At 45.2% G+C, this 57,671-nt stretch carries 54 protein-coding genes, 4 tRNA genes and 1 other RNA gene (1 of these 59 running past the window's edge); 46 read left to right on the top strand and 13 right to left on the bottom strand.

Annotated features, from left to right (window positions below):
• From R7Z78_RS11775 to mscS, 5 genes are all read left to right on the top strand, one after another.
• Nucleotides 1-693 carry the final stretch of a ligand-gated channel protein gene (locus tag R7Z78_RS11775; protein WP_104975596.1) on the top strand. 1,266 nt of this gene lie to the left of the window's left edge, so 693 of the gene's 1,959 nt are visible here — the last part of the coding sequence; its start codon lies beyond the left edge, outside the window; its stop codon occupies nt 691-693.
• Between the two features lie 135 nt (nt 694-828).
• Nucleotides 829-1,866 carry an erythrose-4-phosphate dehydrogenase gene (epd, locus tag R7Z78_RS11770; protein ID WP_005384545.1) on the top strand — a complete coding sequence of 346 codons (1,038 nt, stop codon included), beginning with the start codon at nt 829-831 and terminating at the stop codon, nt 1,864-1,866.
• 151 nt (nt 1,867-2,017) lie between these two features.
• Nucleotides 2,018-3,178 (top strand): phosphoglycerate kinase, encoded by a 1,161-nt coding sequence (locus R7Z78_RS11765; RefSeq protein WP_005384547.1) that lies wholly within the window; start codon nt 2,018-2,020, stop codon nt 3,176-3,178.
• Between the two features lie 154 nt (nt 3,179-3,332).
• The gene (gene fbaA, locus R7Z78_RS11760) at nt 3,333-4,409 is read left to right on the top strand and encodes a class II fructose-bisphosphate aldolase (protein ID WP_005380996.1); all 1,077 of its coding nucleotides are present in this window, start codon (nt 3,333-3,335) and stop codon (nt 4,407-4,409) included.
• Between the two features lie 424 nt (nt 4,410-4,833).
• On the top strand, nt 4,834-5,700 hold the full coding sequence (gene mscS / locus R7Z78_RS11755) for a small-conductance mechanosensitive channel MscS (protein WP_005384548.1): 867 nt from the start codon (nt 4,834-4,836) through the stop codon (nt 5,698-5,700).
• 47 nt (nt 5,701-5,747) lie between these two features.
• On the opposite strand, the gene R7Z78_RS11750 is transcribed toward mscS, so the two are convergent.
• Nucleotides 5,748-6,230 (bottom strand): YbaK/EbsC family protein, encoded by a 483-nt coding sequence (locus R7Z78_RS11750; RefSeq protein ID WP_005380994.1) that lies wholly within the window; start codon nt 6,228-6,230, stop codon nt 5,748-5,750.
• Nucleotides 6,231-6,259: 29 nt separating this feature from the next.
• A complete protein-coding gene (locus R7Z78_RS11745) occupies nt 6,260-6,886 on the bottom strand; it encodes a LysE/ArgO family amino acid transporter (protein ID WP_104975595.1) in 627 nt (208 codons plus the stop codon).
• Nucleotides 6,887-7,033: 147 nt separating this feature from the next.
• Here R7Z78_RS11745 and R7Z78_RS11740 point away from each other — a divergent pair, with 147 nt between their 5' ends.
• Nucleotides 7,034-7,930: a LysR family transcriptional regulator ArgP gene (locus R7Z78_RS11740; RefSeq protein ID WP_025768836.1), complete on the top strand. Its 897-nt coding sequence runs from the start codon at nt 7,034-7,036 to the stop codon at nt 7,928-7,930.
• A gap of 208 nt (nt 7,931-8,138) precedes the next feature.
• The gene (locus tag R7Z78_RS11735) at nt 8,139-8,831 is read left to right on the top strand and encodes an oxidative stress defense protein (protein ID WP_005384550.1); all 693 of its coding nucleotides are present in this window, start codon (nt 8,139-8,141) and stop codon (nt 8,829-8,831) included.
• Between the two features lie 71 nt (nt 8,832-8,902).
• On the opposite strand, the gene serA is transcribed toward R7Z78_RS11735, so the two are convergent.
• The 5 genes from serA to R7Z78_RS11710 form a co-directional block, all read right to left on the bottom strand.
• Nucleotides 8,903-10,135 carry a phosphoglycerate dehydrogenase gene (serA, locus tag R7Z78_RS11730; RefSeq protein WP_005384551.1) on the bottom strand — a complete coding sequence of 411 codons (1,233 nt, stop codon included), beginning with the start codon at nt 10,133-10,135 and terminating at the stop codon, nt 8,903-8,905.
• Between the two features lie 274 nt (nt 10,136-10,409).
• On the bottom strand, nt 10,410-11,066 hold the full coding sequence (rpiA, locus tag R7Z78_RS11725) for a ribose-5-phosphate isomerase RpiA (RefSeq protein WP_104975594.1): 657 nt from the start codon (nt 11,064-11,066) through the stop codon (nt 10,410-10,412).
• 53 nt (nt 11,067-11,119) lie between these two features.
• Entirely contained in the window at nt 11,120-11,719 is a 600-nt protein-coding gene (locus R7Z78_RS11720) for a 5-formyltetrahydrofolate cyclo-ligase (protein ID WP_005384552.1), read from the bottom strand.
• Nucleotides 11,720-11,724: 5 nt separating this feature from the next.
• Nucleotides 11,725-11,909: non-coding RNA, 6S RNA (gene ssrS / locus R7Z78_RS11715), on the bottom strand.
• Nucleotides 11,910-11,917: 8 nt separating this feature from the next.
• A complete protein-coding gene (locus R7Z78_RS11710; RefSeq protein ID WP_104975593.1) occupies nt 11,918-12,226 on the bottom strand; it encodes a cell division protein ZapA in 309 nt (102 codons plus the stop codon).
• A 249-nt stretch (nt 12,227-12,475) separates the two neighbouring features.
• On the opposite strand from R7Z78_RS11710, the gene R7Z78_RS11705 reads away from it, so the two are divergent.
• Genes R7Z78_RS11705 through R7Z78_RS11695 form a run of 3 tightly spaced genes read left to right on the top strand, consistent with a single transcriptional unit; the run spans nt 12,476 to nt 15,496 of the window.
• Nucleotides 12,476-13,054: a YecA family protein gene (locus R7Z78_RS11705; RefSeq protein ID WP_005380976.1), complete on the top strand. Its 579-nt coding sequence runs from the start codon at nt 12,476-12,478 to the stop codon at nt 13,052-13,054.
• 23 nt (nt 13,055-13,077) lie between these two features.
• Nucleotides 13,078-14,256 (top strand): 2-octaprenyl-6-methoxyphenyl hydroxylase, encoded by a 1,179-nt coding sequence (gene ubiH / locus R7Z78_RS11700; RefSeq protein ID WP_104975592.1) that lies wholly within the window; start codon nt 13,078-13,080, stop codon nt 14,254-14,256.
• 31 nt (nt 14,257-14,287) lie between these two features.
• Nucleotides 14,288-15,496 (top strand): FAD-dependent 2-octaprenylphenol hydroxylase, encoded by a 1,209-nt coding sequence (locus tag R7Z78_RS11695; RefSeq protein ID WP_033907445.1) that lies wholly within the window; start codon nt 14,288-14,290, stop codon nt 15,494-15,496.
• Nucleotides 15,497-15,561: 65 nt separating this feature from the next.
• Here the strand turns inward: R7Z78_RS11695 and R7Z78_RS11690 are convergent, their stop codons facing one another.
• From R7Z78_RS11690 to ygfZ, 3 genes are all read right to left on the bottom strand, one after another.
• Nucleotides 15,562-15,768, bottom strand: a complete 207-nt coding sequence (locus tag R7Z78_RS11690; protein ID WP_005380970.1) for a DUF1107 domain-containing protein — start codon at nt 15,766-15,768, stop codon at nt 15,562-15,564.
• A 639-nt stretch (nt 15,769-16,407) separates the two neighbouring features.
• Nucleotides 16,408-16,881, bottom strand: coding sequence for an aminoacyl-tRNA deacylase (locus R7Z78_RS11685; RefSeq protein WP_005384562.1), 474 nt, complete (start codon nt 16,879-16,881; stop codon nt 16,408-16,410).
• Nucleotides 16,874-17,842, bottom strand: a complete 969-nt coding sequence (gene ygfZ, locus R7Z78_RS11680) for a tRNA-modifying protein YgfZ (protein WP_104975591.1) — start codon at nt 17,840-17,842, stop codon at nt 16,874-16,876. The genes R7Z78_RS11685 and ygfZ overlap by 8 nt, the downstream gene beginning before the upstream one ends.
• A gap of 189 nt (nt 17,843-18,031) precedes the next feature.
• Here ygfZ and R7Z78_RS11675 point away from each other — a divergent pair, with 189 nt between their 5' ends.
• Both R7Z78_RS11675 and R7Z78_RS11670 read left to right on the top strand, forming a co-directional pair.
• On the top strand, nt 18,032-18,292 hold the full coding sequence (locus R7Z78_RS11675; protein WP_005380951.1) for a succinate dehydrogenase assembly factor 2: 261 nt from the start codon (nt 18,032-18,034) through the stop codon (nt 18,290-18,292).
• A complete protein-coding gene (locus tag R7Z78_RS11670) occupies nt 18,261-18,722 on the top strand; it encodes a protein YgfX (RefSeq protein ID WP_318116971.1) in 462 nt (153 codons plus the stop codon). Before R7Z78_RS11675 ends, R7Z78_RS11670 begins: the two co-directional genes overlap by 32 nt.
• Nucleotides 18,723-18,744: 22 nt before the next feature.
• Here R7Z78_RS11670 and nadB read toward each other — a convergent pair whose 3' ends face one another.
• Nucleotides 18,745-20,358, bottom strand: a complete 1,614-nt coding sequence (gene nadB, locus R7Z78_RS11665) for an L-aspartate oxidase (protein WP_005380947.1) — start codon at nt 20,356-20,358, stop codon at nt 18,745-18,747.
• 554 nt (nt 20,359-20,912) lie between these two features.
• On the opposite strand from nadB, the gene rpoE reads away from it, so the two are divergent.
• From rpoE to acpS, 11 genes are all read left to right on the top strand, one after another.
• Nucleotides 20,913-21,491 carry an RNA polymerase sigma factor RpoE gene (rpoE, locus tag R7Z78_RS11660; protein ID WP_005380946.1) on the top strand — a complete coding sequence of 193 codons (579 nt, stop codon included), beginning with the start codon at nt 20,913-20,915 and terminating at the stop codon, nt 21,489-21,491.
• Nucleotides 21,492-21,517: 26 nt separating this feature from the next.
• Entirely contained in the window at nt 21,518-22,144 is a 627-nt protein-coding gene (locus tag R7Z78_RS11655; protein WP_005380944.1) for a sigma-E factor negative regulatory protein, read from the top strand.
• Complete coding sequence (gene rseB, locus R7Z78_RS11650; RefSeq protein WP_005380941.1) at nt 22,141-23,100, top strand: sigma-E factor regulatory protein RseB; 960 nt, start codon at nt 22,141-22,143, stop codon at nt 23,098-23,100. Before R7Z78_RS11655 ends, rseB begins: the two co-directional genes overlap by 4 nt.
• A 2-nt stretch (nt 23,101-23,102) precedes the next feature.
• Nucleotides 23,103-23,573: a SoxR reducing system RseC family protein gene (locus R7Z78_RS11645; protein ID WP_085570062.1), complete on the top strand. Its 471-nt coding sequence runs from the start codon at nt 23,103-23,105 to the stop codon at nt 23,571-23,573.
• A 158-nt stretch (nt 23,574-23,731) separates the two neighbouring features.
• Nucleotides 23,732-25,525 carry a translation elongation factor 4 gene (gene lepA / locus R7Z78_RS11640; RefSeq protein WP_005384577.1) on the top strand — a complete coding sequence of 598 codons (1,794 nt, stop codon included), beginning with the start codon at nt 23,732-23,734 and terminating at the stop codon, nt 25,523-25,525.
• Between the two features lie 104 nt (nt 25,526-25,629).
• Nucleotides 25,630-26,529, top strand: coding sequence for a signal peptidase I (gene lepB / locus R7Z78_RS11635; protein ID WP_005380933.1), 900 nt, complete (start codon nt 25,630-25,632; stop codon nt 26,527-26,529).
• Nucleotides 26,530-26,550: 21 nt separating this feature from the next.
• Nucleotides 26,551-27,228: a ribonuclease III gene (gene rnc / locus R7Z78_RS11630; RefSeq protein ID WP_005380932.1), complete on the top strand. Its 678-nt coding sequence runs from the start codon at nt 26,551-26,553 to the stop codon at nt 27,226-27,228.
• The gene (era, locus tag R7Z78_RS11625) at nt 27,221-28,183 is read left to right on the top strand and encodes a GTPase Era (RefSeq protein WP_005380931.1); all 963 of its coding nucleotides are present in this window, start codon (nt 27,221-27,223) and stop codon (nt 28,181-28,183) included. The genes rnc and era overlap by 8 nt, the downstream gene beginning before the upstream one ends.
• Nucleotides 28,184-28,298: 115 nt before the next feature.
• Nucleotides 28,299-29,030: a DNA repair protein RecO gene (gene recO / locus R7Z78_RS11620; RefSeq protein WP_104975590.1), complete on the top strand. Its 732-nt coding sequence runs from the start codon at nt 28,299-28,301 to the stop codon at nt 29,028-29,030.
• The gene (gene pdxJ / locus R7Z78_RS11615; protein ID WP_005384579.1) at nt 29,027-29,761 is read left to right on the top strand and encodes a pyridoxine 5'-phosphate synthase; all 735 of its coding nucleotides are present in this window, start codon (nt 29,027-29,029) and stop codon (nt 29,759-29,761) included. Before recO ends, pdxJ begins: the two co-directional genes overlap by 4 nt.
• A 10-nt stretch (nt 29,762-29,771) precedes the next feature.
• The gene (gene acpS, locus R7Z78_RS11610; RefSeq protein WP_005380927.1) at nt 29,772-30,152 is read left to right on the top strand and encodes a holo-ACP synthase; all 381 of its coding nucleotides are present in this window, start codon (nt 29,772-29,774) and stop codon (nt 30,150-30,152) included.
• 69 nt (nt 30,153-30,221) lie between these two features.
• Here acpS and barA read toward each other — a convergent pair whose 3' ends face one another.
• Nucleotides 30,222-33,020, bottom strand: a complete 2,799-nt coding sequence (gene barA / locus R7Z78_RS11605; protein WP_104975589.1) for a two-component sensor histidine kinase BarA — start codon at nt 33,018-33,020, stop codon at nt 30,222-30,224.
• 192 nt (nt 33,021-33,212) lie between these two features.
• Here barA and rlmD point away from each other — a divergent pair, with 192 nt between their 5' ends.
• From rlmD to rpoS, 13 genes are all read left to right on the top strand, one after another.
• Nucleotides 33,213-34,532, top strand: a complete 1,320-nt coding sequence (gene rlmD / locus R7Z78_RS11600; RefSeq protein ID WP_104975588.1) for a 23S rRNA (uracil(1939)-C(5))-methyltransferase RlmD — start codon at nt 33,213-33,215, stop codon at nt 34,530-34,532.
• Between the two features lie 123 nt (nt 34,533-34,655).
• Nucleotides 34,656-36,875, top strand: a complete 2,220-nt coding sequence (gene relA / locus R7Z78_RS11595) for a GTP diphosphokinase (protein WP_104975587.1) — start codon at nt 34,656-34,658, stop codon at nt 36,873-36,875.
• A 216-nt stretch (nt 36,876-37,091) separates the two neighbouring features.
• On the top strand, nt 37,092-37,895 hold the full coding sequence (mazG, locus tag R7Z78_RS11590; RefSeq protein WP_005383780.1) for a nucleoside triphosphate pyrophosphohydrolase: 804 nt from the start codon (nt 37,092-37,094) through the stop codon (nt 37,893-37,895).
• Nucleotides 37,896-38,100: 205 nt separating this feature from the next.
• Nucleotides 38,101-39,741, top strand: coding sequence for a CTP synthase (locus R7Z78_RS11585; RefSeq protein WP_021034029.1), 1,641 nt, complete (start codon nt 38,101-38,103; stop codon nt 39,739-39,741).
• 78 nt (nt 39,742-39,819) lie between these two features.
• Nucleotides 39,820-41,121 carry a phosphopyruvate hydratase gene (eno, locus tag R7Z78_RS11580; RefSeq protein WP_005380909.1) on the top strand — a complete coding sequence of 434 codons (1,302 nt, stop codon included), beginning with the start codon at nt 39,820-39,822 and terminating at the stop codon, nt 41,119-41,121.
• 295 nt (nt 41,122-41,416) lie between these two features.
• Nucleotides 41,417-41,698: a cell division protein FtsB gene (gene ftsB, locus R7Z78_RS11575; RefSeq protein ID WP_005380907.1), complete on the top strand. Its 282-nt coding sequence runs from the start codon at nt 41,417-41,419 to the stop codon at nt 41,696-41,698.
• A 1-nt stretch (nt 41,699) separates the two neighbouring features.
• Nucleotides 41,700-42,407: a 2-C-methyl-D-erythritol 4-phosphate cytidylyltransferase gene (gene ispD / locus R7Z78_RS11570; protein WP_017633548.1), complete on the top strand. Its 708-nt coding sequence runs from the start codon at nt 41,700-41,702 to the stop codon at nt 42,405-42,407.
• Nucleotides 42,408-42,421: 14 nt separating this feature from the next.
• Entirely contained in the window at nt 42,422-42,898 is a 477-nt protein-coding gene (ispF, locus tag R7Z78_RS11565; RefSeq protein ID WP_005380896.1) for a 2-C-methyl-D-erythritol 2,4-cyclodiphosphate synthase, read from the top strand.
• A 45-nt stretch (nt 42,899-42,943) separates the two neighbouring features.
• The gene (gene truD / locus R7Z78_RS11560) at nt 42,944-43,987 is read left to right on the top strand and encodes a tRNA pseudouridine(13) synthase TruD (RefSeq protein WP_104975586.1); all 1,044 of its coding nucleotides are present in this window, start codon (nt 42,944-42,946) and stop codon (nt 43,985-43,987) included.
• Nucleotides 43,987-44,763, top strand: coding sequence for a 5'/3'-nucleotidase SurE (surE, locus tag R7Z78_RS11555; RefSeq protein ID WP_005380894.1), 777 nt, complete (start codon nt 43,987-43,989; stop codon nt 44,761-44,763). Before truD ends, surE begins: the two co-directional genes overlap by 1 nt.
• Nucleotides 44,763-45,389: a protein-L-isoaspartate(D-aspartate) O-methyltransferase gene (locus R7Z78_RS11550; RefSeq protein ID WP_005380892.1), complete on the top strand. Its 627-nt coding sequence runs from the start codon at nt 44,763-44,765 to the stop codon at nt 45,387-45,389. The genes surE and R7Z78_RS11550 overlap by 1 nt, the downstream gene beginning before the upstream one ends.
• 13 nt (nt 45,390-45,402) lie before the next feature.
• Nucleotides 45,403-46,326, top strand: coding sequence for a peptidoglycan DD-metalloendopeptidase family protein (locus R7Z78_RS11545; RefSeq protein ID WP_005380889.1), 924 nt, complete (start codon nt 45,403-45,405; stop codon nt 46,324-46,326).
• Nucleotides 46,327-46,406: 80 nt separating this feature from the next.
• Nucleotides 46,407-47,393, top strand: coding sequence for an RNA polymerase sigma factor RpoS (gene rpoS, locus R7Z78_RS11540; protein WP_005380887.1), 987 nt, complete (start codon nt 46,407-46,409; stop codon nt 47,391-47,393).
• Nucleotides 47,394-47,475: 82 nt separating this feature from the next.
• Here the strand turns inward: rpoS and mutS are convergent, their stop codons facing one another.
• Entirely contained in the window at nt 47,476-50,037 is a 2,562-nt protein-coding gene (mutS, locus tag R7Z78_RS11535; RefSeq protein ID WP_104975585.1) for a DNA mismatch repair protein MutS, read from the bottom strand.
• 84 nt (nt 50,038-50,121) lie between these two features.
• Between mutS and pncC the strand changes: the two genes are divergently transcribed.
• From pncC to R7Z78_RS11485, 10 genes are all read left to right on the top strand, one after another.
• Nucleotides 50,122-50,604 (top strand): nicotinamide-nucleotide amidase, encoded by a 483-nt coding sequence (gene pncC / locus R7Z78_RS11530; RefSeq protein ID WP_005383794.1) that lies wholly within the window; start codon nt 50,122-50,124, stop codon nt 50,602-50,604.
• A 200-nt stretch (nt 50,605-50,804) separates the two neighbouring features.
• Nucleotides 50,805-51,848, top strand: coding sequence for a recombinase RecA (gene recA / locus R7Z78_RS11525; protein ID WP_005380874.1), 1,044 nt, complete (start codon nt 50,805-50,807; stop codon nt 51,846-51,848).
• Nucleotides 51,849-51,975: 127 nt separating this feature from the next.
• The gene (gene recX / locus R7Z78_RS11520; RefSeq protein ID WP_005383799.1) at nt 51,976-52,443 is read left to right on the top strand and encodes a recombination regulator RecX; all 468 of its coding nucleotides are present in this window, start codon (nt 51,976-51,978) and stop codon (nt 52,441-52,443) included.
• Nucleotides 52,444-52,585: 142 nt separating this feature from the next.
• On the top strand, nt 52,586-55,168 hold the full coding sequence (gene alaS, locus R7Z78_RS11515; RefSeq protein ID WP_104975584.1) for an alanine--tRNA ligase: 2,583 nt from the start codon (nt 52,586-52,588) through the stop codon (nt 55,166-55,168).
• 212 nt (nt 55,169-55,380) lie between these two features.
• A complete protein-coding gene (locus R7Z78_RS11510) occupies nt 55,381-56,568 on the top strand; it encodes an aspartate kinase (protein WP_104975583.1) in 1,188 nt (395 codons plus the stop codon).
• A gap of 92 nt (nt 56,569-56,660) precedes the next feature.
• Nucleotides 56,661-56,858 (top strand): carbon storage regulator CsrA, encoded by a 198-nt coding sequence (gene csrA, locus R7Z78_RS11505; protein ID WP_004415691.1) that lies wholly within the window; start codon nt 56,661-56,663, stop codon nt 56,856-56,858.
• A gap of 334 nt (nt 56,859-57,192) precedes the next feature.
• Nucleotides 57,193-57,284: transfer RNA gene (locus R7Z78_RS11500), tRNA-Ser, on the top strand.
• Between the two features lie 31 nt (nt 57,285-57,315).
• Nucleotides 57,316-57,392: transfer RNA gene (locus tag R7Z78_RS11495), tRNA-Arg, on the top strand.
• Between the two features lie 29 nt (nt 57,393-57,421).
• Nucleotides 57,422-57,513 (top strand) — tRNA-Ser (locus tag R7Z78_RS11490).
• An 85-nt stretch (nt 57,514-57,598) separates the two neighbouring features.
• Nucleotides 57,599-57,671 (top strand) — tRNA-Arg (locus R7Z78_RS11485).

The following is a 57,671-nucleotide window of genomic DNA, read 5'->3' as shown; positions in this document are numbered from 1 at the left end:
CCACAATTACGTGAAATTACTCCTGGCTGGGCGCAAGTCAGTGGTGGCGGTAATATCTACGGTAACCCAGATCTTGACCCTGAAACGTCGCTAAACAAAGAAATCAGCGTCTTGTATCAAGGTGATTCTGGCTTAGATGTCTCTTTGACAGCGTTCCATAACGAATTCAAAGACAAGATCACACGTGTTGTTTGTCCAGACACTATCTGTACTGATGGTCCAAACCAATGGGGCGCAGATCCAACGTACCGTATTAACGTGGATGAAGCCGTCACACAAGGTATTGAAGCGACCTTAGCATCGCCGTTAACGGAAACCATTTACCTTAGCTCGAGCTACACATTTACCGACTCAGAGCAAAAAACAGGTGAATACAAAGGCATGCCGCTGCAGCAGTTACCAAAGCATCTGTTTAATGTGGATGTGACTTGGCAAACGACAACAGATCTAGAGAGCTGGGCGAAAGTCACGTACCGAGGTAAAGAAATGGATCCGGTTACTGGCCCATCAAGAAACAGTATTGTAGAACCAGCTTATACCTTTGTGGACGCCGGTGTGACATACCAGTTAACCGACAATACTCGTATTAAAGGCGCTATCTATAACTTGCTGGACGAGGAAATCAGTTACGAAGAATACGGATATATTGAAGATGGTCGTCGCTACTGGTTAGGTTTAGACGTCGCATTTTAATTATCTATCGTTGTAATAAGGTCGAGCATAGTCTCGACCTTTTTTAATCCTGCTTTACTTTGATTCAACAGGTGCGTTTGTCAGCCTGATCAGGTAGTATCTGTGACACGAAATTTTTGGTAGGGCGAAGGATAAATGCTAAAGGTTGCGATCAATGGATTTGGACGTATAGGTCGTAATGTTCTGCGAGCGGTGTATGAAAGCGGAAAACACCAGCAGATCAAGGTTGTGGCGGTAAACGAACTAGCACAGCCAGAGGCGATGGCACACCTACTGCAATATGACACCAGTCATGGTCGCTTTGGTAAAAAAATTTCCCATGACCAAGAACATTTGCATGTTCATCATGACAGCGGTGAATATGATTCCATTCGCATTCTCCACCTCTCCGAAATCGAATTACTTCCTTGGCGTGATTTAGAAGTTGATATCGTCTTGGATTGCACTGGCGTATTTGGTTCGCAAGCCGATGGGCAAGCGCATATAGAAGCTGGCGCTAAGAAAGTACTGTTTTCGCACCCGGGCGCAAACGACCTAGATAATACGATTATCTATGGCGTGAACCACGAAACTCTGAAAGACGAGCACCGTGTTGTCTCCAATGGCTCTTGCACCACCAACTGTATCGTTCCCATCATTAAAGTATTAGACGAAGCCTTCGGCATAGAGTCTGGCACCATTACCACAATTCATTCGTCCATGAACGATCAACAAGTAATTGATGCGTATCATAACGACTTACGCCGTACCCGCGCTGCAAGCCAATCTATTATTCCGGTGGACACTAAGTTGCATAAGGGGATTGAAAGAATCTTCCCGAAATTTTCCAACAAATTCGAAGCAATTTCTGTTCGTGTTCCAACGGTTAACGTCACTGCAATGGATTTAAGTGTCACAATTAGTACAAATGTGAAAGTTAATGACGTAAATCAAACCATTGTTAACGCATCTCAGTGTACATTACGTAACATTGTTGACTATACTGAATCGCCACTCGTTTCCATCGACTTTAACCACGACCCCCATAGTGCGATTGTGGATGGAAGCCAGACTAGAGTGAGTAACGGGCAACTCGTAAAAATGCTCGTTTGGTGCGACAACGAATGGGGCTTTGCTAACCGGATGCTGGATACTGCCTTAGCAATGCAAGCTTCTTCGCAAGTGGAACAGTAATGACGAAGAAGTGATGGAGAATTTTTATTTCAAGCCTTGAAATAAATCCATAATATCTCCATATCTATAACCAGTTTGAAGAATTAACAGGCTTGGCAGGGTTGCCGAGTTTTCAAAAACTTTAATTATTAAATATTTGAGAGGACACATCATGTCTGTAATCAAGATGACTGACCTGGATCTTGCAGGTAAACGTGTATTTATCCGTGCTGACCTAAACGTGCCAGTAAAAGACGGTAAAGTAACTTCGGATGCACGTATCATCGCATCTCTTCCAACTATTAAGCACTGCCTAGAAGCAGGCGCTAAAGTAATGGTTACGTCTCACCTAGGTCGCCCAACTGAAGGTGAATACGCTGAAGAGTTCTCTCTACAACCAGTTGTTAACTACCTAAACGACGCACTAGATTGCGAAGTGAAGCTAGCAAAAGACTACCTAGATGGCCTAGAGCTAAATGCGGGTGAACTTGTTGTTCTTGAAAACGTTCGCTTCAACAAAGGCGAAAAGAAAAACGACGAAGAGCTATCTAAGAAATATGCAGCACTATGTGACGTATTCGTAATGGACGCATTCGGTACGGCTCACCGTGCTCAAGCATCTACTCACGGCGTTGGCATGCACGCAGACGTAGCATGTGCTGGTCCTCTACTAGCAAACGAACTAGAAGCGCTAGGCAAAGCAATGGACAAGCCAGCTCGTCCAATGGTTGCTATCGTAGGTGGTTCAAAAGTTTCTACTAAGCTAACGGTTCTTGAGTCTCTATCTAAAATCGCTGACCAACTCGTTGTTGGTGGTGGTATTGCTAACACATTCATCGCAGCTGCTGGCCACAACGTTGGTAAGTCTCTATACGAAGCAGACCTAGTTGAAACAGCTAAGAAGCTAATGGACGAGTGTGCAATTCCAGTAGCAACTGACGTTGCATGTGCGAAAGCATTTGACGAGAACGCAGAAGCTGAAATCAAGCACGTTTCTGAAGTACAAGACGACGACATGATCTTCGACCTTGGTCCAGATTCAACTGCTGAACTAGCTGAAATCCTTAAAAACGCTAAGACTATCCTATGGAACGGTCCAGTAGGCGTATTCGAATTCAAGAACTTCGAAGCAGGTACTAAAGGTATCTCTGAAGCTATCGCAGCTTCTGAAGGCTTCTCTGTTGCTGGTGGTGGTGACACGCTAGCGGCTATCGACAAGTTCGGTATCAAAGCGGATGTATCTTACATCTCTACTGGCGGCGGCGCTTTCCTTGAGTTCGTAGAAGGTAAAGTTCTTCCAGCAGTAGAAATGCTAGAAGCACGCGCTAAGTAATTAAAGCAAAGCGGGGGAGTGATTCTCCCGCTTTCTTGTTTGCTGCAACGTGTGAGGAACTCTGCTAGAATAGCCTCAGTTGTGAGCAAACGTTTGCAAGATTTTCAACTTAACAAGTTTTGTTTAAAAACGACAGATAAATAGGATTACATCCATGTCTAAGATCTTCGACTTCGTAAAACCAGGTGTTATCTCTGGCGATGACGTTCAGAAAGTATTTGAAGTTGCAAAAGAAAACAGCTTTGCACTTCCAGCAGTAAACTGTGTGGGTACTGACTCTGTAAACGCAGTACTTGAAGCAGCTGCAAAAGTTAAAGCTCCAGTTATCGTTCAGTTCTCTAACGGTGGCGCTGCTTTCTTTGCTGGTAAAGGTCTAAAACTTGAAGGTCAAGAAGCTCAAATCCTAGGTGCTGTTGCTGGTGCGAAATACGTTCACGCTGTAGCTGAAGCTTACGGTGTTCCAGTAATCCTACACACTGACCACGCAGCTAAGAAACTACTTCCTTGGATCGACGGTCTACTAGACGCTGGTGAAGAGTACTTCGCGCAAACTGGTAAGCCACTATTCTCTTCTCACATGATCGACCTTTCTGAAGAGTCTCTAGAAGAGAACATCGAAATTTCTGCTAAGTACCTAGAGCGCATGGCTAAAATGAACATGACTCTAGAAATCGAACTAGGTTGTACTGGTGGTGAAGAAGACGGTGTTGACAACTCTGATATGGATGCGTCTGAACTATACACTTCTCCAGAAGACGTTGCATACGCATACGAGAAACTAAGCGCAATCAGCCACCGTTTCACTATCGCAGCATCTTTCGGTAACGTACACGGCGTATACAAGCCAGGTAACGTTGTACTAACTCCAACTATCCTACGTGATTCTCAAGCGCACGTTTCTGAGAAATTCGGTCTTCCAGCGAACTCTCTAAACTTCGTATTCCACGGCGGTTCAGGTTCTTCTCTAGAAGAAATCCGTGAATCTATCGGCTACGGTGTGATCAAAATGAACATCGATACTGATACACAGTGGGCTACTTGGGATGGTATCCGTAAGTTCGAAGCTGAAAACCACGATTACCTACAAGGTCAGATCGGTAACCCAACTGGTGAAGATGCACCAAACAAGAAGTACTACGATCCACGCGTATGGCTACGTGCAGGCCAAGCTTCAATGGTTACTCGTCTAGAGCAAGCATTTGCTGACCTTAACGCAGTTGACGTACTATAATCGTTACTGATTAAGTTACTTAAAAACCCGCTCTTTGAGCGGGTTTTTTTATATCTATCATTTTCTTCCCTTCTGCTTTCTCCCGATATTTTTATGCGTTAGGTTGTATTTGCTAGTGAGATATCTCACCTTTAACGTTTTTTTTAAAGAAAACATGGGAATATCAGTCTTAAGAGTGGCGAAATCAGAGTGCATTGCGTAACCTGTAACAAGTCAGTGTCAGAAAGCTCTGATAAAGTCTTGTTTTGCATATCTTTGCGAAACTCTGACTTTGAAAAAAGTCAGAGTTGGGATATTGTGCCAAAAATCTGACACTGTTCAGTGGAGCAATAGGGATGTTGTTTTAGAAAAGAGCCTTTAAAAAACAAGGTTCATAAATTAACGGCAATTGGATTTATATCTCTTTATTTTGAGGATAAGAATTATGGCAGGTGAATCGGTGGGTATCGATACCACTTTAACGGATGGTCTAACTCAGGCTGAAACTTGGCTGACAAACAATTCAGATCTACTGGTTCAGTACGGTGTGAACATTATCTCTGCGGTGCTTATTCTGTTTATCGGTAATCTTATCGTTAAGGCAGTCGCTGGTAGTGTTTCTAAAGTACTAGAAAAGAAAAACATGGATAAGGCCGTCGTTGAATTTATTCACGGTCTTGTTCGTTACTTGCTATTTGTAATCGTGCTAATCGCGGCTCTTGGTCGATTAGGAGTTCAAACCGCTTCTGTTGTTGCTGTGATTGGTGCGGCAGGTCTTGCTGTTGGTCTTGCACTACAAGGTTCACTATCAAACTTTGCAGCAGGCGTACTTATTGTTGCGTTCCGTCCATTCAAATCAGGCGACTACGTAGAAATCGGTGGTGTAGCGGGTAGTGTTGAAGCAATTCAAATCTTCCAAACAGTTCTAAAAACACCAGACAACAAAATGGTTGTTGTGCCTAACTCTTCAGTTATCGGCGGTGCCATTACTAACTACTCTCGCCATGCGACACGACGTGTCGACCTAGTGATTGGTGTTTCATACAAAGCAGACCTTAAACTAACGAAGAAAGTGATTCGTGAGACGCTAGAGAAAGATCCACGTATCTTGAAAGACCCAGATATCACAATTGGTGTACTTACGTTAGCAGACTCTTCAGTTAACTTTGTGGTTCGTCCATGGGTGAAAACTGCAGATTACTGGGGCGTATACTTTGATGCAATGCAAGGTATTAAAGAAGCATTGGATGAAAATGGTATCGAGATTCCATTCCCACAAATGGATGTTCACCTGAACAAAGTCGACGCTTAATCAAAAGCAGTCGATATTCGAAAGCGAGGCCAATAGGCCTCGCTTTTTTATATTTCGTAAAGGGTGTGATGACCAGCAAGTAAGAGGCGTTTTAGATGTTTACCTGCAAATCCAAATGTGAACTCAGGTAAGCCAGGCGTATAGAGCAACTCTTGATGTTGATAGAGATTGGTATCAACAATGATAGTGATGTATTCCGGTAAGCCTATTGGGCAAACCGCGCCGGGTACGCAACCTAACACTTCGACCATTTCATCGTCATTACAAATAGAGGGACGTTTACCTGTAATCGCTTTAATCTGCTTGGCATCGAGGCGCGAGTCCTTATCTGTCAGATAAACCGCGTAACCTTGTCCTTTGAGTGTTAAAAAGAGGCTTTTGGTATGCGTACCCGTCCAACCAAGCTCTCTCGCAATGCGTATATCTGTCTCAAAGTCTAAGATGGCTTCGTGCTGCCATTCCCGAAAAGGAATAGAGAGCGCGTTGAATCGCTCTCTATTGTTGTTATAAATACGTTTTAGTGACTCCATGTCTTTGCTGCCTTACTACCTGGTGATTACTAATACTTATCAATAAGCTCACTCGCTAAGATATACGCTATTGTGAACATCATCATTGCGATTGCAATGTCGATAGTTTTTTTCACTTTTGGTTGAGAGAGTGTTGGACCTAGTTTGGCTGCTCCTATCGATAAAGTGTAGAACCAAACAAAGGAAGCCATAATCGTACCTAGTGCAAAAGCAATGCGATCATGGCCTTCAAATTGTCCACCGATCGAACCTAGAATAACGACTGTATCTAAATATAAGTGCGGATTAAGCACAGTGACAGCTAACGCACCTAGAATAACTGTTCGACGACCTCGAGCTACGATCTCCCCTTTTGATTCCGATTCACTCTCTGGCTTAAAAGCACTTTTTAGCGAGAGCAGTCCATAGAAGCTCAAGAAAGCAATACCACCAAGTGTCACCGACGTCAGTAAGATTTCATTTTGAGACAGAATTGCACCACCACCAAAGATACCTAGAGAGATGAAAATCATATCTAGCACGCTACAAATAGTGGCGGTTGTTAGATGGTGGTTACGCTTTATGCCTTGATTCAAAACATACGCATTTTGCGCGCCGATCGGAATGATCATTGATGCTCCTAAACCAAAACCTTGCAATAGAACCCACAAGTTCACACTTCACCTCACTTCAAAATAACAAATACATTTACAGAGAGGGGAAAGATAAAGCGTTTATCTAAATAAGTATAATTAATGATTTTAATCTTACATTAGATAGACTAATTTAACGGGAGGCGTTTGATCAGGAGTGAGAGGAAAGGTATGCGAGGGTTAGATTACAAATGGATTGAGGCATTAGACGCTATAGTTTATCAGGGTAGCTTTGAGCGTGCTGCCGAGCATTTATTTGTTTCTCAATCCGCCATTTCTCAACGTATCAAGCAGTTAGAGAAGTTTCTCGCGCAGCCTGTTTTAATTCGAAGCCAGCCACCTAAGCCAACGCTAATTGGTAAAAAATTGTTGGGTCTTTATCGGCGAGTACGCTTGCTAGAGCATGAAATTCTCCCCGAATTAAAAAATGATACCAGTACGCGACCTGTGCAACTCTCTTTAGCGACTAATGCAGATAGCCTTGCAACATGGCTACTGCCAGCGCTGCAAAATGTTATGAAGCAGCGTCAAGTTGAACTAAAACTGACTATCTATGGTGAATACCGCTCTATTGAAAAACTCAAAAGTGGCGAAGTGACAGGAGCGATCAGCTTGGAGTCCCAGCCAATCCCCGGATGCAGAGCAGACTATTTAGGTCGCATCGATTATGTTTGTGTCGCGAGCCCAGAGTTCTATCAGCGTTATTTTTCTAAAGGCGTAAATAATCAGACATTGGCAAAAGCACCGGCCGTTTCATATGACCAATATGATGATCTACATAAAACATTTCTTACCGAGCATTTTAACGTCAATCCTGACAGCGTTATTCATCACAACATCAGTAGTTCTGAAGCGTTTCTAAAAGTGGCGTTAGCTGGTGTTGCTTATTGCTTGATCCCCCGCTTGCAAATTACCGACGAATTAGACAGAGGTGTGTTGGTTGATGTGACTCCAGGTTTTTTAATGTCCCATCGGATTTATTGGCACCACTGGCAGTTAGAAACTGGGGTATTACAAGAAATCTCACACGCGATAGTGGGGTATGCGCAGCAGCATCTACCTCAATAAGTTTGTCAGAGCTGCATATCGTTAACTTAAGTGTGTTTTGTTTAAAAATTACGCCAATGTTACATAGTCAAAGTTGTGTTAGAAGTCACTATGGGTGCTTGGATAATCGGCGGAAGTTTCTATTATGAAACCACACGCTTTCTCAGCCATGATAGTGATGTTGGAATCTGAGATTAAGTACTTAATTTTGTATGGATGGATTTATTGAATGAAATTGTATTCATTTTTGCTGGCTTCAGCACTCAGCCTTACCAGTGCTTCAGTTTTGGCGAATACGCCAGAGTTTGCTCATGTTACGACAACGGGGTATGGCGAAGTGACGGCCACACCTGATATGGCTACGTTTTCTGTAAAAGTAGTCGATACGACAATGACGGCCGAACAAGCGAAATTGTCCGTAGATAAAACCGTTGAAGAGTTTCTAAAAAGCTTATCGGATGCCGGCTTGTCAAAAGACAATATTACTAGCTCGAATTTATACCTTGCTCCTCAGTACCATTACCCTAAATCAGGAAAAGCAGAACTTGTTGGGTATCGAGCATCTCGCAGTATTGATGTCACGGTGACGGATCTGAAAAACCTTAACCAATACCTAGATATGGCGTTAGAAGCGGGAATTAATCAGGTTGATAATATTCAACTTAAGGTAAGCAACCAAGCCGAGTATCAGCAAAAGGCACGAATGGCTGCGATTAAGGACGCAAGAGAAAAAGCAGGGTCATTAGCGACTGGTTTTGAGAAAAAGTTGGGCGATGTATGGCAGATCAATTACAGACAGATGCACGTTCAGCCTGTGTTAATGCGTTCAATGGCGATGGATAGTAAAGAAGGAGCGAATAGCTACCAAGATTCAACCATGATCATTCGCGATCAAGTCGATGTCATTTATAAGCTAAAGTAAGGCTTAGCAAACAGTAAAAAGCAAAAGGCAGGGAGTTACAACCCCTGCCTTTGTCATTTCTATTTCACAGTTTAATGCAGGATACGAGCACGGATTGTGCCTTCAATGTTTTTGAGCTTTGTTAGAGCTTCTTCTGAGCGTTCAGTTTCAACGTCGATCACTACGTAGCCTATTTCAGCGGCTGTTTGTAGGTACTGCGCGGCAATGTTAATGCCTTCTTCAGCAAAGATGGTGTTGATCTGAGTTAGGATACCAGGACGGTTCTTGTGGATATGAAGCAGACGAGAGCACTCACCACTGTGTTCTGGTAATGACACTTCAGGGAAGTTTACGCTTGAAAGTGTCGATCCGTTATCAGAGTACTTAGCCAGTTTACCCGCCACTTCTAAGCCGATATTTTCTTGTGCTTCTTGTGTTGAACCACCAACGTGTGGAGTGAGGATGACGTTATCGAATTTTTGTAAAGGAGACTCGAACGGGTCAGCATTCGTTTTTGGTTCAGTTGGGAATACATCAATTGCAGCGCCAGCAAGGTGACCAGCTTCTAAGCTATGGCAAAGTGCAGGAATATCCACAACGGTGCCACGTGCCGCGTTGATAAAGATGGAACCTGGTTTCATTCGAGCAAATTCAGCTTCACCCATCATGTTTTTCGTTTCCGGTGTTTCGGGAACGTGCAAAGAAATTACATCACATTTGTTCAATAGTTCACTCATGGTATGTACTTGCGTCGCATTACCAAGGGACAGTTTGTTCTCAATATCGTAGTAGTAAACGCGCATACCTAAGTTTTCGGCAATAATACCAAGCTGCGTACCAATGTGACCGTATCCGATAATGCCAAGGCACTTACCACGAGCTTCGTAAGAGTTGTCTGCACTTTTCTTCCAAATACCGCGATGTGCAAGTGCATTCTTTTCAGGAATACCACGCACTAGTAAAAGGATTTGCCCAAGTACAAGCTCTGCCACGCTTCGAGTGTTAGAGAATGGTGCATTAAAGACAGGAATACCGCGTTTTGCTGCTGCGTCTAGGTTTACTTGGTTAGTGCCAATACAAAAACAGCCAATTGCAACCAGCTTGTTCGCAGCATTGATTACCTCTTCGGATAGGTTCGTACGGGAGCGGATACCAATGAAGTGCACGTCTTTTACTGCTTCAATTAGTTCTTCTTCCGGAAGGGAACCTTTATGGTATTCAATGTTGGTATAACCAGCTGCTTGAAGAACTTCAACTGAAGAAGGGTGGAGTCCCTCTAACAAGAGGATCTTAATCTTTTCTTTTTCCAGTGAAACTTTGGCCATTTTTTCTCGTCCTTAAAATGGAAAGGTGGGCTAATGTGGCGCACATTGGACAAAACTATTAAAAAGGGGATAATTAACAGTTTTGTAGGAAGACAAACGTTTCCCTGTGCGTCTTCTGTTCAATAAAGTAACAAAAAAAAATTGCTTTGGGTAAGAAAATTACGGAATAAGAGATAATTTTCTTATAGAAAGGAATAAAAAACGGTGCCTTTCAGCACCGTATGTAATGAAATAACAGAAAAGTGAACCAGATAGGTTCATTTTGGGCTGTTATTTATTCTTCAATTTTTGCACCTTCTGGTGTGCCAGTGATCACTACGTCTGCACCACGATGAGCGAAAAGACCCACAGTCACCACACCAGCGATGCCGTTTATTTTGTCTTCCATTTCTTTCGGGTTGGTAATTTGCATATTGTGCACATCCAGAATCACGTTGCCGTTGTCAGTCACAACGCCTTCACGGTAAGCTGGGTCACCACCTAGTTTTACCAATTCACGAGCCACGTAAGAGCGTGCCATTGGGATTACTTCAACAGGCAATGGGAACTGGCCAAGTACGTCAACTGCTTTAGTGCCGTCAACGATACATACGAACTTATCAGAGATTGCTGCGACAATTTTCTCACGAGTCAGAGCCGCGCCGCCGCCTTTGATCATTTCACGTGCTGGGTTGATCTCATCTGCGCCATCAACATACACATCCAGCTTCATTACATCGTTACACTCGTATACTTCAATACCAAGCTCTTTAAGGCGCTCAGTTGAAGCGACAGAGCTAGACACTGCACCTTTAATATCATCTTTGATAGTGCCTAGTGCATCGATGAAGTGATTCACGGTAGAGCCAGTACCAACACCGACAATGCTGCCTTTCTCAACATATTTTAGTGCTGTCCAACCAGCCGCTTTTTTCATTTCATCTTGAGTCATGCCAATCTCCTGAATAGATGTTCGTTAACGTTTGCGGGCGTGATTATAGCGGCTTACTTGTCACTTTCCCATTGCCATATTTGGCTTGGGGTCACGATCTTAGGTAATGGAATATCCCAGCTTTCAATTGGTAAGCGTTCTACATGTTGGCAGTCATGAGCGATACCAACAGGTTTAGCTCCCTCTCCAGTTATAAACCAACGTGATAGAGTACGATCGTAGTACCCTCCGCCCATGCCTAAGCGGTGTCCGATACTGTCGAACCCAACTAAAGGCGTGCAGATTAAATCAAGCTGGCGAACGGGTTTGAGGTGTCTGATATCGAGCTTGGGCTCTAAGATGCCGTACTTGTTGTAGACGAGCTGTTCATCACTTATATACTGAAGAAACAGTAACTGACCTTTAGAAAAGGGATGGATGACGGGCAGATAAACCGATTTTCCCTGTTGCCATAACCATTCAATGAGCGGTTTAGTATCAAGCTCACCGTCTGCAGAAAGGTAGATGGCAATATGTTGCGCCTGATCGATTTCAGGAAGTTGGGAAAATTGAGTAATAAGGTCGATTCCCGCTTGGTATTGCGTATCACTGCATAGAGCGTTGCGCTTTTCACGAATCAGTTTGCGGAAGTCTTGTCGAGAGAGGTCTGACATAGAGAGAATACCCCAGGGTGCCGTTGAGGATTGTGGCCCTTGAACCAGCTGGTTCAAGGCGGATCAGCAATGACAACCGTAGGCTTCTCGGTGCATGCCGAGCTTGCTCAATAGTTACCAAATACTAACCCTTAGGTATTGCTTATCGGCTCAGGGACTTAAATCCTGCTGACGCACACCCCAGGGTAAATTTTGTATTTACTGCTGTCCTTGCGTAACTTTGCTTAGTGCGTTCTCTAAAGACGCGGTGAGCTTTTCCATTCGCTCAGTAATTTCTTGCTGTTGACTATTGGATTCGTATGACTTGGTGTGCAACTCATAGCAAATATTCAATGCAGCAAAGGTCAGCAGTTGGATTTCATTGGTTACCTTAGTACGTTCGCTCATTTCTTTCAATCGGCGATCCAGATCTTTTGCCGCTGCAACAAGAGACTCTTCTTGTCCTGTCGGACAATTCACTCGTGTAAGTTTGCCTAATATTTCAACGTCGATCGCTTGATTGCTCATGATGAATAAACTCTATATTCGCGCTATCTAAGGTGTTGCTTCATACAACTACCGAGGAGCAAACTATAGGAAAACCGCTATTAAGATTCAAGCATTTCCCATCACAGAAAGAGAAATGATGACGAGATCACACAGGAATTGGGCAAATTGAACAAATGCTGTCCAAAATTGAATTTGATAGCCGTTTCAGACCACTAACCTTGATGGTAGGATATACCAATACATTATTACGCAAGAATGAGCCAAGTTATGAGTGAAATCACCCTTCCTGAATACCAATCTATTGCTGCTGAACTGCAATCGGCAAGCCTGGCTGTGACACCGGCGGAGTTACATGGCTTATTTGTTGGCATGTTAAGTGGTGGATTGGCGATCAATGATCAAACTTGGCAGCCGATTCTTTTTGACTACACCAATGATGGGATGGGGTGGCCCTCGACAGCACTCACTTTTGCTCAGAGCATATTCAACGTTACTGTTAATGAGCTTACTGGCACATCAATGGAGCTGTCTTTACTATTGCCAGATGAGCCGGGCGAAGAAGGCTTATTCGCATTAGCCGACAGTGTGTCCGACTTTGTAAACCACTTTATTTCTGGGCTAGGTCTAGCAGGCGTTGCGCTTAACAAAGCATCTGATGACGCTAAAGAAGCACTGGCTGATCTAGAAGAGATTGCCAAATTAGGCATTGATGAAGATGACGATCTTGGTGAACAAGCGCAATTGCTAGAGCAAGTGATTGAGCACATCAAAGCTTGCGTACTAACGATTCATGCTGAATTTGGTGTTCGTCCTGAAAGCAGCGACAAAAAACCTACTATTCACTAGTCGTAGACCGTCCAGAGGTTAGTATGAAGCAATATGATGTAGTCATTGCTGGTGGTGCCATGGCTGGTGCAACGTTAGCATTGGCGATTGACCATTTGTCTCAGGGAAAGCTCCGCATTGCCGTCGTTGAGCCTTTTAAAGCACAATCAGATATGCACCCTGGTTTTGACTCTCGCTCAATCGCATTGTCTTACGGTACTGTCAATCTGTTGCGTCAACTACAGCTCTGGACGTCAGTAGAACCGTTTGTCACACCCATTGAACATATCCACGTTTCTGACCGTTCTCATGCTGGGATGACGGAGATTACCAAGCAAGAGGTTGGGGTGGGAGCTCTAGGGTATGTTGTAGAATTAGCCGATGTTGGGCGTGTATATCAAGAATTATTAGACAGCAGCGAATCAATTACGCTGTTTTGTCCTGACTCGGTTACCGATATCGAGCGCGAGCAAAACTGTACCCATGTGACGTTGAAAAGTGGTGAGCAACTTGAAGCAAAACTGCTGGTGGCTGCAGATGGTGCTGTTTCGACCTGTTGTCAGAAAATTGGTCTAGAACTTTCTGAGCAAGATTTTGAACAAGTGGCTGTCATTGCCAATATTGTGACTCAAGAACCTCATCAAGGTAGAGCCTTTGAACGTTTTACTGAAAATGGCCCTGTTGCTTTATTGCCAATGAGTGACAATCGAATGTCCTTAGTTTGGTGTTTGCACCCTGAAGAAGCCCAAGCCGTTCTTGAGTTATCTGATCAAGCATTTCTCCAGCATTTACAGAACGATTTTGGTTGGCGTTTAGGCGCGATGAAAAAAGTGGGGCGTCGTGCAAGTTACCCATTGCTTCTTCGCCATCGAAAGCAAAATATTTCACATCGCTTTGCGATTGTTGGAAATGCGGCGCAAACGCTGCACCCGATAGCTGGACAAGGCTTTAATCTCGGTATTCGCGATGTAGTCTCACTAGCAGAAGAAATTGTGCACCAAAGTGAGGATGTGGGTCTTTATCAAGGCCTGATGCGCTTTAGTCAACGTAGAGAAGCAGATCGAAGCGAAACTATTTGGCTAACCAGTGCCTTGGTGCATGTTTTTTCAAATGATTTACCCGCGATGCGAATTGGCCGAAATACTGCCTTAGCAGCGATGGATAACCTTTCTATTTTTAAGCAGCCGCTACTACGCCATACACTTGGCTTGGTAAAACGATGAACGGCCGCACTGAATTAGGTAATAAAAAGCAATGATGCAAAGTGTAGATATCGCCATCATCGGCGGAGGGATGGTTGGGTTGGCACTTGCTGCCGCGTTCAAAGACAGTGATCTGCGTGTCGCCGTTATTGAAGGTAAAGTGCCAGATGATTCGTTGAAAGAATTGCCCGATGTTCGTGTGTCTGCGCTGAGCCGCTCTAGTGAGACGATTTTGCGTAAACTTGGTGCTTGGCAGGGCATAGAACAGCGCCGAGCTTCACCTTACCATGGCATGGAAGTATGGGAACAAGATAGCTTTGCCAGCATTGAATTTAATGCACAAAGTATGGCACAACCTGATTTAGGGCATATTGTTGAGAATCGTGTGATTCAACTTGCACTGCTTGAACAAGTCCAAAAGCTCGATAACGTCACTATGTTTATGCCTGCACGTTGCGCGACTCTCGCGGTCGGTGAGCAAGAAAGCTGGCTGACGCTCGATAATGGCCAAGCCATGACCGCTAAATTAGTGGTCGGAGCCGATGGGGCGAATTCGTGGCTTCGCCATCAAATGGATATTCCATTAACGCATTGGGACTATGGTCATCATGCTTTGGTCGCGAATGTCAAAACTGCTATGCCACACAACAGCATTGCGCGCCAGATATTTACTCCTCACGGACCGTTGGCATTTTTGCCAATGTCGCAACCAGATATGTGCTCTATTGTTTGGTCCACGGAGCCAAATCGAGCAGAGCAGTTAGTGGCGATGAGTGAACATGATTTCAATAAAGCGTTGACGAGTGAGTTTGATGCTCGACTTGGTCTATGTGAAGTAGTGGGAGAGCGTGCTGCGTTTCCTTTGAAAATGCGCTATGCGCGAGATTTTGTCGTCGAGCGAGTCGCGCTGGTTGGTGATGCGGCCCATACCATTCACCCATTAGCGGGGCAGGGTGTGAATTTAGGTTTATTAGATGCGGCCAGTCTTGCTCAAGAGGTGTTAGCACTTTGGAAGCAGGGGCAAGATATCGGCAGTAAACGCAACCTAAGAAGCTACGAGCGTTGGCGAAAAGCGGAAGCGGCAAAGATGATCGCTACTATGCAAGGGTTTCGAGATTTGTTCTCTGGCGAGAACCCTGCTAAAAAGCTTGTTCGTGGCATTGGCTTGAGTTTAGCGGGGCAACTGCCGGGAGCGAAAGATGAGATCATGAAGCGCGCGCTTGGTTTAAAGGGACACTTGCCGGATCTGGCGCGTCAGTAAGTGCAAAGCAAACTTCAAATACACAAAAGGCTGGTTAATCCAGCCTTTGTTTTATCAACATTTTGCTAAGCATATGCGCATCGGAGTTTCATTATTTCTTGATTGATCTCTTTGACCGCTCGGAAATGGCGTTGCTCTGCTTTCTCCGGCAGTATTAACTTACCGTTATCAAACTCGAATCTACCGACCCCGTAAATATAAATTCTTCCTTTAAAAAGACGACTTATATGTTTAGCAATCATACTTGGTGTATAGCGCTTAAACAGTCTCATATTTACTTTCCTTTTATCTAACCTAGCCTAGGTATTCTACGTTCTGGACGCGAAAATTATTGTGACAGCAATAGTATTAAATACAGATGTAGGGTGTTGCGTCAGAGAATTGTGTTGTCTTAGACAATTTGACAGTGTCATCTCTTAAATAGCGTGAGGATTACCCCAAAAATAACCTCTCTAAAGGAACCCTTACGCCAATACACTCCTTTTTACGTGACGCATTAAGCAATAGTTTTGTTACAGAATTAAGAATAGAACGAAAACGGTTGTTTGCTAGTTGTTTCTATTAAGGTCGTGCCTCGCGCAACACACTTTGCGTTCTAACGATTAGAGGAAATGAAAGAGAAAAAGTTCCACGTAAAAAAAAGCCCGCTTCAGCGGGCGAATAGTCACAGATGCATTACACAAAAGTGGATAACTAACTGCATGAATGCTGTCACTCAGCTAGCTGACTCACTTTATATCGGTTAAGTGCTTGTTTGAAACTTAACCAACAAATTCAGCATATACGAGTTTTATCTTTGTGACTATTTATGTTTTATATGTGATTAAAAATTCTCACATCTATTTTTGTAGATATGATCGAGATCACGCAGTGATAGAAACACTACGTGTCATTGCATTGTTTTTAGACGATTAACGACAGATCTCAGCCACGGTCGGCTGGCACAATTGGATAAGATCTTGAATAGAAAGTGCCAGCCCAGCCATTCGATCGCCACTGCTGATTGTGACTTCCTGTTCTTCTAGTAAGCTAGGGTCGAACACGATTGGCATATGACGTTTGAGTAACAGAGGAGTGACAGTACCAATTTTGTAACCAGTGATGGACTCAACATCGGCTTGATCAACACAAGTCATCCGGCGACATTTCAGTAACGAGCGCACTTTTTTGGGATCAACGCTACGATCACCTGGTGCACAGGCGAGTGCATATTGATTACCCATGTCTCGTAGCAAGATTGCTTTCACCATTTGAGAGGGGCGAATGCCGCGTTGGTGCGCGGCATCCTCAATGGTGGTTGCTGGTCTTTGATGCGGTAACAGACGAAACGGAATGTGTTGGTCTGTGAGAAATTGCATCAAAGGAGTATTGATTGTATTACTCATCATCAAGACTGTAAGGCAGTGATTCGATTGTCCATTCACATTCTGGTTGCGCAACCAAACGAAGACGAGTGTCTTCATCGAGATTATTAGGCAGTACGATCAGGCCAATCGCGTGATTGTCACTGAACTGGTAGTGATTTAACAAAGCACCTACTGAACGCCAGTTTTCACCTACGCTGCGTTCGAGCTCAATTGGTTCGTCACTGAATGGAGCAGAAGTTGCACCTTTTACGATATACATCGCACGTTTATTGGTACCGCGATACTTCGCTCGTGCCACCGTTTCTTGTCCCGTGTAGCAACCCTTTGTGAAGCTTATGCCTCCTAAAGCTTGCACGTTGAGTGCTTGTGGAATGTGAGCATTCTGCGCGGATGCAGAGACAAATGGTAAACCTGCCTCAATATCGAAACGATTCCAAAGCTCATTTGTCGTAAAGACAGCGTCGGTAGTTTCAACGATTTGTTGTGCTTCTGGCGCACTTAATATCAGTAACCAGCGATCTTGGGCAACTTGCACTGCTGTGCCACCGTTAACTGGGCGAACGCTGCCAGTTGTCTTGCTCATTGTTGAAATGAATTCGTCGGCTTTGACGCCAGCAACGCCTAAGATAACGTCATCAGAAGCTTCAATCGTTACTTTAGAGAAAATAGCGTATTTCTTTATTTCACTAAGTTCTACGTCAATCGCCGATTTTGGTTGGATCATGCCGTAGCCATCATGATGATGGAAAAGGCGGAACACGCTCCACACTTTGCCTTTTGCATCACAATGTGCGCCCAGTGTTGATTGGTCTTGTTCTAAAGAAACAACATCGCAGGTAACCTGACCTTGTAAGTATGATTTTTTATCATCACCGATCATGGTGATCATGCCGAAGTTATCCAGCAGTGAGATAGATAACTCTGGAAGTGCGTCTTGAGTTGAGAGAGGTAATGCTGAAAAACGAGTTTGCCATTCCATAATTACAATGCCTTTTGAAGATATTTTTCCGCTATGTTATACCCAAATAACCTTGAGATACTAGGGGAGCGATTTACGAATCAACATTTGTCTGCTTTCACTATCGTATTGTGACCCGCACACTAGTGACGTAGCACATCCCTTGTTACACTCCGCACTAACAACAAGACATCTATGAAGGAATAGTGAATGTACACTCCGGAAGAAAAAGCGCGTATTAAATGGGCTTGTCGTCGAGGCATGCTTGAGCTTGACGTAGTAATTATGCCGTTTTTTGAAGAGTGCTTTGATACTCTGAGTGAACAAGAGCAGCGTGACTTTGTTTCTTTACTTGAATGCGATGATCCTGATCTGTTTACTTGGGTAATGGGGCATGGCCGTAGCGAAAATTTAGGTCATGCAGCAATGGTTGATAAAATTGTCGCCCATAACCTCAGCAAAGTTCGTTAATTTTACTGCTTCTCCCTCTCTGACTGCCCGAGTCTTCAGTGTTGTACTTTTCTTATTGATGACTTGGGCTGTTATCCTCTCTAGCATTCCGCTCGTATTATCGACTTATTTGTTATTACTGATTGTGAAGGCTTTCTCAAACCAAAGTCTTGTTCAACCTACAAGTCATGGGCATTGGTATGTGCACTGCGATGGCTCGGTTAGGTTTGATGCCCTTGAGTGTGGCGAATGCTCGGAAGATATTGAGTCCGAAAAGGGTCATTTACAGCGAGTCGATACATCGGCATCACCATTCAAGATAACATTCCAATTGCAATCTGGCCGTAGTGTTACGATTTGGCGTGATAGCTGTGACGATGAGCAGTATCGTCAACTATCTTTGGTATTACGCCAATGGGAAATGAAACAGGGAGCTAATGCTCCCTGCTGATGTAATAGTTTAATTGGTAAAGTTAAAGCTGTTTAGCTGGAACCAAAATCGTTGGGCCGCTGTTTTCCAGTTGGTTCGGATAATCAAGCGTGTAGTGCAAACCTCGACTCTCTTTACGCTGCATCGCACAACGAACCATCAGCTCTGCTACTTGTAGAAGGTTACGCAGTTCTAATAAGTTGTTCGACACGCGGAAATTGCTGTAGTACTCGTGTGTTTCTTGTTGCAACAGTTGGATACGGCGTAAGGCGCGCTCTAAACGCTTGTCAGTTCGTACAATGCCCATGTAGTCCCACATAAACAGACGAAGCTCGTGCCAGTTGTGCTGAATGATCACTTCTTCATCACTATTGGTTACTTTGCTTTCATCCCAACATGGCACCTGTGAGGGGAGCTCAACGTTAGTGTGATGTTTTAGAATATCTTTTGCCGCAGACCAAGCATAAACCACACATTCGAGAAGTGAGTTTGATGCCATGCGGTTAGCACCATGCAGCCCGGTGTAGCTAACTTCACCAATCGCATACAAATTTTTCAGATCGGTGCAGCCATTTCTATCCACCATGACACCGCCACAAGTGTAGTGTGCAGCAGGTACGATTGGGATTGGCTCTTTAGTCATGTCGATGCCCAAATCCATCAAACGTGAATAAATGGTTGGGAAGTGTTTCGTAATAAAGTCAGCAGGCTTATGACTGATGTCGAGATACATACAGTCGGCGCCTAAACGCTTCATTTCGAAGTCGATAGCACGAGCCACCACGTCACGCGGAGCAAGCTCTTTACGTTCATCGAAATCTGGCATAAAGCGAGAACCATCTGGACGGCGCAGGTAAGCACCTTCGCCACGTAACGCTTCAGTCAGCAAGAAGTTACGTGCTTCTGGGTGATATAAACACGTCGGATGGAATTGGTTAAATTCCATATTCGCCACACGACACCCTGCACGCCAAGCAATCGCAATACCATCACCAGACGACACATCTGGGTTAGAGGTGTATTGATAAACCTTTGAAGCACCACCTGTAGCGAGAACCACAAATTTGGCTCGCACGGTTTCGACATGCTCTTCGTTGCGGTTCCAAATATAAGCACCGATAACTTTGTTTTTATCACCGCCAATTTTGTCTTCGGTGATTAAGTCCAGAGCATTGTGACGTTCGAGAACATGAATGTTTGGATGGTTATGAGCGTTATCTTGCAGGGAGGTTTGCATCGCCATACCTGTCGCATCTGCCGCGTGAAGAATACGACGACGGCTATGACCACCTTCACGAGTTAAGTGGTAGCGAGGTTCATCGTCAGAGTCATCTTCTTCACGATCAAATGGGACACCGCCGTCAATCAACCACTGTACACACTCTTTTGAATGCTCAGCAATGAACCTTACGGTCTCCTCATCGCAAATACCATCCCCGGCGATTTGCGTGTCTTCAACGTGTGAATCAATGGTGTCTGACTCATCAAATACGGCAGCGATACCGCCTTGAGCATAGTAGGTTGCCCCTTCGCTGCGTGGTCCTTTACTCAGCACCATCACCTTACAGTGGTTAGCAACGCGCAAAGCCAACGACAAACCTGCCGCGCCACTCCCTACCACTAATACATCACACTCATGTTCACGATTTGTGTTCATATAACTTTTATAATCCCAAGCTAAGGTAACAAAATTACCTTGTGTATTATTTGCACACCATGTGCATTCCATTATCGCGACATCTGTCGCTAAGGGCTAAGTTGGGAGATCTATCGACGTCCGTGTTACGGCGGTGACTGAGCCACTCTTCTTTTTCATGCAGAGCATGAGCGTGCTTCCTAAGTTATAATTTGTAACGCGGTGTTCAGATAGCCATTAGCCATGCAAATGAAAAGTAATAGTTTGTCAATGCCATTGCTTTTCCATGCTCGACCCAGCACAATCTGGGACAGAGATCATTCATTATACCCATTTCCCTCCAAGATGCTCGCTTGTCAAACTTAGACTAAAGTCAGGCAGCGGTGGTCATTTGGGTACAGACATCACACTGTGAAAAAACAATGACAAAAAACTTGAGAAACCATGGAACTTTCTCATTCACGTTAGGGTCACAATAGTGCTCAAGTAAGCAGTGGTGTCAATACTACGTTTTGCATAATTAGTACCCATATCTGAGAAGAGTAGGGGCATAACAAATAGGAGTATCCGCTCGAATGAACGAGCAGCTGACCGATCAAGTATTGATTGAGCGAGTTCAGAATGGCGATAAGCAAGCATTCAACCTGTTGGTAACAAAGTACCAGAATAAGGTATGTAATCTTATTTCCAGATACGTTAGTAATCCTGGCGATGTACCAGATGTAGCACAAGAAGCGTTTATTAAAGCTTACCGAGCTATCCCTAGCTTTCGTGGGGAAAGTGCGTTTTATACGTGGCTGTATCGCATTGCAGTGAATACTGCGAAAAATCACATTGTTGCTCAAGGGCGTAGACCTCCAGCGACAGATGTCGATGCTGAAGATGCTGAATTTTACGAAACAGGTAGTGCACTTAAAGAAATATCGAACCCTGAGAACTTAACGTTGTCCAAAGAATTGCAACGGGTGGTGTTCAGTGCAATCGAAGCTTTACCTGAAGATTTAAAAACCGCAATGACATTACGAGAGCTCGATGGCTTGAGTTATGAAGAAATTGCAGAAGTGATGGATTGCCCGGTAGGAACGGTACGATCGCGTATCTTCCGTGCTCGTGAGGCGGTGGAAAAGAAAATCAGACCTCTTTTGCAACGCTAGTACAAGTAATAACTATGGTGAAAATAATGGCTGACAAAGAAAAACTTTCAGCTCTCATGGATGGAGAATTGGTCGATAAGGCTTTAATTCAAGAGTTAGAGCAAGACCAAGAGAGCCGTGATGCTTGGCAGAACTACCACCTGATTGGTGATGTGATGCGAGGCGAAGCGCCAGCAAAACCTGAGTGGAATATTGCTGAAAGCGTGGCGTTAGCGTTAGAAGATGAACCTGCACACCGTGCGTTTGATTCGCACAGTGCAAATGTTATCTCAATTGCGGATACGCCAAAAGAGTCGCAACCAGAACCGCAAAAAGCAAAACGTCAGTTGCCAGGTTGGTTGACGCAGTTTGGTCAAGTTGCTGTTGCTGCATGTGTATCGCTTGTTGTTATTTTAGGTGTACAGCAGTACGGTGGTAGCGATTCAATGTCGCCGCAAACAGATCAATTACCTGTATTGCAGACGGTTCCGTTTGCTGGCAGCGCAGAACCAGTGAGTTTGACTCGTGAGTCTGTAGAACGTTCTGTAGGCGAGGCAAATATGCAAGAGCAGCGCAAGCGTGTTCATGCTATGCTGCGAGACTACGAATTGCAGTTACGAATTAACAGTGATGCATCTCAACAAGATGCAAATCTGAATCCGGATATTGAATGAAAAAATTTCTGATCAGCGCTTGCGCTCTGTTCAGTATGATGTCTTCTCAAGCCTTTGCTGGTGATAAGCCAGCGGAGGCTTTATTGCATCAAATGAGCGAGGCGAGTAAGAATTTAAGTTACGAACTCTCTTATATCCTTATCAAAAAGAACAGCATTGAGCCGTTGCTGTATCGTCATGCCACGCATGGTGACGATCAATATGCTCATCTTGTCTACTTAAGTGGCCCCGTGCGTGAAGTGATTCGTCGCGGAACTGAAGTAAGTTACATCGAAACGGGTTTAGAACCGTTCACCATCGAGTCAGGTAAAATGGTCGCTCCGACTATGCCTATGCTCAACACCAATATCGATGAGCTAAACTTGTATTACGACTATGTAAAAGTGGGTAGAGCTCGTGAAGCTGGTGTGGCAACACAAGTGCTGCGTATTGTTCCTAAAGATGGTCTGCGCTATTCATACGTACTATGGATCGATGAGAAGAGTAAATTGCCGTTACGTGCCGACCTTGTGGACCGCGATGGTGAGATGCTTGAACAATATCGCACTATTTCTTACACGGTAAACCCAAAAATCGCAGAGTTAATGAGTGGCCTGCAAGATGTTCAATTACCTGCTGTTCTCACCATGCCAAAAGGCGATATTGGGACCAGTAATTGGCAGGTTGGTTGGATCCCTGAGGGTTTCGAGCCGAACGAGCTCAACCGCTATCGAATGGCCGTTACTAATCAAATGGTGGAGAGCCAGCTGTATTCTGATGGTCTGTTTAGCTTCTCTGTTTACGTAGCAAACAAAGATGAGCATTCGTTAAAAGGGCAGTTGGTTCGCCAAGGCAGAAGAACGCTACACAGTTTTGTGAGCGGTCAACATGAAATCTCTGTTGTAGGAGACATTCCACCGACCACAGCACAGCGTATAGCCCAATCTGTCACATTTAATGTAACAAAGAGTAAATAACAATGATGACCGCGTTGGCTACCGTGACAGACGTGCATCGTCGCGGCAAGCAATACGAAATTGATTTAAGTTGCGAACAGCAGACCAGTTGCAGTAGTTGCTCTTCACAGAAAAGCTGTGGAACGGGCGTTGTTACTAAAGCCATTGGTAACAAGAGTTTATCTTGGCACCTGCGCACGGATAAATCGGTGAAAATAGGTCAAGTCGTCGAGATTGGTTTTCCTGAGTCGAGCCTAATAAAATCAGCAATGGCGGTTTATTTACTGCCATTGTTTGGTTTGATTATCGGTGCGATGTTTGGTCACGTCCTATTAGCGCCGCTGACAGCCGGCGGGGAAGGCATCATCATATTGGCATCGGTATTGTTTGCCGCTGGTGGAATGTGGATCGCAAAACGTGTTTCTCGTCCGTTAGAAGATGAATCTAAGCGCCAAGTTACCCTCGTTCGGGTACTTGGAGAGCCAATCCAGTAAGTGCTGTCCCCCTCCACTAAAGGTTATTTGGGTATGTACTTTAAATTACGTGCGCCCGTTAACGAAATTCGGTAGAATCTGCCAACTTGATTGAAATGCCGTCAGTAGATGGCGTTTCTTACTGTCCCTATTTGTAAAGAGTTAGTCACCCTAAATCTATGAAGCACATTCGTAACTTTTCGATTATCGCCCACATCGACCATGGTAAGTCGACCCTATCAGACCGTCTAATCCAAGTTTGTGGCGGGTTAACCGATCGTGAAATGGCCGCACAGGTTCTGGATTCTATGGATCTTGAACGTGAGCGTGGCATCACCATCAAATCTCAGAGTGTGACGCTAAACTACACCGCTAAAGACGGTGAGACGTATCAGCTGAACTTCATCGATACTCCGGGGCACGTTGACTTTGCATATGAAGTATCACGTTCTCTAGCGGCTTGTGAAGGTGCGCTATTGGTTGTGGATGCGGGTCAAGGTGTTGAGGCTCAAACACTGGCTAACTGTTACACCGCGATCGAAATGGATCTAGAGGTTGTGCCAATCTTAAACAAGATTGACCTACCTGCAGCTGATCCTGAGCGTGTAGCGGAAGAAATTGAAGAAATCGTTGGTATCGATGCAATGGAAGCAACCCGCTGTTCTGCGAAGACAGGCATCGGTGTTGATGACGTTCTAGAGAACATTGTGTCAGCGATTCCAGCACCGGAAGGTGATCCAGATGCGCCACTACAAGCGCTGATCATTGACTCATGGTTTGATAACTACCTTGGCGTTGTTTCTTTAGTGCGTATTAAAAACGGCGAACTGAAGAAGAACGATAAGATCAAAGTGATGAGTACGGGCCAAGTTTGGGGTGTAGATCGCCTTGGTATCTTTACGCCAAAACAAGTAGATACCGATATCCTTCGTACTGGTGAAGTAGGTTGGGTTGTTTGTGGTATCAAAGACATTCTTGGTGCCCCTGTTGGTGATACGCTGACTCTAGCGAAGAATGGTTGTGATAAACCGCTACCAGGCTTTAAGAAAGTTAAACCTCAGGTTTACGCAGGTCTGTTCCCTGTATCTTCTGACGATTACGAGAACTTCCGCGACGCACTAGGCAAACTAAGCCTAAACGACGCATCGCTATTCTACGAGCCAGAAAACTCTGCAGCACTAGGCTTTGGTTTCCGTTGTGGTTTCCTTGGCATGCTACATATGGAAATCATCCAAGAGCGTCTAGAGCGTGAATACGACTTGGATCTTATTACCACAGCACCAACGGTAGTTTACGAAGTTGAGAAGACGGATGGCGATCTGCTGTATGTTGATAGCCCAGCAAAACTACCAGCGATCAATGATATTGAAGAAATTCGTGAACCGATTGCGCGTTGTAATATCCTTGTGCCTTCAGAGTACCTAGGTAATGTAATCACCCTGTGTGTTGAAAAGCGAGGCAGTCAAGTTGATATGGTTTACCACGGTAACCAAGTCGCTGTGACTTACGATATTCCAATGGCTGAAGTGGTACTGGATTTCTTCGATCGTCTGAAATCAACATCACGCGGTTACGCATCTTTGGATTACAACTTCCAGCGTTTTGAAGCTTCGAACATGGTACGTGTAGACGTTCTTCTTAACGGTGACACTGTTGATGCCTTGGCGATGATCACACACAAAGATCAGTCTCAGACTCGCGGTCGTCAGTTGGTAGAGAAGATGAAAGAATTCATCCCTCGCCAAATGTTTGATATCGCAATCCAAGCGGCAATTGGTAACCACATTATCGCTCGTTCAACGGTAAAACAGTTGCGTAAGAACGTTATCGCGAAATGTTACGGTGGTGACGTAAGTCGTAAGAAGAAACTTCTGAAGAAACAGAAAGAAGGTAAGAAACGCATGAAGCAGATCGGTAACGTTGAGCTGCCTCAAGAAGCGTTCCTAGCCATCCTTCACGTAGGTAAAGACTAAAGTTGAACTTTGTCTCACACTTGTCGGTCTTAAGACGTTAGATATTAAAATAAGTGAAAGGGTTTCGGCTCTTTCACTTTCGTATTTTTAGATAAGGGAATTTAATGGCGAATACATTCTCACTGATGTTGGTTATTGCGACTTTGGTAACTGGCGTTGTTTGGCTATTGGAAAAGCTGGTTTTCGCGAAAAAGCGTCAGGAAAAACTGGCTGAGATTCAAGCTCAGACGTCTAATGGTTTGGATGCAGTGACCTTGCAAAAAGTTGAGCGTCAGCCTTGGTGGGTTGAAAATAGCGTCTCTATTTTTCCTGTGATCGCGTTCGTTTTAGTATTACGTTCTTTTATCTACGAACCATTTCAAATCCCATCAGGCTCAATGATGCCTACCTTGCTGGTTGGCGATTTCATTTTAGTTGAGAAGTACGCGTACGGTCTAAAAGACCCAGTATGGCGTACTCAGCTAGTGGAAACTGGTAAGCCTGAGCGTGGTGATATCGTGGTCTTCAAATACCCACCACAACCAAGTGTGGACTACATTAAGCGTGTAGTTGGTTTACCTGGTGATATCGTGCGTTATTCAAGTGATAAGCAGCTTTGCGTGCAAAGCCAAGGCGAATCGGCATGTAAGCCAGTTAAACTGAGCAACGTTGAAGAAAGTCAGTTTAGCTCGAACGGTATTCCAATGATCCAACTGGATGAAAAATTGGGTAACGTTGAGCACAATATTTTGGTTAACCCTCTTGTGCGTAACCGCGTGGAGCAATATTTCCCACGCAGCGGCACGACAGAGTGGGTTGTACCACAAGGTCAGTATTTTGTGATGGGTGATAACCGTGACAACAGTGCTGACAGCCGTTACTGGGGCTTTGTTCCAGAAGCAAACTTAGTCGGTAAAGCTGTCGCGATCTGGATCAGCTTCGAGTTTGATCGTGGCGCAGATAGTGTTCTACCTTCATGGATTCCAACTGGTGTGCGTTTTAATCGCATCGGTGGCATTCACTAACCATTCAAATATCGAGAGAGTATGAATTCTCCAATTGATAAACTAGAGAGAAAGCTCGGCTACCAGTTTCAAGATGCCGGGCTTATCAATTTGGCGCTGACGCACCGCAGCGCCAACAGTAAGCACAATGAACGTCTTGAGTTTCTGGGCGATTCAATTTTAAGTTTTGTCATCGCTGATGATCTGTACCATCGTTTCCCAAAAGTGAACGAAGGTGACATGAGCCGCATGCGTGCTACTTTGGTTCGCGGACATACATTGGCGGAACTGGGTCGTGAATTCGATCTAGGAGATTATTTAAAATTAGGTCCAGGTGAATTGAAGAGTGGCGGTTTTCGCCGAGACTCTATTTTAGCCGATGCGGTTGAAGCCATTATTGGCGCAATTTACCTAGACAGTGATCTTGAAGTTGTGCGAGGCATTGTACTGAGTTGGTATCAGTCACGCCTTGAAGCCATTAAACCAGGCGTTTCACAGAAAGATCCGAAAACTCGCCTACAAGAGTTCCTACAAGGCAGAAGAAAACCGCTGCCTGTCTACACAGTGACTAATATTAAAGGTGAAGCGCACAACCAAGAGTTCACGGTTGAGTGCGAAGTAGCAGGTGTGGATAAGCCTGTAATCGGTAAAGGCACCAGCCGCCGCAAGGCAGAACAAGCGGCTGCTGAAACAGCACTTGAGCAATTAACAAATGGCTGATAACGAATTCGATATCGATGCGTTTTTCGCATCACAAGGTGAGCCAAGCTCGCCAGAAAACCAACACTGTGGCTTTATTGCTATTGTTGGTCGTCCAAACGTAGGTAAGTCGACACTTTTGAACAAGATTTTGGGTCAGAAGATTTCGATCACCTCTCGTAAGCCGCAAACGACACGCCACCGTATTATGGGTGTGGATACGGACGGCGATTACCAAGCGATTTACGTCGACACGCCTGGACTTCACATTGAAGAAAAGCGTGCGATCAACCGTTTGATGAACCGTGCAGCTAACTCGTCATTGAGTGATGTAAACCTTGTGTTCTTCTTAGTCGATGGTACGCATTGGACTAAAGACGATGAGATGGTGCTGACCAAACTTCAAAAATCGAACTTCCCAGTTGTGCTTTGTGTAAACAAAGTCGACAACGTACAAGATCGTAACGACGTGATGCTACACATGGCGGAGATGTCGAAGAAGATGGACTTCGTGGATGTTGTGCCAATCTCTGCCAAGCAAGGTAAGAACATTGACGTACTGCGTAAGCACGTGCGTAATCACTTACCTAAAGCAACGCATCACTTCCCAGAAGAATACGTGACTGACCGTTCTCAGCGTTTTATGGCGTCTGAGATTGTGCGTGAAAAGCTGATGCGCTTTACTGGTGAAGAGCTGCCATACTCAGTAACGGTTGAAATTGAACGTTTTGATTACAACCCAGAAACCGACGGTTTCCACATCAATGCATTGATTCTTGTTGAGCGTAATGGCCAGAAGAAAATGGTGATTGGCAAAGGCGGCGAGAAGATTAAAACCATTGGTCGCGAAGCGCGTTTAGATATGGAAGAATTGTTCGGTCGTAAGGTTTACCTAGAAACTTGGGTAAAAGTGAAATCTGGCTGGGCAGACGACGAACGAGCGTTGCGATCGTTGGGTTATATAGACGATTTATAATCTTGGCTGCGAAGGTGCTTCGCTCCAACATCGATGAAAAATCAGTATCGATTAAAATAAGGAGCCGCTCGGCTCCTTATTTTTTATTTCACACTTTTTAGGCACAATGACTTAGATGAGTAATCTGTCTTCCGAAGGTTTACAGCGCTGTTTTGTATTGCACCGACGCCCTTACAGTGAATCGAGCTTAATCCTTGATGTATTTAGTGAGGAATATGGCCGAATGACTTTAATGGCCAAAGGCGCGCGCAGTAAGCGTTCGAACTTAAAAGGCGCATTGCAACCTTTTACCCCGCTATTACTTAAATGGTCGGGGAAAGGCTCAATGAAAACTTTGCGTCAAGCCGAGCCGATAAGTCTAGGTTTGCCGTTAACGGGCATTAATCTCTACTCAGCCATGTACGTCAATGAACTGATTGGCCGTATTTTGATGGCTGAAGTGCCGATGCCAGCACTATTTCATGATTATTTGCATGCGTTAACCGAGTTGGCGCACAACGAGAACCCTGAGCCTGCACTGCGTCGTTTTGAGTTAGCCTTGCTGTCTGCGATGGGGTATGGCCTGGATTTTTTGCATTGTGCAGGTACCGGCGAGCCCGTCGATCCAGAAATGACCTATCGTTACCGGGAACAGAAAGGGTTTATTGCTTCGGTTAGGCGCGATAACCTCACGTTTTTAGGGAATGAACTGATTGCTATCAGTGAGCGGCGGTTCGTCACTAAAGAGCAGCTAAAAGCGGCAAAACGCTTTACACGTATAGCCTTAAAGCCGTATCTTGGCGGCAAACCTTTAAAAAGTCGTGAATTTTTCATTCAGACCCCCAGAGCACGGAGTAACGGAAAATGAGCTCAATTTATTTAGGCGTCAATATCGACCATATTGCCACTCTACGTAATGCACGTGGTACAAAATACCCAGATCCTGTTCACGCTGCTGAAATTGCAGAGCGTGCAGGCGCGGACGGTATCACTATCCACTTACGTGAAGACCGTCGCCATATTTTGGATCGTGATGTACGTATTCTGCGTGAAACCATTCAAACGCGTATGAATCTAGAGATGGCAGTGACGGACGAAATGGTTGAGATTGCGCTGCAAACTAAACCAGAGTTTGTGTGTCTAGTGCCTGAAAAGCGTGAAGAACTGACGACGGAAGGTGGCTTAGATGTTGTAGGGCAGCTTGAAAAAATTAAAGCTGCGACGAAAAAGCTGACAGATGCAGGCATTAAAGTTTCGCTCTTTATTGATGCTGACCGTCAACAGATTGAAGCTGCGAAAAAGTGTGGCGCTCCGTTTATTGAGCTACATACTGGCCACTATGCAGATGCGACGACAGAAGACGAACAGCAAGCTGAACTGAAGAAGATTGCTGCTGGTGCGAGTTATGCACATGACCTAGGTATTATTGTTAATGCCGGGCATGGCCTGACTTATCACAATGTCGCACCAATTGCTGCATTACCAGAAATTTACGAACTCAACATTGGTCATTCAATCATTGGTCGCGCAGTATTTGATGGTTTAAATAAAGCGGTTGCTGACATGAAAGCACTGATGATTGAGGCTCGCCAGTCATAGGGCTATCTAGATGGCGATTATAGGGTTAGGGACCGACATTGCAGAAATTGAGCGTATTGAAAAAGCGTTAGCTCGTAGTGGTGAACCTTTTGCTCAGCGGATTCTTTCAGAAGAAGAAATGGCCAAATTCTCACAGCTTAAGCTGCAAGGTCGTTATCTTGCTAAGCGCTTTGCAGTTAAAGAAGCGGCCTCAAAAGCACTGGGAACAGGGATCGCAAAAGGGGTCACGTTTCACGACTTTTCCATCTCGAACGATGAGCTTGGAAAACCAGTGCTCGCATTGACGGGCACAGCCAAGCAAATAGCGGATGCGATGGGCGTTAACCACATTCACCTGTCCATTTCCGATGAGCGTCATTACGCTGTGGCGACGGTCATTTTTGAATCCTAGCTTGTAAGTCTTAAACAAAATACTAAAAAGCCAGAGCATTTGCTCTGGCTTTTGTTTCTCTTCAATAGATCACTGTTCAAGGTATAACTTTGCGGTTGTTGTTACTTTAATCATTTCATCTTGCAGCTCGAACATTTCAGGCTCAACTTCCTCAAGACTGACCCCTGAGCGCAGTGCTTGCTCAAGCGTCGCACAGAGTGACTTCAGTCTTGGAACGCCACAATATGAACTACTGCCGTGCAGCTTATGGATGACATGAATTAGGTCATCACGAGAGATATCTTCTTGCTCTAGAGCTTGGTCAACAACCGCTTCTACTTCAGGGATGAACTCAATCAACATGCGCAGCATATCTTTGGCGAGATCCTCTTTATTTGCGCTCTGTTTCAAGGCTGCTTGCCAATCAATAATCACATCCTGCTGAGGCGAAGAAACGGATTGCGGTACGCTTCCTTCAGGTTCATCAACGTATGAAGGGGCGACTTTGCCAATGCTCTCTGTACAAGCATTTGGGTTCCAGTGAACCAAAACCTGTTGTAGCACATGCTCTTCAATAGGTTTGGTCAAGTAGTCATCCATTCCTGCCGAGAGCAAGCGGTCTCGTTCCCCAGCCATGGCATGCGCCGTTACCGCAATCACTGGCGTGTCTTTATTTAGCTCCAACTCTTTAATGTGCTTACAAGCGGTCACACCATCCATTTGTGGCATTTGGATATCCATGAAGATTAAATCGTACTTTTTCTCTGTCGCCAGGTTCACCGCTTGCTGGCCATTGCTACAGGCGGTGACGGTTTCTACTCGTTCGCGGAGCAGTGCAGAGATCAGCTTCAAGTTTGCAGGGTTGTCATCCACTGCTAGTACAGTCAGAGGTAAACGGTCCCCTTCGCTTGGCGTAATTGGAGCGCTTAATACCGGTGGCGATTCTACATGTTCGCTAATCAGGCTTTGTAGCAACTTACGGCGAGACAATGGCTTCGTCAGGCACTGGACGTGATGCTCTGTCATTATTTGGTCCGCAAGCGCCAATTCGGTACTCGGTGTCCCTAGGAGAACACTCGGAGCCATACGTTTCGCTTGTTCTATCCAAGGTGTAATAACTTCCGCATCGTGAGTCTGGTTGGCCGCTAAATTCAACAATACATAATCATATTGTTCTTCGTTGTTTGGTAGCGAAGAGCGGTAGGTTACTAAAATACCCTCCTGACTTAGAATCTGTTGGGTTACGGATGCGGCTTGCATGTTTGGTTCAATCAGTAGTAACTGCTTCCCAGTCAGAAGTTCCACTTCAATCAGTTCGCTCATTGGCATCTCGGTTGAGTGCAAGCGCACCGTAAACCAGAAGGTTGAACCTTGGTGTAGACGGCTGGTTAAACTGATTTCGCCGCCCATCTGGCTCACCAGTTTCTGAGTGATAACCAGACCAAGGCCAGTACCACCGTAACGACGTGAAATACTGGCATCCGCTTGGCTAAAGGCTTGGAACAACTGCGCTTGCTGACGCTCAGAGATACCAATACCGGTATCACGCACCATGAATTGTAGTTCGACGGAGTCTCCTGATTGAGAGCGCATTTCTACGCTAACATCAATGTTGCCTCGCTCGGTAAACTTGATTGAGTTACCTACTAAGTTCGTCAAAATTTGCTGGATACGTAGTGGATCCCCAACTAAACCTGGTGGAATTTTAGGGTCCACTTTTAGGGTGATTTCTAACCCTTTCTCATGTGCACTTGTGGCTTGTAGGTTAATTACCTCTTCTAAACTTTCTCGGAAATCAAAAGGAATGTTTTCCAGCGCCAGCTTACCCGCTTCAAGTTTCGAGAAGTCGAGAATGTCATTGATGATATTCAGCAGGTTGTTCGCCGACTTCTCAATCGTCTGTAGGTAATCCGTTTGGCTGTTAGAAAGCTGCGTTTTAAGCATTTGACGAGTAAAGCCAATCACCCCATTGAGCGGAGTACGCAGCTCGTGCGACATGTTCGCCAAGAACTCTGACTTAACCCTGGCCGCTTCTTGCGCGCGTTTCTTCGCGATATCCAGCTCAACGTTCTGAATTTCTAGCTGCTCAAGCGTTTCACGTAAGTCGGACGTGGCTTGGTCTATACTGTGCTGCATCTCTACGTGATATTCTGATAACGATACCGCCATGGCGTTGATGCCATTTTTTAGCTGGTCTAACTCACCGTGCATTTTGCCTTCGATACGCACATCCAGATGACCACGGCGAATGCGGTCAACGACATTCTTCATGTGGGTGATAGGTTGGGTCACATCGTGCATTAGACGTGAAGCAAAAACACTTGCTAAGCCAAGACCGAGAACCAGAACTAAAAACGCAGAGAAGACTTCTTGATACTGTTGCAGCCTCAAGGAGGAGAGATCTAACTCGACGGCGATGTAACCAATCGCTTTTGTGCCTTGGCTTTCGTTCGACAACTCCGCTAAGTAGTGACCTTCTGACAAAATGGGGACACGCAATATCAGTGAGTTTTCGTAGATTTCCGAATTACCCAGTTGCGGGATCGGTTTATCTTTGGGAAACATCAAGGCTTCAAAATTAGGATGAAAGTTAGAGGTCACAAAGAGCTCATGATGTTCATCAAATACCGCGATACTACGAACCAGTTTGGAGTTTTTGCGGTGCGCGTAGCTTATCAAGCGACGTACCGCCTCTCGGCTTTCTGATAGTAGATGAGTTTCACTGGCAATCGCCAGCGGCTCAATAATGCTGTTACCAGTGGTGATAACTTGTTTCTCAAGGTCTTGGTAGCGGTTAAATGAGAAAAAGCCGCTCAGTAATAAACCAATAATGAGAGTGGGAGCGAGAGTTAGTGTAATTACACGTGCTCGTAAGCCATATCTGGTCATGTTATCTAATTACATCGGAGTCTGGATATGGGAAAATAACGCATTATTTCTCAAGCGCACGATAAAGCCTTGAGCAAAGAAGTGACGTCACCGAATAAACGGTAAGCATAATCAAGTCACTCGAATCACACAACGGCTGCAATCAAGAATAGTGAAGCCGAAGAGCAATTACACATAAATCAGGCATAGAGCATGGCACGCATCTTTCAACCGAAAAAGAAAACCCAACTCAATAATCGGCACCAAGCAGTGCAAGTAGAGCGTTTAGATCACCACGGCGCAGGCATTGCTTACCTCAAAAAGAAGCCATTGTTTATCGATGGAGCACTGCCGGGTGAGGAGGTGGTCACTCAATTGGTGGAAGAAAAGAGCAAATACGCTCGCGGTAAGTTGATTAAAATCCTTAAGCCGAGTGAAGCTCGTGTGGAGCCATTTTGCCCACATTATCATGAGTGCGGTGGCTGTGATTTGCAGCATCTAGATTATGACCAACAATTGACGTACAAACAGCAAACGTTGCGTCAGCTAATGCGAAAATTTTCAGGCAGTGACATTGAACTAGATGCCCCGTTATTGGGATATTCGCAGGCCTACCGTCGCCGTGTGAGAGTGAGCTTGTTTGTTGATAAAAAAACACGTCAGCTACATTTTGGTTTCCGTAAAAAGCAGAGTAAGCAAATTGCGCAAGTGACCGATTGCCCAGTGCTGGCACCGGAACTGAATGTTTTGCTGCCAGAGATTTACTCAGCCCTAAAAGCGTTCAAAAAGCCGGAACAATTGGGTCATCTAGAGCTGGTACTTGGTGATAATGGTCCGTGTATTACGCTGCGCCACTTGAGCGCTCTGACAACGAGTGAAACTCAATCTCTAACGGAGTTGGCAAAACGTCATGGCGCATCGTTGTACTTAATGCCATCGACAGAACAATTAGACCTTATCGAAGGCGATATGCCTTTTTATCAAGAAGTTGGAGTGAAAATCCCTTTTGCACCAAATAACTTTATTCAAGTAAACCAAGGTGTAAACCAACAAATGGTCAAACAAGCGGTTGAGTGGTTAGACCCACAAAAGAGTGACCGAGTGTTAGATTTGTTCTGTGGTTTAGGCAACTTTAGTTTACCAGTTGCGAAATTAGCTAAGTACGTGGTTGGAGTAGAGGGTGTTGCAGAGATGGTAGAAAAAGCCACAAACAATGCATCTTTGAACCAAATCAATAACGCGCAATTTTATCACGCTAACCTTGAGCAAGATTTTGAAGGCCAAGCCTGGGCCGCAGAGCGGTTTGATAAAGTATTATTAGACCCGGCACGCGCGGGAGCGAGTGGGATCATCGATCAAGTTTCTGAGCTTGGCGCACAGCGTGTAGTTTATGTTTCTTGTAATCCTGCTACCCTTGCTAGGGATAGTCAAAGCTTGATAGAGCAAGGCTATAAATTAACGAAATTAGGTATGCTGGATATGTTCCCTCATACCAGTCATCTAGAATCGATGGCATTGTTTGAAAAGTCCTAACTTTAGGACTTTGACCCCTTATTTGTGGTGGGTGGTCATAAAGCCAGCGTGTACGCGCGGTAAAAAGAACTAACCTGGACGGTGTTAGTCAAACCACACGAATATAATAATTAGGATGATGAGATGGTTGCGGTAAGAAGCGCGCATTTAAACCAAGATGAACAGTTTGAACTCGAAAACTGGGTGGCTAGCCTAGGACAAGAGAAAAACACAGCCTCACGCTTAATCGAAGTATATCGAGATTGCCAGACAGTATTAGCTGATAACGAGCAAGCGGAACTGTTGTTGTGGCGTGGACGAGAAATGATCGAAATTTTGATCACCTTGTCTATGGATCAAGCCACTTTAGTGGCTGCTCAACTGTTTCCTTTGGTTTCAAGTGGTGCTTTTAACAGAGAAATTCTGGAAGAGAAATACAGCAAAGAAATCATAAAATTAATCGACGGCGTTGAAGAAATGGCTGCTATTGGCCAACTCAACGTCAACATGGAAGGCTGTGCAGCGTCATCTCAGGTAGATAACGTACGCCGCATGCTGCTTGCCATGGTGGATGACTTCCGCTGCGTAGTTATCAAGCTCGCGGAACGAATTTGTAACCTTATTGAAGTTAAAAAAGCGCCAGATGAAGTTCGACGTGCGGCGGCAAAAGAGTGTGCCAACATCTATGCGCCGCTAGCAAACCGATTGGGCATCGGTCAGCTGAAATGGGAAATTGAAGATTACGCTTTCCGCTACCAACAACCGGAAACTTACAAACAAATTGCCAAACAGCTTTCTGAGCGACGCATCGTTCGTGAACAGTACATCAAAGACTTTGTTGAAGACCTCACGCACGAAATGGAAGTGTCGGGCATCAATGCCGAAGTGAGTGGTCGACCTAAGCACATCTACAGCATTTGGCGAAAAATGCAGAAAAAGAGTTTGGCCTTTGATGAGCTGTTTGATGTGCGAGCAGTGCGTATCATCGCGGACAAACTGCAAGATTGTTACGCAGCTTTAGGCGTAGTTCACACCAAATACAAGCACCTACCGAGCGAGTTTGATGACTACGTTGCTAACCCTAAACCAAACGGTTATCAATCGATCCATACAGTAATTCTAGGGCCAGAAGGCAAAACCATCGAGATCCAGATTCGTACCAAGCAAATGCATGAAGAGTCGGAGCTGGGGGTTGCAGCGCACTGGAAATATAAAGAAGGGGCAAGCAGCCGAAGCGGTTATGATGAGAAGATCACGTGGCTGCGTAAGCTATTGGATTGGCAAGAAGAAATGTCTGACTCTGGCGAAATGCTCGATGAGCTGCGTAGCCAAGTCTTTGATGACCGTGTTTATGCCTTTACACCACGTGGTGATGTTGTCGATTTGCCAATGGGGGCAACGCCGCTAGATTTTGCCTATCACATTCACTCCGAAGTGGGACACCGTTGTATCGGTGCCAAAGTCGGAGGTCGTATTGTGCCGTTCACGCATAAATTACATATGGGTGACCAAGTCGAGATTATCACTCAGAAAGAACCTAACCCATCACGTGACTGGTTAAACCCATCATTAGGCTTCGTTCATTCTGGTCGTGCGCGTGCCAAAATTAACGCCTGGTTCCGAAAACAAAGCCGTGAGAAGAACCTTGAAGCAGGTCGTGAAATCCTTGAGCATGAGTTAGCCAAAATTGGCGCAACGTTAAAAGATGCAGAGCATTACGCCCTCAAGCGGTTTAACGTCAAAACACCAGATGAATTGTATGTTGGTGTAGGTAGCGGTGATTTGCGCATCAACCAAATCATTAACCATATTAACGCGTTAGTTAACAAGCCAACGGCAGAGGAAGAAGACCAGCAAGCACTGGAAAAACTGCAAGAAGCTGAGCATAAATCACCCGCGCAAAGCCGACCGAAAAAAGACGCAGTTGTAGTAGAAGGCGTCGATAACCTAATGACACATCTAGCACGTTGCTGTCAGCCAATTCCAGGTGACGATATCTCTGGTTACATAACGCAAGGTCGTGGGATTTCAGTACACCGTAGTGACTGTGAACAGCTAGAAGAACTGCGCCATCATGCGCCAGAGCGCATCATCGATACAGTCTGGGGCAGCGGCTTTGTGGGGTCATACATCCTCACCGTGCGTGTTGAAGCGATGGAGCGAGGTGGTCTACTCAAAGACATTACGACACTGTTCGCCAACGAAAAGATCAAAGTGACCAGTATGAAGAACCGAGTCGACTACAGACGTCAACTTGCCATCATGGACTTTGACCTAGAAGTCACCAATATTGAGGTGCTTTCGCGGGTTTCGAAACGTGTGGAACAGATCAAGGATGTCATGACGGTGAAACGCCTCGGCTAAAACTCTCGTCATAGTTATCGTTGTTGACTGCACGCACTCCGGAGTGCCGGCCCAGGCTCATCACATAGGCGAGCTATGCTCAGGAGTCGCGAAAACTTGTTGCCTTGTCAAAGTAACAATTACTTAGTGAAAGCTGCTGAGAAAATATAATGTAGAAGGTGAGTGGTTTTGGCTGCTCACCTTTTTCTTTAATAGAAAGGTTTAAAGGAACAAAAAATGAGTCATCCAATTGAACAGTTAGAACAAATCATGGCGAAGCTGCGTGACCCAGAAAACGGTTGCCCTTGGGACTTAAAACAAACCTTTGACACCATCGTTCCGCATACAATAGAAGAAACCTACGAAGTGGTGGACGCGATTCAAAATCGAGATTGGCCCAATCTAAAAGAAGAGCTAGGGGATTTGTTGTTTCAGGTGATTTTTTACAGTCAGCTAGCGAAAGAGCAAGAGCTGTTTGACTTTTCGGATGTCGTCGAAACCGTGAACGAAAAACTGACTCGTCGCCACCCGCATGTTTTTTCAGATGTTGAGTTTGAATCTGACGAGGAAATTAACGCGAACTGGGAAGCGGAAAAAGCAAAAGAAAAAGCCCTAGTAGGCAAAGCGGAAGAAAGTATCCTAGACTCAATACCAAACTCTTTACCGGCACTTTCTCGTGCTACAAAAATTCAGAAAAAATGTGCAAAATTTGGGTTTGATTGGGATTCACTTGGCCCGGTTGTCGATAAAGTACGAGAAGAAATTGACGAAGTCATGGAAGAGGCACTGCAAGTTCAGCCCGATGAAGAGAAAGTTGAGTTGGAGCTCGGTGATTTGCTATTTGCGACTGTCAATTTGGCTCGCCACCTTGATAAAAACCCAGAAGTCGCGCTAGGAAAAGCAAACGTAAAGTTTGCGCGACGTTTTAAACAAGTTGAAGGCAAGGTCCAGCAGTCAGGCAAAGTACTTACAGATTGTTCTTTATCAGAACTTGACCATTTTTGGGATGAAGTAAAACAAGAAGAATCGAGGCAGAGGTAAACTGGCAGAATACATAATATAAGGTCAGCTTGTTTGGTTACACGAAAACGGACTTTGGTTTGTCTTTGCTCACTTTGATTTGAAGCAAAAAATAAAAAATTACGGTGTGATAGATTTCACGTTGTGGCGGTAAGGAGCTTCTGGTATATTTATCTCCCGTCCAGAAGCACTCCATTTCCCTCATTCAACCAATTTCAGGTTAAACATGACGACAAATTACATTTTTGTTACTGGCGGGGTTGTATCCTCTCTAGGTAAAGGTATTGCAGCAGCATCTCTTGCGGCTATTCTAGAAGCTCGTGGTCTTAAAGTGACTATGATGAAGCTTGACCCTTACATCAACGTTGACCCGGGCACAATGAGCCCTACTCAGCACGGTGAAGTGTTCGTTACAGAAGATGGCGCAGAGACTGACCTTGACCTTGGTCACTACGAGCGTTTCATCCGTACCAAGATGACCAAGCGTAACAACTTCACTGCAGGTCGTGTTTATGCCGACGTACTTCGTAAAGAACGTCGTGGTGACTACCTAGGCGCAACTATTCAAGTTATCCCTCATATCACTAACGCAATCAAAGATCGCGTTATTGCAGGTTCTGAAGGCCATGATGTGGCTATCGTTGAAGTTGGCGGTACTGTTGGTGATATCGAATCACTACCATTTATGGAAGCGATTCGTCAGCTAGCTGTTGAGCTAGGCCGTGAGCGCGCAATGTTCATGCACCTAACACTTGTTCCTTACCTAGCGGCAGCGGGCGAAGTGAAAACTAAGCCGACGCAACACTCTGTAAAAGAACTTCTATCTATCGGTATTCAGCCAGACATCCTAGTTTGCCGTAGCGATCGCGTTATTCCTGCGAATGAGCGTAAAAAAATCGCACTGTTCTGTAATGTTCCAGAAAAAGCAGTAATTTCAATGAAGGATGTAGACTCTATCTACAAGATCCCTCAGTTGATTAAATCTCAAGGGCTAGATGACCTTGTGTGTGCTCGCTTTGGTATTACTGCTCCTGAAGCAGACCTTTCTGAATGGGAACAGGTTATCTACGAAGAAGCAAATCCTACTGGTGAAGTAACCATCGGTATGGTTGGTAAATACATTGAATTACCAGATGCATACAAATCTGTGAACGAAGCGCTTAAACACGCTGGCTTGAAAAACCGCCTAAGCGTCACAATTAAGTATGTAGACTCACAAGATATCGAAACAAAAGGCGTTGAACTTCTAGAAGGTTTGGACGCAATCCTAGTACCAGGTGGCTTCGGCGATCGTGGTATTGAAGGCAAGATCCGTGCGGCTCAATATGCACGTGAAAATAACGTGCCTTACCTGGGTATTTGTTTGGGTATGCAAGTTGCACTAATCGAATACGCGCGTAACGTTGCGGGTATGGAAGGTGCACATTCAACAGAATTTAACAAAGAGACTAAGTACCCTGTGGTAGGTTTGATCACAGAGTGGGTAGACGAATCAGGTAGCGTAGAAGAGCGTACTGAAAAGTCTGACCTAGGCGGTACGATGCGTCTTGGTTCACAGCTGTGTCACCTAGAGAAAGGGACTAAAGCTCGTGAACTGTACGGTAGCGCGACGATCCATGAACGTCACCGTCACCGTTACGAAGTGAATAACGTGCTTCGTCCGCAAATCGAAAAAGCAGGCCTAAAAGTATCAGGTCTATCTGCGGACAAGAAGTTAGTGGAAATGATTGAGAACCCAGCTCACCCATGGTTTGTAGCGGCTCAGTTCCACCCAGAATTCACCTCGACTCCTCGCGATGGACATCCATTGTTTGCAGGTTTTGTTAAGGCTGCGGGCCAAAACGCACGCGGCGAATTCGAGAAGTAAAAGGATACGGGCGGCGGCGAAGGTTGTGCTGCTGCCCTTTAAGATTGACATTTATATTTGAAACGAGAGGAAACATTAATGTCTAAGATCGTTAAAGTTCTAGGTCGTGAAATCATCGACTCACGTGGTAACCCAACTGTAGAAGCTGAAGTACACCTAGAAGGCGGTTTCGTAGGTATGGCGGCAGCTCCATCTGGCGCATCTACTGGTTCTCGCGAAGCTCTTGAGCTACGTGACGGTGACAAAGCACGTTTCCTAGGTAAAGGTGTTCTTAAAGCAGTTGAAGCTGTAAACGGCCCAATCGCTGAAGCTCTAGTTGGCAAAGACGCTAAAGACCAAGCTGCAATCGACGCAGTAATGATCGAACTAGACGGCACTGAAAACAAATCTAAATTCGGTGCTAACGCTATCCTAGCTGTTTCTCTAGCAAACGCTAAAGCTGCTGCTGCTGCGAAAGGCATGCCTCTATACGAGCACATCGCTGAGCTAAACGGCACTGCAGGTCAGTTCTCTATGCCTCTACCAATGATGAACATCATCAACGGTGGTGAGCACGCAGACAACAACGTTGACATCCAAGAGTTCATGATCCAACCAGTTGGCGCTAAGACTCTTAAAGAAGGTCTACGTATCGGTGCAGAAGTGTTCCACAACCTAGCTAAAGTTCTTAAGTCTAAAGGCTACAGCACTGCAGTTGGTGATGAAGGTGGTTTCGCTCCTAACCTTAAATCTAACGCTGAAGCTCTAGAAGTTATCGCAGAAGCTGTTGCAGCTGCTGGTTACGAACTAGGTAAAGACGTTACTCTAGCTATGGACTGTGCTGCATCTGAGTTCTTCGACAAAGAAGCTGGCATCTACAACATGAAAGGCGAAGGTAAAACTTTCACTTCTGAAGAGTTCAACCACTACCTAGCTGAGCTAGCTAACCAATTCCCAATCGTTTCTATCGAAGACGGTCTAGACGAGTCTGACTGGGATGGCTTCAAGCACCAAACAGAACTACTAGGTGACAAGCTTCAACTAGTAGGTGACGATCTATTCGTTACTAACACTAAGATCCTTGCTGAAGGTATCGAGAAAGGCGTAGCTAACTCTATCCTTATCAAGTTCAACCAAATCGGTTCTCTAACTGAGACTCTAGCTGCAATCAAGATGGCTAAAGACGCAGGTTACACAGCAGTAATCTCTCACCGTTCTGGCGAAACTGAAGATGCAACTATCGCTGACCTAGCGGTAGGTACAGCAGCAGGTCAAATCAAAACTGGTTCTATGAGCCGTTCTGACCGTGTTGCTAAGTACAACCAGCTAATCCGTATCGAGGAAGCACTAGGTGATCGCGCTCCTTTCAACGGTCTTAAAGAAGTTAAAGGTCAAGCTTAATTCTTAATTGAATTAACCGCTTAACTTAAAGCTTTTGAAACACCCTGCTTTGGCGGGGTGTTTTTGTATTTGACATATGAGAACAGGCTTTGCTTTTTGATGTCTTTCGCTTACGTTCATTTGTGATTCCATAGAACGAGGAAGGAGAGAGTAGAGAAGTCTCTTTGTTTCATTTTGCTGCTTATTTCTTGTAAGGAGCGTGTGAGTCTCCCTTTCTCCCCTAGAGGCAACCTCGCATTTATGCTATATATGTCACCTTATCTAATTCCTTCCGGTACAGAATGTTAGCAGCGATATGCGAATCTTTGTTATAGCCCTTACGCTACTGTTTGGCTTGCTTCAATACACTCTATGGTTTGGTAAAAACGGAGTGTCTGACTACTACACAGTAAAAGATGAAATTGAAGTTCAGCAACAAGTGAACAGCAAGCTACAAGCTCGCAACAATGAAATGTTCGCTGAGATTGATGACTTAAGGCAAGGTCTTGATGCGATTGAAGAACGTGCGCGTCATGAGCTCGGTTTAGTTAAAGATGGCGAGACTTTTTACCGCATTATAGGTGAGGAAAACCATTAAAATGTTGGATATGAACTCATCGCATATCGCAATTGTGCCAGCTGCTGGTGTAGGGAGCAGAATGAAGGCAGATCGCCCTAAGCAATATTTATTGATCGAAGGTAAAGCGGTACTGGAACATACCGTAGAGAAACTGCTTTCTCACCCAAATATTTCTAAGGTTGTCGTTGCCGTTACTGACGGCGACCCATATTACCCAGAATTGTCCATTGCTAAGCACCCAGATGTGATTCGTGTAGCTGGTGGTAAAGAAAGAGCAGACTCTGTGTTATCAGGGCTAAACTATGTCAATGAGCATCTGGAAAGCGAGTGGGTATTAGTCCACGACGCTGCGAGGCCATGTGTATTAACATCCGACATTGACCGTTTGATTGATGTTTGCTGCGCCCACTCAACGGGTGGCATTCTCGCATCTCCTGTGAGAGATACAATGAAGCGAGCAAACGCAGTACAAGATATCGATCATACGGTAGATAGAGAAGCATTGTGGCATGCACTTACTCCACAAATGTTTAAAACTCAGCAGCTTACTCAAGCACTGGCTGACGCATTAGAACAGGGTGTAACCATTACCGATGAAGCCTCGGCTTTGGAATGGTTAGGCGAGAAGCCAGCCTTAGTTCAAGGGAATGCGAACAATATAAAAATCACTCAGCCAGAAGATCTTGCGTTAGCCGAGTTTTATCTAAGCCGTGAGCGCGGCGAATAAAGAAAGGATAGAAAATGATTCGAATTGGTCATGGTTTCGATGTACATAAATTCGGTGGTGAAGGCCCAGTCATTATTGGTGGTGTAGCAATCCCTTATGAGCAAGGTTTGATTGCACACTCAGACGGCGATGTAGCGTTGCATGCGTTAACGGATGCTCTGCTGGGCGCGATTGCTGCCGGCGATATTGGTCGTCATTTCCCAGATACGGATGATAAATGGAAAGGCGCAAACAGTCGTGAATTACTGAAAGACGTTTACCGTCGAGTCAAAGAGCAAGGCTACCGTCTTGGCAATGCTGATGTAACCATCATGGCACAAGCGCCTAAAATGGCACCACACATTGACGCAATGTGTGCGGCAATTGCCGAAGACCTAGAAACCGACATTAGTAACATCAACGTAAAAGCGACGACGACAGAACGTCTCGGTTTTACTGGACGCAAAGAAGGCATTGCAACGGAAGCCGTTGTACTTCTGTTTAAGCAATAACTAGCAATTTGCTCCCCTAAGCTGTGATATCAGCGGAAACACATCATGTCAGACATTTTATCTTCATTGGCTTACCTAACGGGTAAGCCAGTTGCATCGGCAAAAATTAAAGCGCAGCCAGAGCATTTTCAGGTTCGCGAAGATTTAGGTTTTGCCTTTACGGGCGAAGGCGAGCACTTAATGGTTCGTATCCGTAAAAAGGGCGAGAACACCAGCTTCGTTGCTAACGAGTTAGCAAAAGCCTGTGGTGTTAAGTCGAAAGACGTTAGCTGGGCGGGTCTTAAAGACCGTCATGCGGTGACGGAACAGTGGTTAAGTGTCCATTTACCAAAAGGTGAAACGCCAGATTTTTCAGCGTTTTTGTCTCAATACCCAAGTATCGAAATCCTTGCAACAGATCGTCACAATAAAAAACTGCGTCCTGGTGACCTAGTAGGGAACGAGTTCGTGGTTACTTTGTCTGAAGTGACAGATATAGCGGATGTAGAGCAACGTCTTGAAAAAGTGAAACAAGTTGGCGTGCCAAACTACTTTGGTAGTCAGCGTTTTGGTAACGATGGTAACAACCTTGAAGAAGCACGTCGATGGGGACGCGAAAACGTTCGTACCCGCAATCAAAACAAGCGCAGCATGTATTTATCAGCGGCTCGTTCGTGGATTTTCAACCGCATCGTTTCAGCTCGTCTAGAGAATGGTGTGTTTGATAAGTTCATTGATGGTGACATTGCACAGACGAATTCTGGCACTCAGTTGATTGATGCAAACAACATCACTGATTTGCAAGTACAATTTGCACAAGGTGAAGTGGCAATTACCGCTGCGCTTGCTGGCGATAATGCACTGCCTACTCAAGCCGAGGCTCTGGCATTAGAGCAACCGTTTTTAGACGAAGAGCCTGACCTCATGGCGCTGATTCGTGGTAATCGCATGTGCCACGATCGTCGCGATATTGCGCTGAAGCCAAAAGATTTAGCTTGGACGGTTGAAGGTAACAACATTACGCTGACTTTCTCACTGGATGCGGGATCTTTTGCGACCTCTATTGTTCGTGAGTTAGTTAATGAGGTTGAAGTAGAAAGAGAATACTAATGGAACAGGATTCACGAAACCCGAAGCCCTTAAGGGTCTTAATCAGCAATGATGATGGTGTTCATGCTCAAGGGATTCATGCCCTCGCTGATGAGTTGAGAGATATCGCTGAAGTGACCATTGTCGCACCTGATCGAAATCGTTCAGGTGCTTCGAATTCACTCACATTAGAACAACCATTACGCGTGACTGAAATTGCCCCAAATATCTACTCAGTGCAAGGCACGCCCACGGATTGTGTGCATTTCGCGCTGAATGAGCTAATGAAAGATGATTTGCCTGATCTTGTTCTGTCAGGAATCAACCATGGCGCTAATTTGGGTGATGATGTTCTTTATTCTGGAACAGTAGCAGCCGCCATGGAAGGTCATTTCCTTGGCGTTCAGTCGGTGGCTTTTTCTCTAGTGGGTAAGCGACATTTCGAATCCGCCGCTAAAATTGCACGTCAAATTGTACAACAGCATTTAGCGTCGCCGATTCCAACGAATCGTCTACTGAACGTAAACGTGCCTGACTTACCATCAGAGAATTTAGGTGAAATTGAAGTTACGCGTTTAGGTGCACGTCATCACGCAGAGAATATGATCAAGCAGAAAGATCCGAGAGGCCATGACATTTATTGGTTAGGCCCACCAGGAAAGGAGCAAGATGCAGGAGAGGGCACGGACTTTTATGCAATTGAGCATGGCCGAGTTTCAATGACGCCTCTGCAAGTTGATCTCACCGCTCACGAGTCGCTGCGTGCTATGGATAGTTGGTTAAAGGAAGAGAAGTAATGAGTAACCCACATGCTGACAGGTTGATAGCGTTTCTTATCTCCAGTGGCATCAAAGACCAAAGAGTTCTGGATGCTATCCAACGCTTGCCACGAGAAAGCTTTGTTTCTCAAGCGATGATGCACCAAGCCTATGATAACAATGCGTTACCAATTGGTCAGGGACAAACTATTTCTCAGCCTTATATCGTTGCGCGTATGACCGAGTTGCTTGAGCTAGAGCCGGCGAGTCGTGTTCTGGAAATCGGAACGGGATCGGGTTATCAAACCGCGGTACTGGCGCAAATTGTTGATCATGTATACTCCGTTGAGCGAATTAAATCGTTGCAATGGGAAGCAAAGCGTCGCCTGAAGCAATTGGATATTTACAATGTTTCAACTAAGCATGCTGATGGGTGGCAGGGCTGGGAAGCGAGAGGTCCTTTCGATGCTATTATTGTTACCGCTGCCGCTGAAGTGATTCCCCAAGCTCTTCTCTCACAATTAAGAGATGGCGGCAAAATGGTCATTCCTGTTGGAGATACGGAGCAACAGTTATTAAAAATAGAGCGTAAGGGAGACGAATATCTCTCTACCGTTGTAGAAATGGTTCGGTTCGTACCTCTGGTTGCGGGTGATTTAGCTTAAGGGTTGGGGATAGGTGAATAAGTTACTACGTCATATTGGTATTAGCTTTGTGTTTGCTGCAGGACTAGTTGGTTGTGCAGCGCATTCCCCTGCACCTGTCTCTAGCCTAAAAAAAGACTATTCAAGCCTTGAAAGAGGGAGTTACAGAGGGAGTTATTATGAGGTAAAAAAAGGCGATACGCTTTACTTCATAGCTTATGTCACAGATAAAGATGTAAATGATCTTGTTCGTTACAATGAGTTAACTCAGCCTTACACTATCTACCCAGGACAGAGGCTAAAACTTTGGGCTCCGAAATATGTCGCCCCTAAATATGGTCAAAAAGTTGAACCCGTTGTGGCTCCTGTTGTTACGCCCCCCCCAGCTCCAGTGACGAAAACATCAACAGCCTCTAAACCTAAACCTTCGAGTAAAAACTCTAGTCAAAAACCTACAGAGACTAAGCCTAAAGTCGTACAAAAACAGCCTCCAAAGAAGGTTGAACAATCGAAAACAAAGGAGTATGTTGGTTCAAAAGATAACCAAAAAGTGAAGCAAAAAGCGCCAACTACCACAGCAAAGAGTGATAAAGTCTCAAAGTGGTTGTGGCCAACAAAAGGGAGAGTAATCAAGAACTTTTCGGCGGGAGAACAGGGAAATAAAGGTATCGACATCGCAGGACAGCGTGGTCAACCTATCGTTTCAACCGCAGCCGGCACAGTCGTTTATTCAGGCAATGCGCTACGAGGTTATGGCAACTTAATCATAGTAAAGCATAACGACAATTATTTAAGCGCATACGCACATAATGACAAACTGCTGGTCACAGAAGGACAAAGCGTAAAAAGCGGACAAAAAATCGCTACCATGGGTAGTTCAGGTGCAAAGTCGGTCAAACTACACTTTGAAATTCGCTATCAAGGTAAATCAGTGAATCCAAAACGCTATTTGCCCTAAAACTTTGAAAAACAACTTGCGACATCATTTAGCGACATATTGAGTTGTCATGTCTTGCTAACTCGCCAGGGGGAGGCGTTATGAGTATCAGCAACACAGTAACCAAAGTTGAAGAGTTTGCATTTGATAATGCGTCAGTGAAGACCATTGATAACGAACTCGAAAGATCATCATCCACAGAAAGCAAAGCGACTGCGCGTGAAGAATTTGACGCGAGCAGTAAAAGCTTAGATGCAACTCAGTTGTATTTGGGCGAAATTGGCTTCTCACCTTTACTTACTGCCGAAGAAGAAGTGCTTTACGCAAGACGCGCCCTACGTGGCGACGAAGCGGCACGCAAACGTATGATCGAAAGTAACCTACGTTTGGTTGTTAAGATTTCTCGTCGATACAGTAACCGTGGTCTAGCACTACTCGATCTGATTGAAGAAGGTAACCTCGGCTTGATCCGAGCGGTCGAAAAATTCGACCCAGAACGTGGTTTCCGTTTCTCTACTTACGCAACATGGTGGATCCGACAAACGATAGAGCGAGCGTTGATGAACCAAACTCGCACGATCCGTCTACCTATCCACGTAGTGAAAGAGCTGAACATTTATCTGCGTACTGCGCGTGAACTTTCTCAAAAGCTCGATCACGAACCGACCGCAGAAGAAATTGCTGCTCAATTAGATATTCCAGTCGAAGACGTAAGCAAAATGTTACGCCTTAATGAGCGTATTAGCTCTGTCGACACGCCAATCGGTGGTGACGGTGAGAAAGCGCTGCTGGATATTATTCCTGATGCAAACAACTCTGATCCAGAAGTTTCGACTCAAGATGACGACATCAAATCATCGTTGATTCATTGGTTAGAAGAGTTGAATCCGAAACAGAAAGAAGTGCTTGCACGTCGCTTCGGCCTACTAGGCTACGAGCCTTCGACGCTGGAAGAAGTTGGTCGAGAGATTGGTCTGACACGTGAGCGAGTACGTCAAATACAAGTGGAAGGTTTACGTCGTCTTCGTGAAGTCCTAATCAAACAAGGTTTGAATATGGAAAACTTATTTAACGTAGAAGACGATTAAATAATCCGTATTTCACTAGATACGCAAAAGGCTATGGTTCCCCATAGCCTTTTTTCTTTTTTGCTCGTTGGTGTGAGTCTGTTTACAGCATCTTCTTCAAGCGATACAGCTCTTCAAGAGCTTGGCGTGGCGTTAAGTCGTCAGGATCAATACCTGACAGAGCTTGTTCGACCTCGCTAGGCTCTGGAATCAGGCTCAACTGGTTAGCCACATCTACTGCACTTGGACGCGGTGTGTCACTGTTTTGCCCCAGTTGCTCTAGCTGAGATAGCTTGTTACGCGCATTTTTGATGACCGTTTTTGGTACGCCAGCTAAGCCCGCAACAGCCAAGCCGTAAGACTTACTTGCCGCACCTTCTTGAACTGCGTGCATAAAGGCAATGCTGTCTCCATGCTCTACGGCATCCAAGTGAACGTTCGCTAAGTTTGGCAGTTGGTTCGGTAACTCTGTTAATTCGAAGTAGTGAGTTGCAAATAGGGTCATCGCACCAATTTGTGTTGCGAGCCATTCCGCACTTGCCCAAGCTAAAGACAGACCGTCGTAAGTACTAGTACCGCGTCCGATTTCATCCATTAGCACCAAACTGTTCTTAGTTGCGTTGTGAAGAATATTGGCTGTTTCGGTCATTTCTACCATGAAGGTCGAGCGGCCAGATGCAAGATCATCTGATGCACCAATACGAGTAAATATACGATCTAAAGAACCAATCTGTGCGGATTCTGCCGGTACATAAGAGCCGATATGTGCCATCAATGCAATCAGCGCAGCTTGACGCATGTAGGTTGATTTACCACCCATGTTTGGACCGGTGATGATCAACATCTTACGGGCTGGGTTAAGCTCAATTGGGTTCGCGATGAACGGCTCTGTTGTTACTTGTTCTACGACTGGATGACGGCCAGCTTGAATGTGAATTCCTGCGTCTTTCACAAGCGTTGGGCGGCAGTAATCTAACGAATCTGCACGCTCTGCAAGGTTTTGTAATACATCTAGTTGAGACAGAGCAGAAGCTAGGTTTTGCAGCTTCTCAAGGTTTGGCATCAATAGATCAAACAGTTCTTCCCACAACTGTTTCTCAAGTGCTAACGCTTTAGATTTCGAGTTAAGTACTTTGTCTTCGTGTTCCTTAAGCTCTGGGATGATGTAGCGTTCAGCGTTTTTGAGTGTTTGGCGACGTACATAATGCGGTGGAACCAAATGGCTCTGGCCACGGCTCACTTGGATAAAGAAGCCATGAACGTTGTTATAGCCTACTTTAAGCGTATCGATACCGTGTCGTTCACGCTCATCTCGCTCAAGCTGCTCAAGATATTCTGTTGCACCGTCTGCCAATTTTCGCCATTCATCGAGCTCCGCATTGTAGCCTTCAGCGATGACGCCACCATCACGAATAACAACCGGCGGATTTTCTTTAATCGCGCGCTCTAACAGGTCACATACTTCGTCAATAGGAGCTGCATACTTCGCCAATTTTGTTAGGTACGGATGGGTCAAAGAAGCGGTGACAGATTCTAGCTCTGGTAGCTGCTGCATGGCATTGCGAAGTCTAGCCATATCGCGAGGGCGAGCAGAGCGTAATGCAAGGCGCGCTAAGATACGTTCAATATCACCAATTTGCTTTAACGTTGGTTGAAGATCGGCAAACAGAGCTTGTTCTTTAATCTCACCAATCGCATCAAGACGATTGTTTAACGTTTCAATGCAACGCATAGGCTGATGCAACCAACGCTTCAGCATTCGGCTGCCCATCGGAGTTGCACAATGGTCGAGTACTGCAGCGAGCGTGTTATCGGTTCCGCCTGCTAGATTTTGAGTAATTTCCAGATTACGTCGGGTAGCAGCATCAAGGATGACGGATTGATCCTGATGATCAAACGTTAAAGAGCGAATATGAGGTAAAGCCGTACGTTGAGTATCTTTTACGTACTGGATCAAACAACCAGCAGCACATAACCCTAAGGACGCATGTTCTACACCAAAACCAACCAGATCTTTTGTGCCAAATTGTTGATTGAGTTGTTGCTTAGCCGTATCAAGCTCAAACTCCCAGACTGGGCGACGACGGTTACCATTGCGGCTCGCCATTAAATGTACAGGTTCAAAATCTTCTGGGAACAGTAGCTCACGTGGTGAGGTACGTTGAAGCTCAGCTGTCATCGCTTCTTCACTTTCTGGTTCTGTCAGTTGGAAGCGACCAGAGGTGACATCCAGCGTCGCATAACCGAACTTATCGTTGTGATGGTAAATTGCTGCGATTAAGTTATCGACACGCTCAGAAAGCAGCGCTTCATCCGTCACAGTACCTGGTGTCACGATACGCACAACTTTACGTTCTACCGGGCCCTTGCTGGTGGCCGGATCGCCAATCTGTTCACAGATCGCCACAGACTCACCAAGCTGAACAAGTTTTGCCAGGTAGCCCTCTACGGCGTGAAATGGCACACCCGCCATTGGGATAGGTTCACCTGCAGACGCACCACGTTTGGTCAATGAAATATCAAGAAGCTGAGAAGCTCGCTTGGCATCATCGTAAAAGAGTTCGTAGAAATCGCCCATGCGGTAGAACAGCAAAATCTCTGGGTTCTCAGCTTTTAGCTTGAGGTATTGCTGCATCATCGGAGTGTGTTTTTGTTCAGCTTTCACAGGTAAGTTCTTTTGTTTATTTCCGTAGCGGCTTAGGATACGTGAATCCCTATCAAGTAAAAAGAGACAAAGGGCATTTTGGCTATGGAAAAAACAACAAAATTGAGTGCCGATTTAGGCGCATTATTGGCTAAACACGGGCATGTTTTAACAACCGCAGAATCATGCACAGGTGGTGGTGTTGCAACCGCCATTACTGACATTGCTGGTAGTTCAGCTTGGCTTGACCGTGCGTTCGTCACCTACAGTAATGAAGCGAAAATGGAGATGCTTGGTGTGCAAGCTTCAACGTTAGAAGCGCATGGTGCAGTGAGTGAGCCAGTTGTGATTGAAATGGTGCAGGGTGCAATTAAAAACTCCAATGCCACCATCGGTGTGTCCATCAGTGGTATTGCAGGGCCGGGTGGTGGCAGTGAAGAGAAACCAGTCGGTATGGTCTGCTTTGCTTTTGCTGATAACCAAAGTTGGCAGCAAGTCGAAACCATGCATTTCTCTGGTGACCGTGCAGAAGTTCGCAAAAAAGCGGTCGAGCATGCGCTGACTCAATTGTATCAACATCTACTCTAGAATTTCTTAAATTGTTTTAGCCCAGCATTGATAAGGGCTAGAGCAAATCATGACTTTAGGTCAGCCAAATTTTTTTCATACAGGTATGGACACTGTATGAATCAACAGTATAATAACTTTCATTGCTGAGCAGTTCTTCTGCTTAAGAAAAATGAATTACTATTCGTCGCCCAAAGAAGATGAATAAATCGGAGAAAGTAATGGACGAGAACAAACAGAAAGCGCTCGCCGCTGCGCTAGGTCAAATTGAAAAGCAATTCGGTAAAGGCTCTATCATGCGCCTTGGTGATAACCGCGCAATGGACGTAGAAACCATCTCAACTGGTTCTCTTTCTCTTGATATCGCTTTGGGTGCTGGTGGTCTACCAATGGGTCGTATCGTAGAAATCTACGGCCCAGAATCTTCAGGTAAAACAACATTAACGCTTGAGCTTATTGCTGCTGCGCAACGTGAAGGCAAAACGTGTGCGTTTATCGATGCAGAGCACGCTCTAGATCCTGTATACGCGAAGAAACTTGGCGTTGATATCGATGCATTGCTAGTTTCTCAGCCAGACACAGGTGAGCAAGCGCTAGAGATCTGTGACGCACTTGCACGTTCTGGTGCTATCGATGTTATGGTTGTCGACTCTGTCGCAGCACTAACACCGAAAGCAGAAATCGAAGGCGAAATGGGCGATAGCCACATGGGTCTGCAAGCACGTATGCTTTCTCAAGCAATGCGTAAGCTAACGGGTAACCTAAAGCAGTCTAACTGTATGTGTATCTTCATCAACCAAATCCGTATGAAGATTGGTGTGATGTTTGGTAACCCAGAAACAACAACAGGTGGTAACGCACTTAAGTTCTACGCTTCTGTTCGTCTAGATATCCGTCGTACTGGCGCAATCAAAGAAGGTGACGAAGTCGTAGGTAACGAAACGCGCATCAAAGTTGTTAAGAATAAGATTGCAGCACCATTTAAAGAAGCAAACACACAAATCATGTACGGCCAAGGCTTTAACCGCGAAGGTGAACTTGTCGATCTAGGTGTGAAGCACAAGTTAGTTGAAAAAGCCGGTGCTTGGTATAGCTACAATGGCGATAAGATTGGTCAAGGTAAAGCGAATGCATGTAACTACCTGCGTGAGCACCCTGAAGTGGCTAAAACTATCGATACAAAACTGCGTGAAATGTTGCTAGCGCCAGCACTTGCGGAAGCGCCTGAAGCTGGTGAAGCGCCAGAGCAAGCTGAAGAGTTTTAATCTCTCATAGATTAATAAATGACAAAGCCCTGCAATGCGGGGCTTTGTTGTATCTATTGAAATCAAAAATCGAATTATCACAAAGGCCATTGAGAGCCTGTACAGCAAAAATACTTTTAGGATCATCATGTACCAAAAACGCCAGGCGCCAACATTATCGAGCAAAGAGGCTGCTATACAATTGCTTAGCCGTCGCGATCATGGTCAGTATGAGCTTTACCAAAAATTATCGATGAAGGGCTATGAAGAATCAGACATCGACATCGCAATTAATTTTTGCCTAGACCATAACTATTTAGATGATTTACGTTACGCGAAGAGTCAAATTAGACAGCATGTATACAAAGGACATGGAGAGCGTCGAATTCGTCAAGAGTTAAACCAGAAGCGTGTTGCGGAATCGGTGATTGAGCAAGCTATGGCTGAAGAGCCGCAAGATTGGTTTGAACTGGCTAAACAGGCGGCAGAAAAGAAATTCAAAGGTATTAAAGCCAAAGACCAAAAAGAGTACGCAAAACAAGTTCGTTTTCTGCAGTATCGCGGCTACAGTTTTGACCAAATCAGCTACGCGCTGAACTTTGAGGACGAAGATTAACGGTCAGTCGTCCGCACTGATTTTTGTTTTGCTTCAAATTTTTTCTCCTACTCCCTCTTTTCCTCAAGAAAACTAGTCTCAGCTGTTTGCATGATCTACAATACGGCAAAATTCTAACTCGACTATTTTCAGGAAGAGCTGCATGTACATGAGCACTGATGAGGTTCGTAACGCGTTCCTCAAGTTCTTTGAGAGCAAAGGACACCAAATCGTAGAAAGTTCATCGTTAGTTCCACATAACGACCCAACCCTGCTGTTCACAAACGCAGGTATGAACCAATTTAAAGATTGTTTCTTAGGCTTAGAAAAACGAGCCTACACTCGAGCGACTACGGCTCAGCGTTGCGTACGTGCTGGTGGTAAACATAACGACCTAGAAAATGTTGGCTTTACTGCTCGTCACCACACATTCTTTGAAATGTTAGGCAACTTCAGCTTTGGCGACTACTTCAAAGAAGATGCGATCTCCTTTGCTTGGGAATTCCTAACCGAAGTTCTTAAACTGCCAGCGGATCGTTTATTGGTAACTGTTTACGAAACCGATGACGAAGCGTTTGACATCTGGAACAAGAAAGTTGGCGTGCCCGCTGATCGTATTGTTCGCATTGGTGATAAAGAAGGCGGCAAGCCGTACGAGTCTGATAACTTCTGGCAAATGGGCGACACTGGCCCCTGTGGTCCATGTACTGAAATCTTCTACGATCACGGTGAGCACATCTGGGGTGGCCGTCCTGGCACGCCTGAAGAAGATGGTGACCGTTTCATCGAGATCTGGAACAACGTATTCATGCAGTTCAATCGTCACGCAGACGGCACTATGGAACCGCTACCCAAACCATCGGTAGATACTGGTATGGGTATCGAGCGTATCTCTGCAATCATGCAGGGCGTTCACTCAAACTACGAAATTGATGTATTCCAAGCTCTTATCAAAGCAGCAGCAGAAGTGATCGGTTACGAAGACCTATCAAACCAATCACTACGCGTTATCGCTGACCACATCCGTTCATGTTCATTCCTGATCGTGGATGGCGTTATGCCTTCAAACGAAGGTCGTGGTTACGTATTACGCCGTATCATCCGTCGCGCAGTTCGTCACGGTAACAAGCTGGGCGCACAAGGTGCATTCTTCCACAAGTTGGTTGGCGTACTGGCAGACATCATGGGTACGGCTGGTGAAGAGCTGAAGCGTCAACAAGCTGTGGTTGAAAAAGTACTGCGTATCGAAGAAGAAAACTTTGGTCGTACACTTGAGCGCGGTATGGCGATTCTAAACGAAGCATTAGATAACCTAGACGGTAAAGTACTGGACGGCGAAACCGTATTTAAACTTTACGACACTTACGGCTTCCCAGCTGACTTAACTAACGACGTTGCACGTGAGCGTGAGTTCGCAATCGACGAAGAAGGTTTTGAGAAAGCGATGGAAGAGCAGCGTCAACGTGCGCGTGAAGCGGGTAACTTTGGTACTGACTACAACGCAGCAATCAAAGTTGATACGCAAACAGAATTCTGTGGTTACACAGGTACTAAAGGCTCTAGTTCTGTAGCAGCGATGTTCGTTGAAGGCAACGAAGTAGATTCGCTATCTGCGGGCGACAAAGCAATCATCGTACTTGGTGAAACACCATTCTACGCAGAGTCAGGCGGTCAGTGTGGTGACGCTGGTGAAATCCGTACTGAGTCTGGTGTATTCCGCGTTGAGGACACTCAAAAACTAGTTAACGCAATCGCGCACCACGGTGTAATGGCAGAAGGCGTTCTAGCGAAAGGTGATGAAGTAGCAACTATCGTTGACGCAGAGCGTCGCGCAGCTATCTCTCTAAACCACTCAGCAACGCACTTGCTACACGCAGCACTACGCCAGGTTTTAGGTGAGCACGTAACGCAGAAAGGCTCATTGGTGAAGGCAGACAACCTACGTTTCGACTTCTCGCATCTAGAAGCCGTAACCGCAGCAGAGTTGAAAGAAGTTGAGCGCCTAGTTAACGCGCAAATTCGTCGCAACCACACGATTGAAACCAACGTGATGGACATTGAGTCTGCTAAGAGGAAAGGCGCAATGGCTCTATTCGGCGAGAAGTACGACGACGAAGTACGCGTACTATCTATGGGCGACTTCTCGACAGAGCTTTGCGGTGGTATTCACGCATCAAGCACAGGTGATATTGGCCTATTCAAAATCACTTCAGAAAGCGGCATTGCTGCAGGTATTCGACGTATTGAGGCGGTAACAGGCGAGGCTGCATTAGACGCGATTGAAGCTCAAAACGCGAAGTACGAAGAGAAACTGGCAGAATCTGCACAGAAAGCAAAAGCGCTAGAGAAAGAAGTGCAGAAGCTAAAAGATAAGATGGCGGCAGCAGAAAGCGCTAACATCATGGGCAAAGCGGTTGAAGTCAATGGTACAAAAGTTCTAGTCGCAGCTCTTGAAGGCGCTGACAGCAAGAACCTACGTACTATGGTTGATGACATCAAGAACCAAATGGGGTCTGGTGTCGTACTGCTTGCTAACGTAACAGGTGACAAGGTTGGCCTGATTGCTGGTGTGACTAAAGATCTAACTGGTAAAGTAAAAGCTGGTGATCTAGTTAAGATGATTGCTGAGCAAGTCGGTGGTAAGGGCGGTGGTCGTCCTGACATGGCTCAAGCTGGTGGTACTGATGTAGCCGCACTACCAGAGGCAATTAAAACAGTTCAGCCTTGGTTAGAAGAGCGCTTATAAGCTTTTAACTACTAAAATTACGCTCAATCAAGTTTCTTTGATTGAGCGTAATTTTTTTTAGCAGCCAAGTGGTTTAATTGACCAAAAGTTAACCGAGTCATTTAGGCTATTTGGTTTTTGTTGTAACTACTGCTTATATAATTTTTCTAAAAGGAAATACTGACGATGTAAGCAGTTCTAAAGAGACTTCGGTCTTGGGAAGGTGAAGACTGGTGAAAAAGCCCCTTATCGTGCAAAAGTTTGGCGGAACCTCCGTGGGTTCAATTGAAAGAATCCACCAAGTTGCTGAACACATCATTAAGGCGAAAAATGATGGCAATCAAGTTGTTGTTGTCGTGTCTGCAATGTCAGGCGAAACAAACAGACTGATGGACCTCGCTAAACAGATAGATAGCGTGCCTACAGCTCGAGAACTTGATGTTTTGCTCTCTGCTGGTGAGCAAGTGTCAATGGCACTGTTAGCAATGACACTCAATAAATTGGGTCATGCTGCACGCTCGCTTACCGGAGCACAGGCGAATATTGTGACGGATAATCAACACAATGACGCAACGATTAAACACATTGATACTAAGACAATTCTGGGATTGCTTGAGCAAGACCAAATCGTGATTGTTGCAGGCTTTCAAGGTGTGAATGAGAACGGGGATATCACCACATTAGGTCGAGGTGGCTCAGATACGAGCGCAGTGGCACTGGCAGGCGCATTGCGCGCTGATGAGTGTCAAATCTTTACCGACGTTGATGGTATTTATACTTGTGACCCACGTGTAGTGAAAAACGCGCGAAAATTGGCGGTTATCGATTTTCCTTCCATGGAAGCGATGGCAAGCCGAGGCGCGAAAGTATTACATTTACCTTCAGTGCAATTTGCATGGAAGAATAATGTGCCACTGCGCGTGCTTTCGACATTTGATGTTAATGAAGGCAGTCTGGTAAAGGGGGAGTTAGGCAATCAAGCCGTCTCTGGTATAGCCATTCAACGTGACCTTGCCATAATCGAAGTCGATAAAGAACATTTATCTAGTGCTACAAAACAATGTCAGATGTTGGGTATCGACATTTGGAATGTGATCGAGGAAACAGAACGGGCAGGTATCATGATAAAACAAGATGCATGTGCCAAGTTCGATCTGGTGTTCAGCGACAAAATCCGTAATAGTGAAGTGGTAAGCCTGTTGACCGCAGTGGGGCTTGAGGCCAATGGAATGGTAGAGCACGCATGCGATTTGTTGGCAACGCGAGATATTGAGATCAATTTCAGCGCAACGAATGCACTCACTATGATGCTAGTTTTAGCACCCGAATGTGTGGATACAGCAGCAAACATTCTGCATGATGCTTACATTACGTCTAGTGAAGCATTAAACATTCAACAAAAACATGCCTTTTTAGGCTGATTTTCGCTAACAAGGTAGTTTACGAAAATATAACTTTTGTTGGATAATAGCTTTGTAGCAAGAAAATTTAGAGATTACTCAAGGAGCAAAGAATGCTAATTTTGACTCGCCGCGTAGGCGAAACACTGATGATTGGTGATGAAGTGACTGTAACTGTACTAGGTGTTAAAGGTAACCAAGTGCGTATCGGCGTTAACGCTCCGAAAGAGGTTTCAGTTCACCGTGAAGAAATCTACATGCGCATTCAAGCTGAAAAAGGCAATGGCAACGTTGCTTCAGGTAACTACTAAGTCGCTCCTGTTTACAGAGCTTAGTTTGAATGAAAAAGGCTAACCGAAGGGTTGGCCTTTTTAGTTTTTACTGTTTTTGAAAATTTGCAGAAACTATTGTGTTGAGTATGGCTGTGAATTCATCAATAATGTTGATTCGAACTTCAGAAAGTTATTTGAAAATAAATGTCTTTTTTTCAGAGAAGACTCTCTTTTTTTCATCATAATAGAGTGATAAAGTTCGTTTAATAGTCACTTTGATTAAATCAGCAACGGTTAAGCCAGTTTCGTAGATTTTTTCAAAGAAAGTGTTTGACATATTTTCGGTAAAACGTAATATGTGCCTCCGCAAGACGGTGAGGTGGCCGAGAGGCTGAAGGCGCTCCCCTGCTAAGGGAGTATACGGTTTATCCCGTATCGAGGGTTCGAATCCCTCCTTCACCGCCATTCTTGCAACGTTGATTTATCAACAAAAAGTGCGTCCTTAGCTCAGCTGGATAGAGTACCTGGCTACGAACCAGGCGGTCGGAGGTTCGAATCCTCCAGGACGCGCCATATCTCTTTTGAGATATAACAATGAAAACGGTGAGGTGGCCGAGAGGCTGAAGGCGCTCCCCTGCTAAGGGAGTATACGGTTTATCCCGTATCGAGGGTTCGAATCCCTCCTTCACCGCCATTCATTGACTGGCCCGATGGCCTTTTTTTTGTTTCGTAAGAAATGAATGTGATTTACTTCACAACTTCTTAGCAAGAAGATCTGCGCGTCCTTAGCTCAGCTGGATAGAGTACCTGGCTACGAACCAGGCGGTCGGAGGTTCGAATCCTCCAGGACGC

It is taken from the genome of Vibrio sp. 1167, from assembly GCF_033340375.1.
GTDB lineage: Bacteria > Pseudomonadota > Gammaproteobacteria > Enterobacterales > Vibrionaceae > Vibrio > Vibrio alginolyticus.
Note: the sequence above shows the minus strand (reverse complement) of the source record. Positions and strands in the feature narration are given on the sequence as shown.

Coding starts and splice junctions, on each gene's coding strand:
- epd (WP_005384545.1), top strand. CDS start 829: ATGCTAAAGGTTGCGATCAATGGATTTGGACGTATAGGTCGTAATGTT.
- R7Z78_RS11765 (WP_005384547.1), top strand. CDS start 2,018: ATGTCTGTAATCAAGATGACTGACCTGGATCTTGCAGGTAAACGTGTA.
- fbaA (WP_005380996.1), top strand. CDS start 3,333: ATGTCTAAGATCTTCGACTTCGTAAAACCAGGTGTTATCTCTGGCGAT.
- mscS (WP_005384548.1), top strand. CDS start 4,834: ATGGCAGGTGAATCGGTGGGTATCGATACCACTTTAACGGATGGTCTA.
- R7Z78_RS11750 (WP_005380994.1), bottom strand. CDS start 6,230: ATGGAGTCACTAAAACGTATTTATAACAACAATAGAGAGCGATTCAAC.
- R7Z78_RS11740 (WP_025768836.1), top strand. CDS start 7,034: ATGCGAGGGTTAGATTACAAATGGATTGAGGCATTAGACGCTATAGTT.
- R7Z78_RS11735 (WP_005384550.1), top strand. CDS start 8,139: ATGAAATTGTATTCATTTTTGCTGGCTTCAGCACTCAGCCTTACCAGT.
- serA (WP_005384551.1), bottom strand. CDS start 10,135: ATGGCCAAAGTTTCACTGGAAAAAGAAAAGATTAAGATCCTCTTGTTA.
- rpiA (WP_104975594.1), bottom strand. CDS start 11,066: ATGACTCAAGATGAAATGAAAAAAGCGGCTGGTTGGACAGCACTAAAA.
- R7Z78_RS11720 (WP_005384552.1), bottom strand. CDS start 11,719: ATGTCAGACCTCTCTCGACAAGACTTCCGCAAACTGATTCGTGAAAAG.
- R7Z78_RS11710 (WP_104975593.1), bottom strand. CDS start 12,226: ATGAGCAATCAAGCGATCGACGTTGAAATATTAGGCAAACTTACACGA.
- R7Z78_RS11705 (WP_005380976.1), top strand. CDS start 12,476: ATGAGTGAAATCACCCTTCCTGAATACCAATCTATTGCTGCTGAACTG.
- ubiH (WP_104975592.1), top strand. CDS start 13,078: ATGAAGCAATATGATGTAGTCATTGCTGGTGGTGCCATGGCTGGTGCA.
- R7Z78_RS11695 (WP_033907445.1), top strand. CDS start 14,288: ATGATGCAAAGTGTAGATATCGCCATCATCGGCGGAGGGATGGTTGGG.
- R7Z78_RS11690 (WP_005380970.1), bottom strand. CDS start 15,768: ATGAGACTGTTTAAGCGCTATACACCAAGTATGATTGCTAAACATATA.
- R7Z78_RS11685 (WP_005384562.1), bottom strand. CDS start 16,881: ATGAGTAATACAATCAATACTCCTTTGATGCAATTTCTCACAGACCAA.
- ygfZ (WP_104975591.1), bottom strand. CDS start 17,842: ATGGAATGGCAAACTCGTTTTTCAGCATTACCTCTCTCAACTCAAGAC.
- R7Z78_RS11675 (WP_005380951.1), top strand. CDS start 18,032: ATGTACACTCCGGAAGAAAAAGCGCGTATTAAATGGGCTTGTCGTCGA.
- nadB (WP_005380947.1), bottom strand. CDS start 20,358: ATGAACACAAATCGTGAACATGAGTGTGATGTATTAGTGGTAGGGAGT.
- rpoE (WP_005380946.1), top strand. CDS start 20,913: ATGAACGAGCAGCTGACCGATCAAGTATTGATTGAGCGAGTTCAGAAT.
- R7Z78_RS11655 (WP_005380944.1), top strand. CDS start 21,518: ATGGCTGACAAAGAAAAACTTTCAGCTCTCATGGATGGAGAATTGGTC.
- rseB (WP_005380941.1), top strand. CDS start 22,141: ATGAAAAAATTTCTGATCAGCGCTTGCGCTCTGTTCAGTATGATGTCT.
- R7Z78_RS11645 (WP_085570062.1), top strand. CDS start 23,103: ATGATGACCGCGTTGGCTACCGTGACAGACGTGCATCGTCGCGGCAAG.
- lepA (WP_005384577.1), top strand. CDS start 23,732: ATGAAGCACATTCGTAACTTTTCGATTATCGCCCACATCGACCATGGT.
- lepB (WP_005380933.1), top strand. CDS start 25,630: ATGGCGAATACATTCTCACTGATGTTGGTTATTGCGACTTTGGTAACT.
- rnc (WP_005380932.1), top strand. CDS start 26,551: ATGAATTCTCCAATTGATAAACTAGAGAGAAAGCTCGGCTACCAGTTT.
- era (WP_005380931.1), top strand. CDS start 27,221: ATGGCTGATAACGAATTCGATATCGATGCGTTTTTCGCATCACAAGGT.
- recO (WP_104975590.1), top strand. CDS start 28,299: ATGAGTAATCTGTCTTCCGAAGGTTTACAGCGCTGTTTTGTATTGCAC.
- pdxJ (WP_005384579.1), top strand. CDS start 29,027: ATGAGCTCAATTTATTTAGGCGTCAATATCGACCATATTGCCACTCTA.
- acpS (WP_005380927.1), top strand. CDS start 29,772: ATGGCGATTATAGGGTTAGGGACCGACATTGCAGAAATTGAGCGTATT.
- barA (WP_104975589.1), bottom strand. CDS start 33,020: ATGACCAGATATGGCTTACGAGCACGTGTAATTACACTAACTCTCGCT.
- rlmD (WP_104975588.1), top strand. CDS start 33,213: ATGGCACGCATCTTTCAACCGAAAAAGAAAACCCAACTCAATAATCGG.
- relA (WP_104975587.1), top strand. CDS start 34,656: ATGGTTGCGGTAAGAAGCGCGCATTTAAACCAAGATGAACAGTTTGAA.
- mazG (WP_005383780.1), top strand. CDS start 37,092: ATGAGTCATCCAATTGAACAGTTAGAACAAATCATGGCGAAGCTGCGT.
- R7Z78_RS11585 (WP_021034029.1), top strand. CDS start 38,101: ATGACGACAAATTACATTTTTGTTACTGGCGGGGTTGTATCCTCTCTA.
- eno (WP_005380909.1), top strand. CDS start 39,820: ATGTCTAAGATCGTTAAAGTTCTAGGTCGTGAAATCATCGACTCACGT.
- ftsB (WP_005380907.1), top strand. CDS start 41,417: ATGCGAATCTTTGTTATAGCCCTTACGCTACTGTTTGGCTTGCTTCAA.
- ispD (WP_017633548.1), top strand. CDS start 41,700: ATGTTGGATATGAACTCATCGCATATCGCAATTGTGCCAGCTGCTGGT.
- ispF (WP_005380896.1), top strand. CDS start 42,422: ATGATTCGAATTGGTCATGGTTTCGATGTACATAAATTCGGTGGTGAA.
- truD (WP_104975586.1), top strand. CDS start 42,944: ATGTCAGACATTTTATCTTCATTGGCTTACCTAACGGGTAAGCCAGTT.
- surE (WP_005380894.1), top strand. CDS start 43,987: ATGGAACAGGATTCACGAAACCCGAAGCCCTTAAGGGTCTTAATCAGC.
- R7Z78_RS11550 (WP_005380892.1), top strand. CDS start 44,763: ATGAGTAACCCACATGCTGACAGGTTGATAGCGTTTCTTATCTCCAGT.
- rpoS (WP_005380887.1), top strand. CDS start 46,407: ATGAGTATCAGCAACACAGTAACCAAAGTTGAAGAGTTTGCATTTGAT.
- pncC (WP_005383794.1), top strand. CDS start 50,122: ATGGAAAAAACAACAAAATTGAGTGCCGATTTAGGCGCATTATTGGCT.
- recA (WP_005380874.1), top strand. CDS start 50,805: ATGGACGAGAACAAACAGAAAGCGCTCGCCGCTGCGCTAGGTCAAATT.
- recX (WP_005383799.1), top strand. CDS start 51,976: ATGTACCAAAAACGCCAGGCGCCAACATTATCGAGCAAAGAGGCTGCT.
- alaS (WP_104975584.1), top strand. CDS start 52,586: ATGTACATGAGCACTGATGAGGTTCGTAACGCGTTCCTCAAGTTCTTT.
- csrA (WP_004415691.1), top strand. CDS start 56,661: ATGCTAATTTTGACTCGCCGCGTAGGCGAAACACTGATGATTGGTGAT.